The sequence below is a fragment of the Peribacillus sp. R9-11 genome (assembly GCF_031345095.1).
Classification (GTDB): domain Bacteria; phylum Bacillota; class Bacilli; order Bacillales; family DSM-1321; genus Peribacillus; species Peribacillus butanolivorans.
The window spans coordinates 90,172-147,842 of record NZ_CP133763.1 but is presented as its reverse complement, the minus strand read 5'-3'; the positions used below and the strand labels follow the sequence as shown (position 1 = coordinate 147,842).

Below are 57,671 nucleotides of genomic sequence, written 5' to 3'. Positions count from 1 at the left end.
TTTTACGCAATGCCTGCTGAATAAAAATAACAGCAACCACGATTGCTAATACTGCTAAAACAATAAGGACAATAGTTATTATTCGTAAAAATAATTGATCTCCAGCATTTTCGAACTGTTGTGCGTAGATCTGGTTTGCCGTATTTGGCAAACTAGCCACGATACCAGCAAAGATTATGATAGAAATCCCATTACCTACACCTTTAGCAGTGATCAGCTCTCCTAACCACAAAAGAAAAGCTGTTCCTGCCGTTAAGACAGTCGCAATAAGCAAGTATGTTGCAATTCCAGGATTTTCAATCAACTGGCCACCTGACATATTATTGAACCCATAAGACATACCAAAAGCTTGGATAAATCCGAGTATAATAGTGAAGTACCGCGTGAATTGAGCTAATTTTCGGCGCCCTGCTTCTCCTTGTTTAGACCATTCAGTGAACTTTGGTACAACATCCATCTGTAATAGTTGAACGATAATAGATGCCGTGATATACGGCATAATACCCATCGCTAAAATAGAGAAGTTTTGAAGTGCCCCGCCGCCAAAGGTATTTAAAAGACCTATGACGCTTAGCTGGTCCTGTGCAGCGAGAAAATCGGCATTCACATGCGGCACAGGAATAAATGTACCGATGCGATAGACGATTAACATTAGAAGGGTAAAAATAATCTTATTCCTTATTTCACCCACGCGCATAAAATTGGAGATCGTGCGAAACATTAGATCACCTCTGTATTACCGCCAGCAGCTTCGATAGCTTCTTTAGCAGTAGAAGAGAATTTGTGAGCTTTAACAGTAAGCTTTTTCTCAATGCTTCCTTTTGCAAGAATTTTGATTCCTGCTTTTTCTTTACTTACAATACCAGTCTCAAGTAATAGAGCTGGTGTTACTTCAGTACCGTCTTCGAAAAGATTTAACGTATCAAGATTCACGATAGCATAGTCTTTACGGTTAATGTTGGTAAATCCACGTTTAGGTAAACGTCTGAATAGAGGAGTTTGTCCCCCTTCAAATCCAAGGCGTACACCGCCGCCGGAACGAGCGTTTTGTCCTTTGTGACCTTTACCTGCTGTTTTACCGTTACCAGATCCAATACCGCGACCTTTACGTTTACGTTCTTTACGAGAACCTTCTGCAGCTTTTAACTCATGAAGTTTCATGTTGGCACCTCCTTGTTAAGTTAAAAATTATTTTATTGTTCTTTTACAGTAACAAGATGAGCAACTTTGGTAATCATACCGCGAATCGCAGGGTTATCATCATGAACAACCGTTTGATGCATTTTACGTAAACCCAAAGTGTTAACTGTAACACGTTGATCTTCAGGACGACCAATCAAGCTGCGAGTGAGGGTAATTTCTAATTTATTAGCCATAATTTGATTTCCCTCCTTATCCTAACAGTTCTTGTACTGATTTTCCACGTAACTTAGCTACGTCTTCAGCACGTTTCAATTGCTTCAATCCTTCGATTGTTGCGCGAACCATATTAATAGGTGTGTTAGTACCTAGTGATTTAGACAAGATATCGCTAACTCCGCCTAATTCAAGTACCGCACGAACAGGACCACCAGCAATTACTCCTGTACCTTCAGAAGCTGGTTTCAATAGAATGTGACCTGCGCCATAGCGTCCGTTCACAAGGTGAGGAATTGTAGTTCCAACCATTGGTACAGTAATTAGATTTTTCTTAGCGTCCTCAATAGCTTTACGGATAGCATCCGGAACTTCTTGAGCTTTACCAGTACCAAATCCAACATGACCGTTTTTATCACCTACAACTACTAGTGCAGTGAAACGGAAACGACGTCCGCCTTTAACAACTTTAGCTACACGATTAACTGTAACTACGCGTTCTTCAAGTTCTAATTTATTAGGATCAATGCTACGCATCTGTTTATGTCCCTCCTTATCCATTAAAATTCTAAGCCGTTTTCACGAGCAGCGTCAGCCAATGCTTTAACACGACCATGGAAGAGGTAACCACCGCGGTCAAATACCACAGCTTTGAAACCTTTTTCAACAGCACGTTTCGCAATAAGTTCGCCAACTTTTTGAGCTGCTTCAGCATTGCTACTAGCTTCGATACCGATCTCTTTATCAAGAGTTGAAGCACTTGCTAATGTTACGCCTTTTGCATCGTCAATTAATTGTGCGTAAATGTGTTTGTTTGAACGAAACACATTTAAACGAGGACGAGCTTCTGTTCCAGAAAGCTTTGCACGCACACGTGCATGTCTTTTCTGACGAGTAGCATTTTTATCAAGCTTCGTAATCATTTACGTCACTCCTTTCGTTTACTTATGCGGCATTACTTACCAGTTTTACCTTCTTTACGACGAACGAATTCGCCTTCGTAACGAATACCTTTACCTTTATACGGTTCAGGTGGGCGAACATCACGGATATTAGCTGCAAGAGCTCCTACACGTTCTTTGCTAGCACCTTTAATAATTACTTTTGTATTAGAAGGAACTTCGACTTCAACACCAGCTTCTGGTTCTATTTCTACAGGGTGAGAATATCCTACGTTAAGGATAAGCTTAGTACCTTGCTTTTGCGCACGGTACCCAACCCCAATAAGTTCAAGTGATTTTACAAATCCTTTTGATACACCTTCAACCATGTTAGAGATAAGTGCGCGAGTAGTACCGTGTAAAGAACGGTGAGTCTTCTCGTCAGACGGGCGTGTAACAGTTACCACGTTCTCTTCAACAACGATTGTAAGATCAGGACTAAATGATCTAGATAATTCACCTTTAGGTCCTTTTACAGTTACTTCACTTCCGTTAACAGTAACTGTTACACCTGCAGGGATTTCAATAGGTTTTTTACCTATACGAGACATATTGTGCACCTCCATTCTTGTGAAAATGTATTACCAAACGTATGCTAAAACTTCTCCGCCAACTTGTTTAGAGCGAGCTTCCTTGTCAGTTAAAACTCCGTGAGAAGTAGAAACAACTGCGATACCTAAACCGTTTAAAACGCGTGGTACTTCTCCAGTTTTTGCATATACACGCAAACCAGGTTTGCTGATACGTTTTAGACCAGTGATAACACGTTCGTTGTTTGCACCGTATTTTAAGAAGATACGGATGATACCTTGTTTGTTGTCTTCGATTAATTCAAAGTCACGTACGAAGCCTTCACGCTTTAAGATCTCAGCAATTTCTTTCTTGATCTTTGAAGCAGGAACTTCTAGTTTTTCGTGACGAACCATATTCGCATTACGGATGCGAGTAAGCATATCTGCAATAGGATCTGTCATGACCATTATATTTTACCTCCTTCCCAAACTCGGGTTTTACCAGCTAGCTTTTTTAACGCCAGGAATTTGTCCTTTATATGCAAGTTCGCGGAAACAAATACGACAAAGCTTAAATTTACGTAATACAGAATGTGGACGTCCGCAACGTTCGCAACGTGTATATTCTTGTACTTTAAACTTTTGTTCGCGTTTTTGCTTTACGATCATAGACTTTTTAGCCACGATTTCGCCTCCCTTTATTTAGAGATTACTTTTGGAACGGCATTCCAACTTGAGTAAGTAGTTCACGAGCTTCTTCGTCAGTGTTGGCAGTCGTTACGATAACGATATCCATACCACGAACTTTGCTCACTTTATCGTAATCAATCTCAGGGAAGATAAGTTGTTCTTTAACACCTAATGTATAGTTCCCACGTCCGTCAAAAGATTTCTTTGAAACGCCGCGGAAATCACGTACACGTGGTAAAGATACTGATACTAGCTTATCAAGGAATTGATACATACGTTCTCCACGTAATGTAACTTTCGCTCCGATAGGCATACCTTCACGCAAACGGAAGCCTGCGATTGATTTTTTAGCTTTTGTTACAACTGGTTTTTGACCAGTGATAAGTGTAAGTTCTTCAACAGCTGTATCTAAAGCTTTTGAGTTAGATACTGCGTCACCAACACCCATATTAATAACGATTTTCTCAATGTTTGGTACTTGCATTACTGATTGATAGTTGAATTTACCCATCAATGATGGTGTAATTTCACTTTTGAATTTTTCTTTAAGGCGGCTCATTGCTTAGTGTACCTCCCTTCATTTATGACTTATTTATCTAAAGTTTCACCTGATATTTTAGCTACGCGTACTTTTTTACCATTTTCAATCTTATATCCAACACGAGTCGGTTTACCTGATTTTGGATCAAGTGGCATTACATTGGATACGTGAATTGCAGCTTCTCTGCTAATAATTCCACCTTGTGGATTAATTTGAGATGGCTTGGAATGCTTTTTCACGATGTTAATTCCTTCAACAAGCACACGATTTTGTTTCGGATATGCTTCAAGAATTGTTCCTTGTTTGCCTTTGTCCTTACCAGAGATGACTACGACTTTGTCACCTTTTTTAACATGCATTAGCTTGGCACCTCCTTGAAAGGCTTTATACAAATTTTACATATTATAGAACTTCTGGAGCTAGAGAAACGATCTTCATGAAACTATTGTTACGTAATTCACGAGCAACAGGTCCAAAAATACGAGTTCCACGTGGGCTCTTATCGTCACGGATAATTACACATGCGTTTTCATCAAAACGAATGTAAGAACCGTCAGGACGACGCATACCACGTTTTGTACGGACAACAACAGCCTTAACGACTTCACCTTTTTTAACAACGCCTCCTGGTGTTGCCTGTTTAACTGTACAAACGATAACATCACCGATGTTAGCATATTTACGGCCAGAACCACCTAGGACTTTAATTGTTAGTACTTCACGAGCACCTGAATTGTCAGCGACTTTTAAACGAGATTCTTGTTGAATCATGTACGGTACCTCCCTTCGGAATTAGCTTAATCCGAACTATATTAAATAATTACTGCTTTTTCTACTACTTCTACAAGACGGAAGCGTTTTGTAGCTGAAAGTGGACGAGTTTCCATAATACGTACTACGTCGCCAGCTTTCGCTTCATTTAGCTCGTCATGAGCTTTTAACTTTTTAGAGTATTTCACGCGTTTACCGTATAAAGAATGCTTTTTATAGGTTTCTACAACAACTGTTACTGTTTTATCCATTTTATCGGATACTACGCGGCCAGTGTAGATTTTGCGTTGGTTGCGTTCGCTCATTCTGCAAACCTCCATTCATTATCGATTAGTGACACCGATCTCTCTTTGACGAACAACTGTTTTCATACGAGCAATCGATTTGCGAACTTCACGGATGCGAGCTGTATTTTCAAGTTGTCCAGTAGCTAACTGGAAACGAAGATTAAATAGTTCTTCTTTAAGAGATTTTAGTTTTTGTTCAATTTCAGCAGTGGTTAGATCTTTGATTTCATTAGCTTTCATTTGTTTCACCACCAATTTCCTCTCTTTTTACAAACTTACATTTGATTGGAAGTTTGTGTGCTGCAAGGCGCAATGCTTCTCTTGCCACCTCTTCAGATACACCAGAGATTTCAAACAATACTTTGCCCGGTTTAACTACTGCTACCCAACCTTCAGGAGCACCTTTACCGGAACCCATCCGTACTTCAAGCGGTTTTGCAGTGTAAGGTTTGCTTGGGAAAATCTTAATCCAAACTTTTCCTCCACGTTTCATGTAACGAGTCATCGCAATACGAGCTGCCTCGATTTGACGGTTAGTGATCCAAGAAGCTTCTTGAGCTTGAAGTCCAAATTCTCCAAAATGAACTTCAGTGCCGCCCTTAGCCATCCCTCTCATCTTACCGCGATGTTCACGACGGTATTTTACGCGTTTTGGCAATAACATATTATTTTCCTCCTTCCTCAGATTTCTTCTTAGTAGGAAGAACTTCTCCACGGTAGATCCAAACTTTCACGCCTAGCTTCCCGTAAGTAGTATCTGCTTCAGCATGAGCATAATCTATGTCAGCACGAAGTGTGTGAAGTGGAACTGTTCCTTCGCTGTAGTGTTCAGCACGAGCAATATCAGCACCGCCAAGACGACCAGAAACTTGTGTTTTGATTCCTTTTGCGCCAGAACGCATAGTGCGTTGAATAGCTTGTTTTTGAGCACGACGGAATGAAACACGGTTTTCTAATTGACGAGCGATGTTTTCAGCAACCAATTTTGCGTCAAGATCTGCTCTTTTAATTTCAATGATATTAATATGAACTCTTTTGCCAGTTAGCTGGTTCAAAGCTTTACGAAGTGCTTCAACTTCAGTACCGCCCTTACCGATAACCATTCCTGGTTTAGCAGTGTGAACTGATACATTGATGCGGTTTGCAGCACGTTCGATTTCAACCTTGGATACAGAAGCATCACTTAAGCGTTTCGCGATATATTCACGAACTTTAATGTCTTCATGCAAAAGAGTAGCGTAGTCTTTATCAGCGTACCATTTGGATTCCCAATCACGAATGATTCCGATACGCAAACCGATAGGATTTACCTTTTGACCCACAGATTACCCCTCCTTCTTTTCTGATACAACGATTGTAATATGACTAGTACGTTTGTTTATTGCACTCGCACGACCTTGAGCGCGAGGACGGAAACGTTTTAATGTTGGTCCTTCGTTAACGTATGCCTCTGAAACGACTAGGTTATTAATATCCATTTCGTAGTTATGTTCTGCATTTGCGATAGCAGATTTCAGAATTTTTTCTACGACTGGAGAAGCAGATTTTGGTGTTAAGCGAAGAATCGCCACTGCTTCACCTACTTGTTTTCCTCGAATTAAATCTGCGACTAAACGCACTTTACGAGGAGCAATACGAACTGTTTTAGCGACAGCTTTTGCTTGCATGAGATGCCCTCCTCTCATTAACGTCTTGTTTTCTTGTCATCACTTGCGTGACCTTTATAAGTGCGTGTAGGCGCGAATTCGCCTAGTTTGTGACCTACCATATCTTCTGTTACATAAACCGGCACATGCTTACGACCGTCATAAACAGCGATTGTATGTCCGATGAATTGCGGGAAGATTGTTGAGCGACGAGACCAAGTTTTTACTACCTGTTTCTTGTCAGCTTCATTTAATTTTTCAACTTTTACCAATAAATGATCATCAACAAAAGGCCCTTTTTTTAAGCTACGACCCATGCGAGTACCTCCCTTCGTGACTGTTCTACGGTTCTATATATGAACCGTAGGTCAATCCCGTTATTTTTTACGACGACGTACGATAAATTTATCGGATTTATTTTTCTTCTTACGAGTTTTGAATCCAAGAGTTGGTTTACCCCATGGAGACATTGGTGATTTACGTCCGATTGGAGATTTACCTTCACCACCACCGTGTGGGTGATCATTCGGGTTCATTACTGATCCACGAACAGTTGGGCGTTTGCCTAACCAACGATTACGACCAGCTTTACCAATGTTGATAAGTTCATGTTGTTCGTTACCAACTTGACCGATTGTAGCACGGCAAGTAGCAAGAATCATACGAACCTCACCTGAGTTTAAACGTACTAGTACATAACGACCTTCTTTACCAAGTACTTGAGCAGATGTTCCTGCTGAACGGACTAATTGTCCACCTTTTCCTGGTTTAAGTTCGATGTTATGAATTACTGTACCAACTGGGATGTTAATAAGAGGAAGAGCGTTACCCACTTTAATGTCAGCTTCTGGACCTGACATGATTTCCAAACCTACTTCTAGGTTTTTCGGAGCTAGGATATAACGTTTTTCTCCATCAACATAATTAATTAATGCAATGTTTGCAGAACGATTTGGATCGTACTCAATAGTAGCAACGCGTCCAGGTATACCATCTTTATTCCGTTTGAAATCGATGATACGGTATTGACGCTTGTGGCCGCCACCTTGATGACGAACTGTTAACTTACCTTGGTTATTACGGCCGCCTTTGCTGTGTAAAGGAGCAAGTAATGATTTTTCCGGTTTGTCTGTAGTAATCTCAGCAAAATCGGAAGTTGTCATATTACGTCGACCGTTAGAGGTAGGTTTATACTTCTTAATCGCCATTTGTATTTCCCTCCTTCTCTAATGAATTAAGCCTCGAATAGCTCGATTTCTTTGCTGTCAGCAGTTAATTTAACAATAGCTTTACGGCGCTTGTTAGTATAGCCTGCATGTTTGCCCATACGTTTAAATTTACCTTTGTAGTTCATGATGTTTACTTTCTCAACTTTAACGCCGAAAATTTCTTGAACAGCATCTTTAACTTGAGTTTTGTTAGCTCTAACATCAACTTCAAAAGTATATTTTTTCTCAGCCATTATGTCTGAAGAGCGTTCAGTGATTACGGGGCGCTTAATGATATCGCGTGCATCCATTATGCAAGCACCTCCTCTACTTTTTCGACAGCTGATTTAGTCAAGATCAATTTGTTGTGTGAAACAACATCAAGAACATTAAGACCAACAGCTTCCACTACAGTAACACCAGGGATGTTACGTGCAGAAAGAGCAACTTTCTCATCTAAACCGTCAGTAACGACTAACGTTTTAGTATCAACAGAAAGGTTTTTAAGTACTGCTACAAATTCTTTTGTTTTTGGAGCTTCGAAAGACAAGCTTTCAAGTACCAAAATGTTCTCTTCCAATGCCTTTGCAGACAATGCAGATTTAATAGCTAAACGACGTACCTTTTTAGGTAGCTTGTAAGCGTAAGATCTTGGAGTTGGTCCAAAAACAACGCCACCGCCACGCCATTGTGGAGAACGGATAGAACCTTGACGCGCACGTCCAGTTCCTTTTTGTTTCCAAGGTTTACGTCCACCGCCTGCAACTTCAGAACGGTTTTTAACTTTATGAGTTCCTTGACGTAAGGAAGCTCGTTGCATAATGATTGCTTCAAATAATACATGATTATTAGGTTCGATACCAAAGATGGATTCATTTAATTCGATGTCGCCAACTTGTGAACCTGTTTGGTTGAACAATGTAACTTTTGGCATTCTATTGCTCCTCCTTTCTCAGAAATTACTTTGCTTTAACAGCAGTTTTTACTTTGATCAATGCTTTTCTAGCACCAGGTACATTACCTTTGATCAATAGTAGGTTACGTTCAACATCAACTTTAACGATAGCTAAGTTTTGAACAGTAATTTGTTCCCCACCCATACGTCCTGGTAATAGTTTACCTTTGAATACGCGGTTTGGAGCTACAGGACCCATTGAACCTGGGCGACGGTGGTAACGAGAACCATGAGACATTGGTCCGCGTGATTGTCCATGGCGTTTGATAGAGCCTTGGAAACCTTTACCTTTTGAAATTCCTGTTACATCTACTAAATCGCCTTCAGCGAAAATACTAACATTGACTTCTTGACCGATCTCATATTCATTAAGATCCGTTCCGCGGAATTCGCGAATGAAGCGCTTAGGAGTAGTATTTGCTTTTTCAACATGTCCCTTTTCAGGTTTGTTAGAAAGCTTTTCACGTTTGTTTTCAAAACCAACTTGAACTGCTTCATAGCCATCAGTTTCAACAGTTTTCTTTTGAAGAACCACGTTATTAGCAGCTTCGATAACTGTTACCGGGATAAGTTCACCGTTTTCAGCAAAAACTTGAGTCATACCGATTTTTCTTCCTAAGATTCCTTTGGTCATAAGTCACACCTCCTAGAGTAATTGTTCATATTTATATGAATTATAATTTGATTTCAATGTCAACGCCTGATGGTAAATCTAAACGCATCAATGAATCAACTGTTTGTGGAGTTGGATTAACGATGTCGATTAGACGTTTATGCGTACGCATTTCGAATTGTTCACGAGAATCTTTGTATTTATGAACCGCACGTAGGATCGTGTATACCGATCTTTCAGTAGGTAATGGAATTGGACCAGATACAGCCGCACCAGAACGTTTTGCAGTTTCAACAATTTTCTCAGCAGATTGATCAAGAATTCTGTGATCATATGCTTTTAAACGTATACGAATTTTTTGTTTTGCCATAATTTTCCCTCCTTTTCGCCTATTTTAAAATAGACCTTCTCAATGGAAATTTCCCACACACTCGCCATGGCAAAGCGGCCGGGTGTGTCAGCAACCTTCCATATCATCGCAGTCAAAGACCAACATTGTCTATTATACATAAAGCACAAGTAGAATGCAAGTTAAACTTAAACTTTTCTTGTGCAACACACTTTTATTATTATACATACTATCACAAGTATTTACAAGTACATTCTACACGGTCTTTCATATCCATTTTCTTCTTCTGAAAGATCATTAAAAATCTCTTTAAAATTTAATTACTTTTTAAGCAATACTATAGAAGAAATAAATTAAAAGTCTTTAATAAATAAAAAAAAGCAGATGGCGTCCCATCTGCTTTTCCCGGAAGGCGTCCCTTCCAATATTCATTAAAGAATCAATTACTCTGTGATTGTAGCAACGACGCCAGCGCCTACAGTACGTCCACCCTCACGGATAGAGAATTTAGTACCTTCTTCGATAGCGATTGGAGCGATTAGTTCTACAGTCATTTCGATGTTGTCTCCAGGCATAACCATTTCTACGCCTTCAGGAAGGTTACAAATACCAGTTACGTCAGTTGTACGGAAGTAGAACTGAGGACGGTAGTTTGTAAAGAATGGAGTGTGACGTCCACCTTCTTCTTTAGAAAGAACATAAACTTCAGCTTTGAAACTTGTGTGTGGAGTGATTGTACCTGGTTTAGCAAGAACTTGTCCACGTTGGATATCTTCACGAGCAACACCACGAAGTAGTGCACCGATGTTGTCACCAGCTTCAGCATAATCAAGAAGCTTACGGAACATTTCAACACCTGTTACAGTTGTTGGTTTAGACTCTTCGTTGAAACCGATGATGTCAACAACGTCACCGACTTTAACTTGTCCACGCTCAACACGGCCAGTAGCAACTGTTCCACGACCAGTGATAGAGAATACATCCTCAACTGGCATCATGAACGGTTTGTCAGTGTCACGAGTTGGTTCTGGGATATACTCGTCAACAGCTGTCATTAATTCATGAATTTTTTCTTCCCAAGCAGCATCTCCTTGAAGAGCTTTTAGTGCAGAACCTTTGATAACTGGAATGTCATCGCCAGGGAATTCGTATTCAGATAGAAGATCACGGATTTCCATTTCTACTAATTCAAGAAGTTCTTCGTCATCAACCATGTCGCATTTGTTCATGAATACTACTAGGTATGGTACACCTACTTGACGAGAAAGAAGGATGTGCTCACGAGTTTGTGGCATTGGGCCATCAGCAGCAGATACTACTAAGATTCCGCCGTCCATTTGTGCAGCACCAGTGATCATGTTTTTAACATAGTCAGCATGTCCTGGGCAGTCAACGTGTGCATAGTGACGAGTAGCTGTTTCGTACTCAACGTGTGCTGTAGAGATTGTGATACCACGTTCTCTTTCTTCTGGAGCACCATCAATTTGGTCATAAGCGCGAGCTTCTGCTCCACCTGATTTAGCAAGTACAGTTGTGATTGCAGCAGTTAGAGTTGTTTTACCATGGTCGACGTGACCAATTGTTCCAACGTTAACGTGCGGTTTTGAACGATCAAATTTAGCTTTTCCCATTAGGAATTCCTCCTTAAAATTATAAATAATAGATTAAGTATATAGGGCTGTGAAGGAAGACTAATTCTTCCATCACAGCTTACATAAGATAGTTATACTTTAATAAGAGATGAAAATCAATTATTCACCTTTATTTTTTTTGATGATTTCTTCAGAAATGCTCTTAGGTACTTCTTCATAATGATCGAAGTGCATAGAGAATGTTCCGCGTCCTTGTGTGTTAGAACGTAGAGATGTAGCATATCCGAACATTTCAGATAGTGGAACCATCGCTTTAACCATTTGTGTGTTACCGCGAGCTTCCATACCTTCTACACGACCACGACGAGATGTGATATCTCCCATGATGTCGCCTAGGTAATCTTCAGGAATTACAACTTCTACTTTCATAATTGGTTCAAGGATAACAGGTTTACATTTAGAAGCAGCATTTTTTAGTGCCATGGATGCTGCAATTTTAAATGCCATTTCATTGGAGTCAACGTCATGGTAAGAACCGTCAAATAATTTTGCTTTGATGTCGACTAGCGGGTAACCAGCAAGTACACCACGGTCAAGTGAATCAACTAATCCAGCTTGTACAGCAGGGATGTATTCACGTGGTACTACACCACCGACGATAGCATTTTCAAATTCGAATCCTTTACCTTCTTCGTTTGGACCAAATTCAATCCATACGTGTCCGAATTGTCCACGACCACCTGATTGGCGAACGAATTTACCTTCAACTTTAGCTGAACCACGGAAAGTTTCACGGTATGCTACTTGAGGAGCACCAACGTTAGCTTCCACTTTAAATTCACGACGCATACGGTCAACAAGGATGTCCAAGTGAAGTTCACCCATACCAGCGATAATCGTTTGACCAGTTTCTTGGTCAGTATGCGCACGGAATGTTGGATCTTCATCTTGTAGCTTTTGTAAAGCTTGACCCATTTTGTCTTGGTCTGCTTTCGATTTTGGTTCAACTGAAAGAGAAATAACTGGTTCTGGGAATACCATGGACTCAAGAATAACTTGGTTCTTGTCGTCACATAGAGTATCACCAGTTGTAGTATCTTTCAATCCTACAGCTGCAGCAATATCTCCTGCGTATACAGTTGATATTTCTTCACGGCTGTTTGCGTGCATTTGAAGGATACGTCCAATACGTTCACGTTTACCTTTAGTTGAGTTGATTACATAAGATCCTGATTCTAATGTACCTGAGTACACACGGAAGAATGTAAGTTTACCAACGTAAGGATCCGTCATTACTTTAAACGCTAAAGCGGAGAACGGTTCAGAATCATCTGAGTGGCGTTCTACTTCTTCTTCTGTATCTGGAAGAGTACCTTTAATTGCAGGTACATCTAAAGGAGATGGAAGGAAGTCGATAACGTTATCTAGCATTAATTGGACACCTTTGTTTTTGAAAGCTGATCCACAGATAACTGGGAAGAATTCAACGTTAACAGTTGCTGTACGAATAGCTGCTTTTAATTCAGCAATGCTGATTTCTTCGCCGCCAAGGTATTTTTCCATTAAGTCTTCATTAACTTCTGCTACTGCTTCAATTAACTTTTCACGGTATTCTTCAGCTAGTTCCCGATGTTCTTCAGGAATCTCACCAACAGTGATATCAGTTCCTAGATCATTGGCATAGAAATGAGTTTTCATTTCAATAAGGTCAATGATTGCAGAGAATTGATCTTCAGCACCGATTGGTAACTGAACTGGATGAGCATTAGCTTGTAGACGATCGTGGATTGTTCCAACTGAATATAGGAAATCCGCACCGATTTTGTCCATTTTATTTACGAATACGACACGCGGTACACCATAAGTTGTAGCTTGGCGCCAAACTGTTTCAGTTTGAGGCTCAACACCTGATTGGGCATCAAGTACAGCTACAGCTCCATCAAGTACACGCAATGAACGTTCAACTTCAACTGTGAAGTCTACGTGTCCTGGTGTATCGATGATGTTTACACGGTGACCTTTCCACTGTGCTGTTGTTGCAGCGGATGTGATCGTGATTCCGCGTTCTTGTTCCTGTTCCATCCAGTCCATTTGTGAAGCACCTTCGTGTGTTTCACCAATTTTATGGATTTTACCAGTATAGTATAGAACACGCTCTGTTGTTGTCGTTTTACCAGCATCGATGTGAGCCATGATACCGATATTACGAGTGTTTGCTAAGGAGAACTCTCTTGCCATTTGTCTTTCTCCTTCCTTCTATAAGGATTTTATAGTAATTGATCTTACCAGCGATAATGAGCGAATGCTTTATTAGCTTCAGCCATTTTGTGTGTATCTTCACGCTTCTTAACAGCTGCTCCAGTATTGTTAGCAGCATCCATGATTTCATAAGCTAAACGCTCTTCCATCGTTTTTTCTCCACGAAGGCGAGAGTAGTTTACTAACCAACGAAGTCCTAGAGTTGATTTACGATCTGGGCGCACCTCAACTGGTACTTGGTAGTTAGCTCCACCCACACGGCGTGCTTTTACTTCTAATACAGGCATGATGTTTTTAAGTGCTTGATCAAAAACTTCGATTGGTTCATTGCCAGTACGTTCTTTGATTAAATCAAATGCAGAGTAAAGAATTTTTTGTGATTTACCTCTTTGTCCATCAACCATTAATTTGTTGATTAAGCGAGTCACAAGTTTTGAATTATAAATTGGATCTGGTAATACGTCTCTTTTCGTTACAGGTCCTTTACGAGGCATTATATTTCCTCCTTTCAAGAAAGTTAATTTTTTGTTTCAAATTATTTTTTTGCTGCTTTCGGACGCTTAGTACCGTATTTAGAACGGCTTTGCATACGATTGTTTACTCCTGCAGTATCAAGAGCACCACGTACGATATGATAACGTACCCCTGGTAAATCCTTTACACGACCGCCACGGATAAGAACCACGCTGTGTTCTTGTAGGTTGTGACCAATACCTGGGATATAAGCTGTTACCTCGATACCGTTTGTTAAACGTACACGCGCATATTTACGTAACGCGGAGTTTGGTTTCTTCGGTGTCATAGTACCCACACGAGTGCAAACACCACGTTTTTGCGGAGATGATACGTTAGTTTGTGCTTTTTTAAAGCTGTTGTAGCCTTTGTTAAGTGCTGGAGATTTTGAATTAACCTCTTTAGACTCGCGTCCTTTACGCACTAATTGATTAATAGTAGGCATTACATTTTTCCTCCCTTCACGTTTTCATTTCTAGTACCACACATCCAGGTGGTTCATAAATGGGTAAAAACAAAGTCTTTGCAAATAGTATTGCAAAAACATTTTTACTTTTTAATGGCAACAGTTGCTGCTCCGACATCAATACCACATGCTTTGCCAAGCATTCTCATCGAATCAACATATGTGATAGGAACATCCAATTCTTTAGCGGTCTCAACGACACGCCCAGTCAAGTATATATCTGCATCATCAGCGATGATAACTTCTTGAATTAAATTGTTTTTCAGAGCTCTAACTGCTTGTTTCGTCCCTATAATCACTGACTTTGCCTGTATTACTTTTTCATAAGACATGGTCCATATCCTCCAAAGTTACAGGGTAACATAGGAGCACCTTTGCTATAGTATCATCTTTAGTCGGATACTGTCAACTTCTTTCAAAAAATTAATTTAAGCAAAAGGTTTTCCTTACATAATACTATTAAGATTTTCACTTTGCCTAAAATGGAAATAAAGCGAGTTCTCACTCGTCTATTTAGTTAGTTGTTCTTATTAAGAGAGACCAGCTCAATAAATTCTGATCCTCAACTCCTCCAAAGTGAAGGAGTGCGGTCTTCAGTTTTAATAGATGAGCTGGCCCTATTTCATTTAATCTACTGTTACTGTATCTGTGCTTTCGCCACCAACAACGACAGGGTTAGCTTTTCTGTAACGAAGCATACCTGTTCCTGCAGGGACAAGTTTACCGATGATAACATTTTCTTTAAGTCCAAGCAATTCATCACGTTTTCCTTTTATTGCTGCATCAGTCAAGACTCTAGTTGTTTCTTGGAATGACGCTGCGGACAAGAAGGAATCCGTTTCTAGAGATGCTTTTGTAATACCTAGTAATACAGGACGTCCAGTAGCAGGTAATTTGCTAGTCAGTAATGCATCTGTGTTCGCAGTTGTAAACTGGTTAACATCCAATAATGTTCCTGGAAGAACTTCAGTTTCACCAGCGTCAAGCACACGGACCTTACGCATCATTTGTCTAACCATAACCTCGATGTGTTTATCACCGATTTCTACCCCTTGCATCCGGTATACTTTTTGTACTTCATGAAGCAGATATTCCTGAACAGTAAGTACATCAGTAACTTTCAGTAATTCTTTTGGATCGATTGAACCCTCTGTTAACTCTTCGCCTCGACGTACGAATGTATCAACAGCTACCCTTAAACGCGCTGTGTACGGCGCAGTATAAGTGCGTGATTCAACTGCACCTTGAACAACGATTTCCTGTTGTTTATCGCGGATTTCATTAATCGAAACAACTGTTCCTTCGATTTCAGAAATGATAGCTTGACCTTTAGGATTTCTCGCTTCAAATATTTCTTGGATACGAGGTAAACCTTGAGTAATATCATCTCCGGCAACCCCACCAGTATGGAATGTACGCATCGTTAACTGTGTACCTGGTTCTCCGATTGATTGAGCAGCAATAATACCAACAGCTTCGCCCACTTCAACTTCTTGACCAGTAGCCAAGTTACGTCCATAACATTTTTTACATACACCATGACTAGTGTTACATGTAAAGGCAGAACGAATCCATGCTGTTTCAATACCAAGAGATTCAATATAATTAGCCAGATCCTCAGTGATAAGATCGTTTTCAGCTACAATCACTTCATTTGTTTCTGGATGTTTAATCGCTTTTCTTGCATATCGGCCTACTAGACGTTCTTCAAGATGCTCGATTATTTCCGTACCCTCTCTCAAGGCAGAAATTTTCAAGCCGCGGTCTGTACCACAATCATCATCACGAATGATAACGTCTTGGGCTACGTCAACTAGTCGGCGTGTAAGGTAACCGGAATCGGCTGTTTTAAGTGCTGTATCAGCAAGACCTTTACGAGCACCATGTGTAGAGATGAAGTACTCTAACACTGTTAAACCTTCACGGAAACTTGATTTAATCGGTAATTCAATGATACGTCCAGCCGGGTTGGCCATCAATCCACGCATACCTGCAAGCTGCGTAAAGTTGGATGCATTACCACGGGCACCGGAGTCACTCATCATGAAGATTGGGTTGCGACGGTCCAGAGAGTCCATAAGTTTCGATTGAATGGTATCCTTAGCGGCACTCCAAATTGAGATAACGCGATCATATCGCTCATCTTCCGTAATTAGACCCCGTCTAAATTGTTTCAGGACGTTATCTACTTTCGTTTGAGCTTCAGTAATGATTCCTTGTTTTTCTTTTAAAACAACAATATCAGCCACACCAACGGTAATACCTGCTTTTGTCGAATATTTGAAACCAAGATCTTTCATCCTGTCTAGCATTTTAGAAGTTTCGGTAATTTTGAAACGTTTAAAGACTTCCGCAATAATATTTCCAAGAATTTTTTTCTTGAATGGATCAATAGCGGGTTGAGCCTTAATCAATTCAGGTATATCAGCGCCTTTTTCCACGAAATACTTCTCTGGGGTTTTTGTTTCCAAATTATAACGTGTTGGTTCGTTAATATACGGGAATGATTTTGGTAAAATTTCATTGAAAATCAATTTACCAACAGTTGTTATTAAGAGTTGGCTATTTTGCTCTTCCGTGAATGTTTCATTATTTAGTGATGATGCATGCACAGCACAACGGGAATGTAAGTGTACATAACCATTTTGGTATGCAAGCAACGCTTCACTTGTATCTTTAAAGATCATACCCTCACCGATAGCGCCTTCTCTTTCCAATGTTAAGTAATAGTTACCTAATACCATATCTTGAGAAGGTGTAACAACAGGTTTACCATCTTTAGGATTCAAAATGTTTTGCGCAGCAAGCATTAGCATACGAGCCTCTGCCTGAGCTTCAGAAGATAAAGGAACATGGACCGCCATTTGGTCACCGTCAAAGTCAGCATTGTAAGCTGTACATACAAGCGGGTGCAAACGAATTGCGCGACCTTCAACTAGAGTTGGTTCAAATGCTTGAATACCAAGTCTATGAAGAGTCGGTGCACGGTTCAGTAGTACCGGGTGTTCTCTAATAACTTCTTCAAGCACATCCCAAATTTCAGGAGATAGTCGTTCAATCTTACGTTTAGCAGATTTAATGTTATGCGCTAAACCTCTTTGAACTAGTTCCTTCATAACGAATGGTTTGAATAATTCAATCGCCATTTCTTTCGGCAGACCACATTGGTACATCTTTAAGTTAGGTCCAACTACGATAACAGAACGACCAGAGTAATCAACACGTTTACCAAGAAGATTTTGACGGAAACGGCCTTGTTTACCTTTTAACATATGAGATAAAGATTTTAATGGACGGTTACCAGGTCCAGTTACTGGACGACCACGACGGCCATTATCGATTAAAGCATCGACAGCTTCTTGAAGCATACGTTTTTCGTTTTGAACGATAATGCTTGGTGCTCCAAGGTCCAATAATCTTTTCAACCGATTATTACGGTTGATAACACGACGATATAAATCATTTAAATCAGATGTAGCAAAACGACCACCATCAAGTTGTACCATTGGACGAAGCTCCGGTGGAATAACCGGTAGCACGTCTAGTATCATCCATGAAGGCTCATTACCAGAGTTACGGAATGCTTCTAGCACTTCCAAGCGTTTAATTGCACGGGTTCTGCGTTGTCCTTGAGCTGTTTTAAGCTCTTCTTTCAACGACTCTACTTCTTTTTCCGTATCAATGTCTTGTAAAAGTTTTTTAATAGCTTCCGCACCCATCGCTGCTTGGAACTTCTTACCGTATTTTTCACGGTATGTACGATATTCTTTTTCAGAAAGAAGCTGTTTCTTCTCTAAAGTTGTATCGCCTGTTTCAGTTACCACGTAAGATGCAAAGTAAATAACTTCTTCCAATGCACGCGGAGACATATCAAGAACAAGTCCCATACGGCTCGGAATTCCTTTAAAATACCATATGTGTGAAACTGGAGCTGCCAGCTCAATATGACCCATACGTTCACGACGAACTTTAGCACGAGTGACTTCAACGCCACAACGGTCACAAACTACGCCTTTATAACGAACACGTTTATATTTTCCACAATGACATTCCCAGTCCTTTTGAGGTCCAAAAATTCTCTCACAGAATAAACCGTCTTTTTCTGGCTTTAACGTACGATAGTTGATTGTTTCTGGTTTTTTAACTTCTCCATGCGACCAAGAACGAATCTTGTCTGGCGAAGCAAGACCAATTTTCATATACTCGAAATTATTAACGTCTAACAAGGGGCCTACCTCCCTTTTAATCTCCAGGTTTAACCCTTGATTGCCGTCTTAATATCAGGCAATCTACACCGGATGATGGTTGATTGAATCAATAAGACTCTAACAAGGCAGCAGGATCTTAAAAGAAACATCTTGCTGCCAGTCAGAGCGGATAATATATAAATTGATGTGTTTATATTTAATTTATTCTTTAGCTGGTGCCCCTACTTCGGAAGCAACCATATCTTTTGTTTCTGAATCAAGGCTTAATTTGTCTGCTTGGTTGGCTTCTTCTTCATCTTCCAAGTCACGCATTTCAATTTCACGGTCTTCGGCATTAAGAATTTTAACATCCAATCCTAAGCTTTGAAGTTCCTTAATCAATACTTTGAAGGATTCAGGGACACCAGGCTCAGGGACATTTTCACCCTTGACAATCGCTTCGTAAGTCTTCACACGACCGACGACATCATCTGATTTAACGGTAAGGATTTCTTGTAATGTATAAGCAGCACCATAAGCTTCAAGTGCCCATACCTCCATCTCACCGAAACGCTGTCCACCAAATTGCGCTTTACCACCAAGTGGCTGTTGCGTAACAAGGGAGTAAGGTCCAGTTGAACGAGCATGAAGTTTATCATCAACCATATGTGCAAGTTTAATCATATACATGACACCAACAGACACACGGTTATCGAATGCTTCACCTGAACGTCCGTCATAAAGGACAGTTTTTGCATCACGGGACATCCCAGCTTCTGCAATCGTACCCCAAACATCTTCCTCAGTAGCACCATCGAATACCGGCGATGCTACATGAATGCCAAGCGCGCGTGCTGCCATACCTAAGTGAAGCTCCAGCACCTGCCCGATGTTCATACGTGATGGTACACCCAATGGGTTTAACATGATGTCGACCGGTGTGCCATCTGGTAAGTAAGGCATATCTTCTTCAGGAAGAATCCTAGAGATTACCCCTTTGTTACCATGACGTCCAGCCATTTTATCGCCTTCGTGGATCTTACGTTTTTGAACGATATATACACGCGCAAGTTGGTTTACACCAGGAGGTAGTTCATCGCCATCTTCTCTGTTAAATACTTTAACATCAAGAACGATTCCACCGCCGCCGTGAGGTACACGAAGTGATGTATCCCGTACTTCACGTGCTTTTTCACCGAAAATTGCATGTAATAAACGTTCTTCAGCAGTCAATTCTGTTACACCTTTAGGCGTAACTTTACCAACTAGAAGGTCTCCGTCTTTTACTTCAGCGCCGACACGGATAATTCCGCGCTCATCAAGATTGCGAAGCGCATCTTCCCCAACATTCGGGATATCACGTGTGATCTCTTCCGGTCCCAATTTCGTATCACGGGACTCAGACTCATATTCTTCAATATGAATAGAAGTGTACACATCATCTTTAACTAAACGTTCACTCATGATGATGGCATCTTCATAGTTATATCCATCCCAAGTCATGAAGGCAACTAATACGTTACGTCCAAGCGCTAACTCACCTTTTTCCATTGAAGGACCATCAGCAAGAATCTCACCTTTTACAACGTTGTCACCAACACTTACGATTGGGCGTTGGTTATAGCACGTTCCTTGGTTGGAACGGATGAATTTTAATAAACGATATTTATCAATGTTTCCTTTTACTTGTTGTCCGTCAACCTCACTTACCCTACGTACCCATACTTCACGTGATTCAACGTGTTCTACGATACCAGGATGTTTACAGATGACAGCAGCACCAGAGTCTTTCGCTGAAACATATTCCATACCTGTTCCAACACGAGGGGCTTCTGGTTGAAGCAAAGGTACTGCTTGACGTTGCATGTTCGCTCCCATAAGGGCACGGTTGGAGTCATCATTTTCCAAGAAAGGAATACATGCTGTCGCGGCAGATACAACCTGTTTAGGAGATACATCCATGTAATCTACGCGGTCACGCGGTACAACGGTATTTTCACCGCGGAAACGAGCAACGACATCGTCATCAAGGAATGATCCGTCATCTGATAGACGAACATTCGCTTGAGCAACTACATAGTTATCTTCTTCATCAGCTGTTAAGTAATCAATTTGGCTTGTAATTCTACCTGTCTCAGGGTCCACACGACGATATGGTGTTTCGATGAAACCATACGGGTTTACCTTTGCGAAACTAGATAATGAGTTAATTAAACCAATATTCGGTCCCTCAGGCGTTTCAATCGGACACATACGGCCATAGTGGGAGTAATGAACGTCACGTACTTCAAAGCCCGCACGTTCACGTGTTAAACCACCAGGTCCCAATGCAGATAGACGACGTTTATGCGTCAACTCAGCCAGCGGGTTAGTTTGATCCATAAATTGAGAAAGCTGAGAGCTTCCAAAGAATTCTTTAATAGATGCAATAACTGGACGAATGTTAATTAGTTGCTGTGGAGTGATTGTATTCGTATCCTGAATAGACATTCTTTCACGAACGACACGTTCCATACGAGATAAACCAATTCTAAATTGGTTTTGCAGCAATTCACCAACAGAACGCAGGCGACGGTTTCCTAAATGGTCAATATCATCTGTGATTCCTACACCATGCAATAAGTTAAAGAAATAGCTAATAGAAGAAATGATATCAGCCGGTGTAATGTTTTTAACCTGGTCGGTCACGTAAGCATTACCGATGATATTAATCACTTTTTCGCCTTCAGCATCGTTTGGTGCAAATACTTTAATAGGTTGAAGAAGAGTTTCTTCTTCTACCACGCCACCAGATGGGTGGAATGTTTTAAAACCGATTCCCGCTTCAATATGAGGCAGAATTCTATCAAGAGTCCGACGGTCAAGCATTGTACCTTTTTCAACTATAATTTCCCCTGTTTCTGGATCAATCAAAGTCTCCGCAATACGTTGCCCAAACAAACGGTTCTTAATATGCAGTTTTTTGTTTATTTTATAACGACCTACGTTAGCTAAATCATAACGTTTTGGATCAAAAAAGCGGGATACTAAAAGACTTTTCGCGTTATCGACTGTAGGTGGTTCACCCGGGCGTAGACGCTCATAAATTTCTAGTAATGCTTTTTCCACACTCTCAGTGTTGTCCTTTTCAAGAGTGTTACGAAGGTATTCATTGTCACCGATTAAATCAATAATTTCTTGATCGGTTCCGAATCCAAGCGCACGCATCAATACCGTAATAGGCAATTTCCTAGTGCGATCGATTCGAACATACACTACATCCTTGGCGTCTGTTTCGTATTCGAGCCATGCGCCACGGTTAGGAATAACGGTCGCAGAGAATCCAAGCTTACCGTTTTTATCCATTTTACCATTGTAGTAAACACTCGGTGAGCGCACTAATTGGGATACAATTACCCGTTCTGCACCATTGATGACAAATGTACCTGTTTCAGTCATCAGAGGGAAGTCGCCCATAAATACATCCTGGTCTTTTACTTCCCCTGTTTCTTTGTTAACAAGGCGCACTTTCACACGAAGTGGAGCAGAGTAAGTAACATCGCGTTCTTTCGTTTCTTCTACAGAGTACTTCGGTTCAGCTAGGCTGTAATCGATGAACTCTAATGATAAATTACCTGTAAAATCCTCAATAGGAGAAATATCCTGGAACATTTCTTTTAAACCTACATCTAGAAACCATTGATAAGAAGCTGTTTGAATTTCAATCAGATTCGGAAGATCCAAAACCTCACTGATTCTTGCATAACTTCTACGTTGGCGGTGTCGTCCATACTGAACAAGTTGACCTGTCAACTGATTCACCCCTTAAATCAAGCGTTATAAGGATCAATTTGCCTCGGAAAAGGAATCATTTCCATAGACAAAAAGAAAATGGTTTTTATTTTAAAAACCACTATTTCTCATAAAACGAACTATTATTTATATATTTTTCCCATATTATCCATTGGTTATACACCAATGGTATAAAAATTGCATAGTTACGGAATTATATATATGCATTTTATAATACTAACATAGCGAAAATTTAGAGTCAAACCTTTTTGGATAATAGTATATAGTAACCCTTTTTCTTAACTGGCACCTCAATATTTCCAAATAACTGCTCCATTTTATCCATGGCGGATGGTGCACCTTGTTTTTTTTGAATGACAACCCATAATTCTCCACCAGCTACCAAACTTTGATAGCTTTCTTCTAAAATTTCGTGGACAACACTTTTACCTGCGCGAATGGGAGGGTTCGTAAGAATTGCAGCGAATTGATTGGAGCCAACTTTGTCAAAACGATCACTTTCGAATATTTTTACATTGGCGATCCCGTTAGAAGCGGCATTCTCTTTTGACAATTCAACTGCCCGGCTATTTATATCAATCATTTCTATCGCTCTATCGGGATAAGCTGCTGCAATTGATATTCCAATTGGTCCATAACCGCAACCTACATCAAGAATATCTCCTTCCACAGCTTCATTAAGGTTAAAGGTTTCAACCAAAAGACGGGAACCAAAATCAACTTCTTTTTTTGAAAAAACGCCATTATCGCTTTTGAAGCGGAAAGTACGTCCCTTTAATGTAAAATCCCAAAATTTCGGATTGCTTACGACATCCGGTTTATGTGAGTAGTAATGCTCTGTCAGAGTCATCTCCCCCTATCAGAAAGGAATATTGAAGATTTAATGAGAGAAGAGATTTGAAGAATGGATACTTGCATGCCGTTAAGTTTGTAGAATCTCTTAACCAAACTATTAACAACAATTTTCCGTCATTTTCTTTAAAATGAAGAGAAAAAAGCCCGCCAGTGATAGCGAGCTTTTTGTTTATGCAAGATTACTTAACTTCAACGCCAGCTCCAACTTCTTCAAGTTTAGCTTTAACTTCTTCAGCTTCTTCTTTAGAAGCGCCTTCTTTGATTGCTTTTGGAGTGTTGTCAACAAGTTCTTTTGCTTCTTTAAGTCCAAGACCTGTAACTTCACGTACAGCTTTGATAACTTTGATTTTTTGATCTCCAGCAGATGTAAGGATTACATCAAACTCAGTTTGCTCTTCAGCAGCAGCGCCACCAGCAGCAGCTACAGCTACAGGTGCAGCAGCAGTTACGCCAAATTCTTCTTCGATTGCTTTTACAAGGTCGTTTAATTCTAAAACAGTCATGTTTTTAACTGCTTCTAAGATTTGATCTTTAGTCATTGTTATTTCCTCCTCGAAATGGTTGGTTTTTTTTTTGAATCAATAGGCTAGATAAGCGGTTAGCTTACGCGCCTTGTTCTTCTTTTTGATCTGCAACTGCTTTTGTAGCAATAGCAAGTCCGCGCATAGGTGCTTGTAGCACGCTGAGTAGCATTGAAAGTAGGCCTTCGCGTGAAGGTAGTTCTGCAAGAGCTTTAATTTCTTCTGCAGTTGCAACATTTCCTTCGATAACTCCAGCTTTGATTTCTAACGCTTCATGTTTTTTCGCAAAATCGTTAAGGATTTTTGCTGGCGCAATAACATCTTCAGTTGAGAATGCAATTGCGTTTGGTCCTGTTAATGATTCGTTCAAAGCGCTAAGTTCAGCACTTTCAGCAGCACGACGAGTTAAAGAGTTTTTGTAAACTTTAAACTCAACGCCAGCATCACGAAGTTGCTTACGAAGTTCTGTTAATTCAGCAACAGTCAATCCACGGTAGTCAACAACTACTGTTGATTGGCTTGCAGTTAATTTTTCAGAAATCTCAGCAACGATTTTTTGCTTTTGTTCAATAATTGCGTTCATCCTTACACCTCCTGTAGATTTGCTTGAAAACATTTATACCGTTTCAAAGAAAAAGCCTTCATCTCTATTGCAGACATGAAGGCAGTAATTTCAAAGGTCATAGTCAACGACTATTATTATCGAATTACCTCGGCAGGGAATTAAGCTCTAGTTGAGCACCTACTGTCTACGGTACAAATGATATTCATTTATTCACAACAAAACATATTATAACAATAATAGTTTTGGAATGTCAATTATTTATTGAAAGAAGAAGAATCAACTTTCACACCAGGGCCCATTGTAGTTGTTACAGAAACGTTTTTCATGTAAGTTCCTTTAGCAGCCGCAGGTTTCACTTTCATTAACGTATCATAGATAGTAGTGAAGTTTTCCACTAGTTTAGCATCTTCGAAAGATACTTTACCGATTGGAGCATGGATGTTACCAGCTTTATCTACGCGGTATTCAACTTTACCAGCTTTGATTTCGTTAACTGCTTTTGTTACATCAAATGTAACTGTGCCTGTTTTAGGGTTAGGCATTAAACCTTTAGGTCCTAATACGCGACCAAGTTTACCAACTTCACCCATCATGTCTGGAGTCGCAACGATTACATCGAATTCGAACCAACCTTGTTGGATTTTGTTGATGTAGTCAGATTCGCCAACATAGTCAGCACCAGCAGCTTCAGCTTCTTTTGCTTTTTCGCCTTTAGCGAATACTAATACGCGTTGAGTTTTACCAGTACCATTCGGTAGAACAACTGCTCCACGAATTTGTTGGTCTGCTTTCTTAGGGTCTACACCTAAACGGAAAGCCACTTCAACAGTTGCATCGAATTTTGCGAAGTTAGCTTTTTTAGCAACTTCGATTGCTTCAGTTACAGCATAAGCCTTAGAAACTTCTACAAGCTTAGCTGCTTCAAGATACTTTTTACCTTTTTTCGCCATGATATAAATCCTCCTAAATTGTGGTTTTAACGGTATAACCTCCCACGAATAAAGGTTGCGAGTATCAATCGCAACCCCGTAGAAACAAATAGCAATTACATGGATTAGTCTTCGATGACAATACCCATGCTGCGAGCAGTACCTTCAACCATACGCATTGCAGCTTCAACGTTTGCAGCGTTTAGGTCAGGCATTTTAGTTTCAGCAATCTCGCGCACTTGATCACGCTTGACTGTAGCAACTTTTTTACGGTTAGGTTCACCAGAACCAGACTCAATACCTGCTACTTTCTTAAGCAATACAGCAGCGGGTGGAGTTTTTGTAATGAATGTAAATGAACGGTCTTCAAATACCGTGATTTCAACAGGAATAATTAGACCAGCTTGATCTGCTGTACGAGCGTTGAACTCCTTACAGAATCCCATGATGTTTACACCAGCTTGACCTAATGCAGGACCAACTGGGGGAGCCGGATTCGCTTTACCAGCAGGAATTTGCAATTTAACCATTTTAATTACTTTTTTAGCCACGAGACACACCTCCTTATAAGTCCGTGATGTGGTAATAGGGATATACCCTCCCACTCATCTTGAATTCTTTATATATTAATAAAGAATGCTTGTATCGTTGAGGCCTAAAAATTGAAACATACTGACCTTTGAAATTTTACCACTTTCAAATGGCAATTTCAAGTTTTTTTCCGTTTATAATTTTTCCACTTGATTAAAGTCAAGTTCAACTGGCGTATCACGGCCAAACATATTAACCAGAACTCTTACTTTACCTTTATCTTTATCAAGTTCTTCAATAGGACCTGCAAAGGTTGCAAATGGTCCTTCTTTAACCTGAACGGTATCACCGATTTCAAAATCAACTTCGATTTTGCTTTCATCAACGCCCATCCGCTTAAGAACGACTTCAATTTCTTCAGGAAGAAGCGCTGTCGGTTTAGATCCAGCTCCTGACGAACCCACAAAACCTGTTACGCCAGGTGTATTCCGAACTACATACCAGGAATCGTCCGTCATAATGATTTCCACTAGTACATACCCTGGGAATACTTTCTTTTTCGTTACTTTCTTTTTGCCATCTTTAATTTCTGTTTCTTCTTCTTCAGGAACTACAACTCGAAAGATTTTGTCTTCCATCCCCATTGTTTCAACACGTTTTTCCAAGTTAGCCTTAACCTTGTTCTCATAACCTGAATAGGTGTGAACTACATACCAATTCTTTTCCATGTGTTAGGACTTTAACGTCCTTCCCTCCCTGCAACAATCATTTTCTTTATTAAACTTTATCTTTGAACGTTTTAGCCAAAAATCAATCCCCGGCGTTATCCCGACTTAACTAGAATATATTGTGATAATTCATTTTACAGCAGTGCTGAATTTTGAACTTCTTCACTTCTTAAAAAAGACAAATTAAAAAACCCGTTTCCGGGCTTTTCTGCTGACACATATTATTCTATCACTATTATACCTTATTTTCGAATCTCTTATTCAATAACTAAGCGAATTAATTCGGAAATGCCCAAATCTACCACCGTAAAGAATAAAGCCATAAACAATACAGTTGTTACTACCACGATTGTATATTTGGTAAGCTCTTTGCGTTTCGGCCAGCTTACTTTTTGCATTTCGCGAGCCACTCCGCTGAAAAATTCGGTCAAGCGTTTCATGAATGTATCCTCCAAGCATTAGAAAGCTTCTTTGTTAATCTATTAATAAAACGGTTATTTCGTTTCTTTATGAATCGCGTGTGAATTGCATGTACTACAAAATTTCTTTATTTCAAGGCGTTCGCTGCTTGTTGATTGATTACTTTCATAACTATAATTTCTTGAACCACATTCAGTACAAGCTAGAACAATTTTTTTTCTCATTTGATACACCTATCCTATCTACTATATCCATAAAACCTTATCACGACTGTCTTTTATTGTCAATAACAAAGCGGGATGAGCCCATCCCAGTATGGATAATCGTGTATCGAAAACCTTTGTTTCTTTACATCCAATTTCAAATCTTAGTGAATAAAACTTCCAAGTGGAGATGGGACAGATGAGATTAAGCGGAAAAAGCGGAGGGATTATAAACTGATTTCCCTTACTTCCAAATAGCGCTCGAGCTTTCTTTTCACCCGCTGAAGGGCGTTGTCGATTGACTTCACATGTCGGTTCAACTCTTCCGAAATCTCTTGGTAGGTTTGTCCATCTAGGTAAAGAGCTAACACTTTTCTCTCCAGATCACTCAGAAGCTCGGCCATCTTTAATTCGATATCGTCAAACTCTTCTTGATTGATAATCAGCTCTTCCGGGTCTAAAACTTTTGTACCCGATATTATATCCATAAGAGTTCGATCGGATTCCTCATCATAAATAGGCTTGTCCAGGGAAACATAGGAATTGAGCGGAATATGCTTTTGACGCGTTGCTGTTTTAATAGCTGTAATGATCTGCCTCGTAATACATAGTTCGGCAAACGCTTTAAAGGAGGATAACTTATCACCTTTAAAATCACGGACGGCTTTATATAAACCAATCATACCTTCTTGAACGATGTCTTCCTTATCTGCACCAATTAAGAAATAAGTCCTTGCCTTTGCTCTAACAAAATTACGATACTTTTGGATCAAGTAATCCAGCGCTTCACTGTCTCCAGTGTGTACCAACTCTATCAATTCATCATCATCAAACTGCAGATACTTTTCGTTCAGTTTCATTCCGAATTTGAGACCCACATTATATCCCCCTGACCTGACTCAGATAGAAATATTATACAGCAGGTAAAAATTACCCGTCAATGGTTCAAATCTTCCCTCGACGCCATTTTTCGAAAATTTCTGCAACTTCTTCACTTAAAGGGATTTTAGCAGCGGGTTTTATTATGGTTGTTTTTTTTACATCCTTCTCAATTTCCCCTTGAATTTCTTCCATCTCAATAAGCAGTTCGCGGGCAGATTTCCTTAGAGCCCCTTGGCCAAATATCACCCACTGCTCCGTGAAGTCAGAAGTCGCCACTTGAATCTGCGTTTTGATATTATTCAGTTCAATTGCCATCTTTTCTATTCTCTCATCAGCAGTTTCATTTTCTTTTGTAAAAATTACATCTACCTTATGATTTTTGAATATCCGGGCAATTCCTTGAACATATTGGGCGTCAAATACGACAATTACGCGATACCCGGTAAAGGCTTGATATTCCGCCATCATTTCAATTAACCGGTCCCTTGCAGCAGCAAGATCCCGTTCTTTCAATTCTCTCAGTTCCGGCCAGGCCCCAATAATGTTGTAACCGTCCACTAACAGAATATTCATCCCATTATTGGCCTAAAGGATTTCTTTTTCTATAGACCTCATACATCAATAAACCAGCTGCTACCGATGCATTTAACGACGTTACTTGTCCTGCCATAGGGAGACGGATGAGGAAATCGCATTTTTCCTTCATTAAACGGGCCATTCCTTTACCTTCGCTACCAATTACAAGTCCAATGGGCATCTTGCCGTCCATGTTACGGTAATCATCGCTACCTTTCGCATCTGTACCGACAATCCAGACACCACGCTCTTTTAACTCTTCAACTGCTCGTGCCAAATTCGTAACACGAGCAACTGGAATATACTCAATTGCACCGGTCGATGCTTTCGCTACTGTTGCCGTTAATCCCACTGCTCTCCGTTTTGGAATAATAATTCCATGGGCTCCGACAGCATCTGCTGTTCTCATAATTGATCCTAAATTATGTGGATCTTCAACTTCATCAAGAATCATGAAAAATGGCGCTTCATCCCGTTCTGCCGCTTTGGCGAATAAGTCATCCAATTCTACATATTCATAAGCCGCCACTTGTGCGACAACACCTTGATGAATACCATCTGCCATTTGATCAATTTTTTTCTTTGGAACAATTTGCACAAATACCTTCTTTTCTTTAGCAAGACCAATAAGTGGTTGCATTGACCCTTTTTGCGAGCCTTCTGCTATCCAAATTTTATTTATATCCCGTTCGGAGCGAAGTGCTTCCAATACGGGGTTTCTTCCAATGATGTATTCTTCACTCATGGGTTACTCCCCTTTTCTTCTTCAATGAATTCAATAGACTTTCTAATAAGCTCTTCCATTCTTTCTATTCGACCGGATAAATACAGAAAGCCCATAAGAGCCTCAAAGGCCGTACTGTAACGATACGTTTGCACATCTGTATTCTTCGGAACCGAACCGGATTTCGCATTACGGCCGCGACGGACGACAGCGGATTCTTCTTCTGATAACCAACCTGACTCCAAGAAAAAATGAATAATCTTATTTTGAGCTTTAGCTGATACAAAAGATGTTGCTTTTTTGTGAAGAAGATTAGGCTTGACCGCTCCTTTTTGAATGAGATGATGCCGGATATACGTTTCATATACGGCATCACCTATATAGGCTAGAGCAAGACTGTTTAACATTTTTTCATCTACTTTATTATCGTAATGAAGCATCAATTACCCTCTTTTCCATCTTGTACCTTGAGGGGTATCCTCTAATATAATATTCATGTTTTTCAAGCGGTCACGAATTTCATCAGATAACCCAAAGTTGCGATCTTTCCGCGCTTGAATTCTCTGCTGAATCAAGCCTTCAATTTCTTCATCCAACAACCCTTCTTCTTCTAGAGACAAACCTAGAACTGAAAACAGTGTTTGGAATTCTTCAAGGAAAGCCTCAATGACTTCCTTGTCGGTATTTTTCTCCATCAAGTAATAATTTGCTTGCTTGGACAGTTCAAAGAGAATGGATATCGCGTTAGCTGTGTTAAAATCATCGTCCATTTCTTGAATGAACTGTTCATGTAACGCATTTACTTTCTCCAGCCAAACATCATTATTCTCAGTCAACCCATCACTTACTTGGAGACGATGCTTTAAGTTTTGGTATGATGTTCTTAAACGATCAAGTGCCGCCTTTACATTCTCTAGTACTTCTTCGCTGTAATTGATAGGATGGCGGTAATGTACGGATAACATGAAGAAGCGTAACACTTGTGGATCATGCTTCTGAATGATGTCATGCACAAGAACAAAATTGCCTAAGGACTTAGACATTTTTTCATTATCAATATTGATATACCCGTTATGCATCCAATAATTCGCAAAGGTCTTGCCCGTTAATGCCTCAGATTGTGCAATTTCATTTTCATGATGGGGAAAAGCTAGATCTTGGCCGCCTGCGTGTATATCAATTGTATCGCCCAAATACTTTCTGACCATGGCAGAGCATTCGATATGCCAACCGGGACGCCCCTTACCCCATGGACTCTCCCAAGATATTTCACCTTCCTTAGCCGCTTTCCAAAGGGCAAAATCAAGGGCATCTTGTTTTTTCTCACCAATTTCAATGCGTGCCCCAACTCGCAGCTCATCGATGGATTGGTGGGACAACTTTCCATACCCTTCAAATTTACGAGTTCGGTAGTACACATCACCTTCAGATTCATAAGCGAATCCTTTTTCAATCAATGCCGAAATAAATTCAATAATTGTATCCATGTTCTCCATCACGGTCGGATGTGCATCCGCCTTTTTGCAACCAAGCGCAGAAACGTCTTCAAAATACGCCTTAATAAAACGTTCTGAAATGGCCGGGACATCTTCCCCCAATTCTTTTGCTGCGCGAATGAGTTTATCATCAACATCTGTGAAATTCGAAACAAATTGAACTTCATACCCACGATAATCTAAATATCTTCGAACGGTATCAAATACTATTGCGGGTCTAGCATTTCCAATATGAATGTAATTGTAGACAGTAGGTCCGCACACATACATTTTCACCTTTCCTTCTTCAATCGGAACGAAGGCTTCTTTCTGTCTTGTAACTGTGTTATATATTTTAATTGCCATATTATAAACTCCTTTCTTCCTGCCTCTGCTCAGCCAACTTCGCTTTTAAGGCAAAGATTTCTTTATCCATTTCCTTGAAACGGTCAGCAATCGGATCAGGAAGATCTGAATGATTTAAGTCTTTATTGATTTTGATACCATCTCGAATGACTACTTTACCTGGAATGCCTACCACCGTTGAATTAGGAGGTACTTCCTTTAAAACGACAGAACCTGCACCGATTTTTGAGTTTTCACCAACTGTGATGGAACCCAGTACTTTTGCTCCTGTTGCAATCAATACATTATCTTTTATCGTAGGATGGCGTTTTCCCTTTTCCTTACCTGTTCCTCCAAGCGTGACCCCTTGAAAGACAGACACATTGTCGCCAATTTCACATGTTTCACCAATGACGATCCCCATTCCATGGTCAATGAAAAATCGACGGCCTATAGTAGCCCCTGGGTGAATTTCAATCCCAGTAAAAAACCGACTGATTTGAGAAATACTTCTCGCTAGGAAAAAAAACTTCTTCTTGAAAAGTACGTGAGCCATTCTATGACTCCAAATTGCATGTAAACCAGCATACGTTAAAATAACTTCCAAATAACTACGCGCAGCAGGATCTTGATCAAAAACCACTTCGATATCCTCTTTAAACATCTTTAACAAAATGATTCCCCCCTATGTTCCTTCCTTTTCCAACATCCCCTCATAAACCTTTTAAAGCATATAAAAAAGCGTCTCTGTCCTAATAGACAGAGACGCTCTAAGCGCGGTTCCACTCTGTTTGGAATGGTTTCCAGCAGGTAAAAAGCACCCCTGTTTTTCCATTCCCAACTTTTATCCCTATAACGGAGGATATTCCGCCTGTGCCTACTAGAGGTTAGTTCAGCAAAGGACTCAAGGGTGCATTTCAGAAAACGAGAGGCTTGAACCACTTTCAGCAGGTTATGGTTCTCTCTAATAAGCTTCGTTTACTTACTTCTCCCCATCTACGCGTTCTTTTGTAAGATTATTAAATACTATATTACATTTTTGACAAATTGTTAATATAAAATACTTTGAATACGTTGTTTAATTTTTTCTTTGCCAAGTAATGAAATAGCTTTAGGCAAGTCAGGTCCATGTGTTTGACCAGTCACAGCTGCACGAATTGGCATGAATAATTTTTTCCCTTTATGCCCTGTGCTTTTTTGTACAGCTTTAATTGACTTCTTAATTTCGTCGGCCTTAAATTCCTCCAGCCCTTCGATTTCTTGAAGGAAAGCATTCATGACTTCTGGTACTTGCTCTTCTGCTAGGACTTCTTTCGCTTCAGTCTCAAACTCGACCTCATCCTTGAAAAATAGTTCAGACAGCTCAACAATTTCCGCTCCATAGCTCATCTGCTCTTGATAAAGAGAAACAAGCCCGTGTACCCACTCTTCTTCTTCAGCAGTTAGGGACGCAGAAACCTTCCCAGCCTTGATTAAATGTGGCATAGACAATTCCACTGCACGATCCTCATCCAATTGCTTCACATATTGGTTATTCATCCAAGTAAGCTTTTGCTTATCGAAAAGTGCAGGCGATTTAGACAATCGATCAGGCTCAAAAAGATTAATAAACTCTTCTTTTGAGAAGATCTCTTCCTCGCCGCCCGGTGACCATCCTAGTAAAGTAATGAAGTTGAATAACGCTTCAGGCAAATAACCCAACTCTTCATATTGCTCAATGAATTGAATAATCGATTCATCACGTTTACTTAGTTTTTTTCGGCTTTCATTTACAATTAGAGTCATATGACCGAACACAGGCGGTTCCCAACCGAATGCTTCATAAATCATTAATTGCTTTGGAGTATTGGAGATATGATCATCACCGCGAAGAACATGGGAAATCTTCATCAAGTGATCATCCACCGCTACCGCAAAGTTATAAGTTGGAATACCATCTTTTTTAACGATAACAAAGTCTCCAAAGCCATCTGTCTCAAACGATACGTCATCCTTAACCATATCTTTGAACGTAAGGACCTTACCTGAAGGAACGGCAAAACGAACGCTAGGCTTTCTGCCTTCTGCCTCTAGTTTCACTTGCTCTTCATCAGTTAAATGCCTGCACTTCCCTGAATACTTTGGTGTTTCATTACGTTCAACCTGTCCTTCCCGCTCTGCTTCAAGTTCCTCTTCCGTACAATAGCATTTATAAGCCAAGCCCTTGTTCAGAAGCTCTTGATACAATTCTTGGTACAGGTCGTTTCTCTCTGATTGACGATACGGGCCATATTCCCCGCCAATATCAACACCTTCGTCCCAGTCCATACCAAGCCATTTTAAATATTTCAGCTGACTTTCTTCGCCGCCTTCAATATTTCTCTTTTTGTCGGTATCTTCAATCCGGATGATGAATTTCCCGCCTTTATTTCGTGCGTATAAATAATTAAATAAAGCCGTCCGTGCATTTCCTATATGTAAATGTCCAGTCGGACTCGGTGCATAGCGAACTCGAATATCGCTGCTCATGATATATCTAGACCTCCCAGTCTTTCTTTTCTATCGTTTATTTTATCATTTAAATTCATTGGGATAAAGGTATCCACTCTAAAAACGAATTTAGTTTGATTTAACCAATAAGACAACAGCCTGTGCCGCAATTCCTTCACTTCTGCCAGTAAATCCAAGCTTCTCGGTTGTGGTTGCTTTTACATTGATTTGATCAACTGAAGCATCTAAAAGTTCTGCAATCCTGACTCGCATTTCTTCAATATATGGAGCCATCTTCGGACTTTGTGCAATGATTGTACAATCAGCATTCCCTAGTACATAGCCTTCTTTTTTTACAATCGCCCAAATATACTGCAGCAGTTTTGCCGAATCAGCGTCTTTAAATTCCGGGTCAGTATCCGGAAAATGCTTACCAATATCTCCTGCACCAATTGCTCCTAAGCAAGCATCGGCAACAGTATGTAGAAGCACATCCGCATCCGAATGGCCAAGTAACCCTTTCTCATAAGGAATTGTAATCCCACCAATAATTAAAGGTCTTCCCTCTACAAGCTGATGAACGTCATATCCTTGTCCAATTCGAAACATCTTATTCTCCCCTATCATCAAAGTTGTTGTTTATGTAAAATCGCTTCTGCAAAATAAAGGTCTTCCTGTGTCGTAATTTTAATATTATCATAAGTGCCTTCAATAATAACTACCTGTTCGTTGATCCGTTCTAGCAAACTTGCATCGTCCGTACCTAAAAATGACTCCAACTCCGCCTGTTCATGCGCCCTTTTTAATATAGATACACGAAAAGCTTGTGGAGTTTGTACCGCCCACAAGCTTGATCGTTCCACCGTTTCTAGAACCTTTTTATCGGCGGCTTTTTTTATGGTATCCTTTACTGGAACCGCAATGACCGCCCCTCCATGAAGGGAAGCAGAAGACGTTAATTCACTGATTTGCACCTGGTCGATAAAAGGGCGAGCGCCGTCGTGGACCAGAATAATTTCTTCTCCTGCATGTTTTAGCCCATTATAAACACTCTGTTGACGTTCCTTGCCACCTGTCACGAGTTTCTTGACCTTCTTAAGGTCATATGTCGCTATCATTTGTATGAAATAATCCTCTTCTGTCGGATTTATCGAAAGGATAATCCCCCGACAGTTAGGATCTTCTTCAAAAACACGAAGTGTATAAACAATAATCGGGGTACCTGATAGTTCAATAAAAAGTTTATTCTTGCCCGCTTTCATTCGTTTTCCTTGTCCAGCTGCAGGTATCACTACTTCATAAAACATAACGGTTTCTCCTACTCTTCTTTATAATGCTTTTTCTAATAGTTTCGGTTTAGCAAAAATCATCCGACCTGCTGAGGTTTGCAGTACACTTGTCACAAGTACATCAATGCGTTTTCCAATATGATCACGACCACCTTCGACAACAATCATCGTACCGTCGTCTAAATAAGCAATGCCTTGATTCTGCTCTTTCCCATCCTTAATGACTTGCACATTCATTTCTTCTCCAGGAAGTACAACAGGTTTAACAGCATTCGCCAGGTCATTAATATTAAGGACTGCTACATTTTGAAACTCGCATACTTTATTTAAATTAAAGTCATTTGTAACAACCATCCCACCTGATATTTTGGCAAGCTTCACTAATTTACTGTCCACTTCTTGGATGTCTTCAAAATCCCCTTCGTACATCTCTACTTTAATCGGTAGTTCTTTTTGAATCCGGTTAAGGATATCCAATCCACGTCTACCGCGGTTCCTTTTCAAAGCATCTGAGGAATCAGCAATGTGCTGAAGCTCGTTTAATACGAATTGTGGTATTACTATGGTACCCTCTAGGAAGCCTGTCTGACAGATATCTGCAATTCTACCGTCAATAATAACGCTTGTATCGAGGATCTTCAATCGCTTGCTGTAACCTTCTTCGTCCTCTTCACTCTCTTCACCGTCTGAAGTTTTTTTCTTATTATTTTTCGTAAATAAATTCAATAGTTCATCACGTTTTTTAAAGCCAACCTGAAACCCAAGATAACCAAACAAAAGCGTAAGGATGATAGGAACTACTGTATTTAAAATAGGCACCCTAATTGCACTAAAAGCGGATCCAACTAAAAATGCCGCAAGTAGTCCCACTAAAAGACCGACGCTGCCAAAGATTATGTCCGTACTTGGTATCTTAACAAGCTGTTCCTCCAGCCACTTCATAAAATAGATCACATGATCTACTGCCCAAAAAGTAATAAGATAAAAGATAATGGCACCCAACAGTACACTTACATAAGGATTGTTTATTAAAGCAATATCATCTGCATGTAAAACAATTAATAATTCCGGAATAAGTAACATACCAAGTGTCCCACCGACTATTAAGAAGCATGCTTGTATAATGCGTTTTAACATCCCTTTCACCTCCCTCTACTCATTATTGACCAATAAAAAAAAATGAAACCTTCGAAAATTCGTTTTCATTATATACGTGAAATTCACCTAAGGAATTAGTGGATTTACAAATATGATTCCTTCTCTTTTTCGTATTATTAGCCTAGCACCCTAAGTTTTGAGTGTCAAAAATAAACACCAATCAATTTCAAGCTAATATAGGAAAATTTAGATGTAAGTTTGCACCTTACATCCTTCGATTTGTGACAAGCTGATTTTTCAAAATACGAAGTCCTTCTCTAATTTTATTGGCACGGACTTCCCCAATACCTTCTACATCGTCAAGATCTTCAACCGTCGCTTTATTGACCTCCTTAAAGCTTTCGAACTGTTTCACTAAATTTTCAATGATCAAACCCGGCAAGCGTGGGATTTTATGAAGAATCCGGTATCCACGGGCATGTATAGCCTCATCAAGATGAATGTAACCATGATAGCCCAGTATTTTTAAAAGTATGCTTTCGTCCAATTGTTCCTGCATGGCCAACTCTTGAAGCCGGAAGATAATTTCTTCAGGTTTTTCATCATTACTAGAGGTATAATCCTTGATAAGCCATTTTCCTTCCGTTTCAATATCCGCCAGAATTTCGTTCATTTGCAGACGGATCAGCCGTCCTTCTGTACCGAGTTCATTTAGGTAGGTAAGTAACTCAGCTTTGATTCGAAGAACCATAACATAACGATGAAATACTTGTAAAAGGTCAGCATAAGTCACAAGTTCTTCAAATTCCAGAGCTCCTAACACAGATATGCTCTGCTGCAGTACCACCTTATATTTTTCCAAGGTTTGAATGGCTAGATTAGCCTTAGCGAGTATGACACCAATATCTTTAAGGGCATATCGAAAATTACCTTGATATAAAGTAATTACATTTCGACGTTGTGAGATTGCAATTACTAAAGACTTGGTCTCTCTAGCTACACGCTCCGCTGTCCGGTGCCGCATACCTGTTTCAGTGGAGGGTGTACTATTATCAGGTACTAATTGAGCATTGGCGAAAATGATAGTATCGGCCTTTTCATTTAAAATGATGGCTCCGTCCATCTTCGCCAGCTCATATAATGTACTTGGGGTACAGTTACAGTTAATTTGGAAGCCACCATCTACAATTGTGCGTACCTTTTCGTTATATCCAACTACAATCAATCCACCCGTATTTGCCCTCAGGACATTTTCAATGCCTTCCCGAAGCGGGGTACCCGGGGCTACAATTTGCAAAATCTCCAATTTGGTTTTCTCATACCCTTTTTTATCTGTCATCTTTACCCCCCTAACGAATGATGAAGAGCCTCCGAAACCGATGAAACCCCAACAATCTTAATACCCTTTGGAGCTGTCCATCCACCTATATTATTAGCTGGTATAATGACCCGTTCAAACCCTAGTTTTGCTGCTTCCTGTACTCGTTGTTCAATCCGGGACACCCTTCTTACTTCCCCCGTTAACCCAACTTCTCCAATGATGCAATCGGCAGGATTTGTTGGTTTATCACGGAAGCTTGAGGCAACGCTAATTGCCACAGCCAGATCAATTGCCGGTTCATCCAGCTTGACACCTCCAGCAACCTTTAGGTACGCATCTTGGTTTTGTAATAACAAACCCACTCTCTTTTCCAAGACTGCCATTAAAAGCGAGACCCTATTGTGATCAATCCCAGTAGCCATTCGCCTTGGATTTCCAAAACTCGTCGGTGAAATTAATGCCTGAATTTCGACAAGCACCGGTCTTGTTCCTTCCATTGACGCAACAACGGTAGATCCCGAAGCTCCTTGTGACCGTTCCTCAAGGAAAATTTCCGAGGGATTCGCGACTTCTTCTAGACCATGTTCCTTCATTTCAAAAATACCCATCTCATTTGTCGAACCAAAGCGGTTTTTGACCGCGCGTATAATTCGATATGTATGGTGTCTTTCTCCTTCGAAATATAAAACAGTGTCTACCATATGCTCAAGCAACCTTGGCCCTGCAATCGCCCCTTCTTTCGTAACATGCCCGACGATAAAGATCGCAATTCCATTCGTCTTCGCAATACGCATGAGCGATGCCGTACATTCCCTTACTTGTGAAACACTTCCCGGCGCGGAAGTCACTTCAGAATGATACACTGTTTGAATTGAATCAATAATAACTAAATCCGGATTTACCTCTTGAATTGCCTGTTGGATATAATCCATATCAGTTTCCGCATAAACGAATAGATTTTCTGACATAACCCCAAGCCGGTCCGCTCTCAGTTTGGTCTGTTTAACTGATTCTTCACCTGAAATATATAGCACTTTTTTCTGTTTATGCGCCAACTGTGAAGATACTTGCAAAAGTAGGGTAGATTTACCAATACCCGGATCTCCTCCAATTAACACAAGTGACCCCTGCACAATCCCGCCACCAAGCGCACGATTCAATTCCATTAAATCTGTCTTAATTCGAGGTTCCTTGTCTGACTGAATAGTAGTTATAGGTGCCGCCTTCTCACGTTCCCCGGAACCTCTAACCTCTGAATGAGTAAAAGCCCCTTTTCTAGCCGGTTTAACAATTTCGGTTTCCTCGACCATCTTATTCCATTCTCCACAGCCCGGGCACTTTCCCATCCACTTCGCTGATTCATACCCACAAGACTGACACATAAACTTCGTTTTCTTTTTTGCAGCCATAATTACTCCTCTTCCTATTTGAAAAAATACCTATATAAAAGATATTATATCTCGGTTTTATTTAAACCTTCTTAATGATAAGTTTTTTAGAAAATAACTTCTGCACCCATATTTCCCTTTTTTTCGCCAGATATTGATTGCTTAAAAATTTTAAATATGAACATTTCTACCTATGAATAAAAAACAGAGGTACACTGCAAAAAATCTGCGTGTACCTCGAAGTTTAGAATCAGATTATTCACTTACGTTAACAGGCTCGCCTTGTCGGATAGCAAACTCATTATTCACAACGTCCATCACGACCGTTTGCCCTTTTTTCACATTACCTTTCAGCAACTCTTCGGACAAATAATCTTCTACATGTTTCTGAAGCGCTCTTCGGATTGGACGTGCCCCGTATTCAGGATCAAAGCCTTCCGTAGCAATTTTTTCTCTAGCCGCATCTGTCAGCTCCAAGTATATTTCCTGTTCTTTCAAACGAGTAGTCAGCTGATTAGACATTAATGTAACAATTTGTTTCAAGTGATCTTTCTCTAACGAGTGGAACACGATGGTTTCATCAATACGATTCAGGAATTCTGGACGGAAGGCACGTTTAAGTTCTTCCATCACTTTCCCTTTCATATTTTTGTAGTCCTGGCCAGTGTCCTGGATGTTAAAACCGACATACTTATCAATTTTTAATGCAGAAGCCCCAACATTTGAAGTCATAATCAGAATCGTATTCCTAAAATCGACAGTACGGCCTTTAGAGTCTGTCAGCCTTCCGTCTTCTAGTACTTGAAGAAGAATATTAAAAACATCTGGATGTGCCTTTTCAATTTCATCAAGCAGAACGACGGAATATGGTTTTCTCCGCACTTTTTCTGTTAACTGTCCGCCTTCTTCGTATCCTACATATCCTGGAGGAGATCCAACAAGACGTGAAGTTGAATGTTTCTCCATATATTCAGACATGTCGATCCTTATCATGGCATCTTCATCACCAAAGATGGATTCAGCTAGAGCACGGGCAAGCTCGGTTTTACCAACTCCTGTAGGCCCCAAGAAGATGAATGAACCGATTGGACGCTTAGGATCTTTCAATCCTGCTCTTGCACGTCGTACCGCTTTAGAGACCGCTATGACGGCTTCTTCCTGCCCAATTACACGATCATGGAGGATTGATTCCATATTAAGCAGTTTATCAGACTCAGTTTGCGCCAGTTTAGTAACCGGAACTCCCGTCCAGCTGGAAACGACATGGGCAATATCGTCCACTGTCACTTCACTGTTCTCTTGCCCTTGTTTTTCTTTCCATGTTTTCTTCGTTTCTTCCAATTGTTCTCTTAAACGTTGTTCTGTATCGCGAAGTGAAGCAGCTTTTTCAAACTCTTGACTTTGAACGGAAGCGTCCTTTTCCTTACGAACATCATCTAGTTTCACTTCAAGTTCTTTTAAGTTTGGTGGTGTTGTATATGAGCGTAACCGTACTTTTGAACCTGCTTCATCAATCAAGTCAATCGCTTTATCCGGTAAGAAGCGATCGGAAATATAACGATCAGATAATTTAACTGCAGCGTCAATCGCTTCATCCGTAATTGAAACGCGGTGATGGGCTTCATACCGGTCACGTAAACCCTTCAATATTTGAATGGACTCTTCCATCGTTGGCTCGTCGACTTGAATTGGTTGAAAGCGTCGTTCTAGCGCAGCGTCTTTTTCGATATATTTACGGTACTCATCCAAAGTCGTTGCACCGATACATTGTAATTCACCACGGGCCAATGAAGGTTTAAGGATATTAGAAGCATCAATGGCACCTTCAGCCCCGCCAGCACCAATCAATGTGTGCAACTCATCGATGAATAAGATTATATTGCCTGCCTGACGAATTTCGTCCATTACTTTCTTTAAACGGTCCTCAAACTCACCACGATATTTCGTACCAGCTACAACAGTACCCATATCAAGTGTCATAACGCGTTTATCGCGCAGGATTTCAGGTACCTCATTATTAATGATCTGTTGGGCAAGGCCTTCAGCGATGGCTGTTTTACCAACCCCAGGTTCACCGATTAATACTGGGTTATTTTTTGTACGACGACTTAATACCTCAATGACTCTCTGTATTTCCTTGCTTCTTCCGATAACAGGATCCAGGCTGCCTTCACGAGCAATCGCCGTTAAATCTCGGGCAAGACTATCCAGGGTTGGTGTGCTTGCATTTGACGCTGCTGACCCCTGATGTCCACCTGATTCATTACTGCCTAACAGTTGTAATACCTGTTGGCGTGCTTTATTTAAGCTTACTCCAAGGTTGTTCAGTACTCGGGCTGCAACACCTTCACCTTCTCGGATTAGACCAAGAAGTACATGCTCTGTCCCAACATATGAATGGCCTAATTTTCTTGCTTCATCCATTGAAAGTTCAATGACTTTTTTAGCTCTTGGGGTATAGTGTATTGTTTGGGCAGTATCCTGTCCACGGCCAATCAGGTTTTCTACTTCTTTCTGGATTTTTTCCGCTCCTAAACCAAGAGCATATAACGCTTTAGCTGCAATACCATCGCCTTCTCGAACCAGACCTAACAAAATATGTTCTGTACCAATATTATTATGTCCTAAGCGGATTGCTTCTTCTTGGGCTAATGCTAATACTTTCTGGGCTCTTTCAGTAAAACGACCAAACATCATAGGGAATTCCTCCTTAAGAATTTTCGTTTTGAGTAAAGCTACTCTAAGTAACGGCAGAGGCTTCATTGCACTACATTTATTACATGAATATAGGTACTGACTCAGAGGTAATTAACCTCTATGAGGAGGAAGTTTCCGTGAAGTTTAAGCGTTCTCGAATGAGTGCTGCTCTACGGATATCCCTTTCATGGGATCTTAATGGGCCACCTGCGTATTTTTGTAAAAATCCTGACTGAGTTAATATCATCAACTCATTTAAGATACTTTTAGAAATATTTTTTATATACCCAAGATCTATACCTAACCTAACATCGGAGATACAGGTAGTTGCTTCCTTAGTCTCAATGACTCGAGCATTAGACAAAATCCCATAAGAACGGTAAACTCTATCTTCTAATTGTATGTGAGAGGTCTTCACTAATGCATCCCTTGCTGACCTTTCCTGGGCAATGATTTGTTGAACTACACTCGTTAGATCTTCAACTATGTCTCTTTCAGACTTTCCGAGCGTAATTTGATTAGAGATTTGAAAGATATTCCCTAACGCTTGACTGCCCTCTCCATAAATCCCTCGAACTACCAACCCTAATTGATTGATAGCCGGTATAATTTGATTCATCTGCTGTGTAAGGACTAGGCCCGGCAGATGCATCATGACCGAAGCCCTTAATCCTGTTCCCACATTAGTTGGACAACTAGTTAAGTATCCTCTTTCTTCATCATATGCATAGTCTATGGATTCTTCAATCCAATCGTCAAGAACATTTGCGAGCTTTAACGTTTCTTTTAGCTGCAGCCCAGACATTAAACACTGAATACGGAGATGATCCTCTTCATTGATCATGATACTTATTTCTTCATTTTCTGAGAGAAGACAAGCACCTTTTGCTGATTCATCAACTAAATGAGGACTGATTAAATGCTTTTCAACGAGAACACGCTTTTCTAGTGGTTGGATTTGGTCAATCTCTAGAAGTTCAAGTTTGCCAATCTCTGGGGTAACTTCCTCTTCAATTCTTTTTTTTACTAATTCAATGATTTCTTTAGCTTCTTCGTTAGAAAAGGAGGTAGGAAAGGTGAAATCTTTGAAATTCCTGGCCAACCGAATTCTAGAACTTAATACAATATCAATTTCAGGCCCTTCGGCACTCATCCAGGAACTCAAGGCGTTTTCTACAAACTTTTCTAAACTCATAATTCGTCGCCTCCCTCTTGTGCTTCATACCTTTTTTCAAGGGAACGAACCTTATCTCTTACTTCTGCTGCTTTCTCAAATTCCTCTTGATTGATGTGAACCTTTAAAACCTCTTTCAAATCTGAAATTTGTTTTCGAAGATAAATGGTGCCACCAATCCTTTTTGGAATTTTACCTATATGTGCAATGTTGCCGCTATGAACCCTCTTTAAAATCGGATTTAATTGATCATTGAAAGTTTTATAACATTCAGCACATCCAAATTTACCAAGGTGAACAAACTCTTTATAGGATCGGTGACAATGAGGGCAGCGCTTCTCTTCTGTCTTAGGAAATGCATTTGCCTTCGTCTGTTGAATATTCGACTCCATATTCAACAATCCTGCTAATAAATTATTTATTGAAAAACCATGTCCTCCTGCAACCATAGCCATTTCACCTTTTTCCTGAGCACATTTCTCACAAATCATAACCTCGGTTTTTTTTCCATTAATGATCTTGGTGAAGTGCAGGGTAGCAGGCCTTTGATGACATTCTTGGCAAATCATGTTCATCACCTCTGCCAGTTTTATTTATATTTTAAAGTTGTAAGCATCGCAGTTAAAATCCTTGCCCTAAGCTCATCTCGGTCGGGTAAATCTATATAAATCACCGATCTATCAATGACGCTCATCATAATCTTGGCTTCTCTTTCATTTATAACTTCTTCACTCATAAGCCGAGAAATAACACCTTCAGCCATCGATTGAGTTACCCTAGAACCAATAAGGGATAATAATTGGTTAATAAGATGCACGTAATCCTGCGATTTCACTTTCATGATCCGTATATAACCGCCGCCTCCACGCTTACTCTCTACAACATAACCTCTTTCGATTGTAAACCTGGTATTAATTACGTAATTGATTTGAGAAGGAACACACTGAAATTTATCTGCTATTTCACTTCTTTTAATTTCTAAGATATCTTTCTGACTTATTTCTAGTACTTGTTTCAAATAAGTTTCGATAATATCAGATATGTTTCTCACTCAGCCTCCTCCAATCTGACTTTGACTATATTTGACTATTATTATACAAGGAAAAATGCATTTTGCAACTTAAATGCACTCATTTAAATGTATTATCCATTTTCTCCAAATTATATGTACTTACATACCCTAATGCACACTAAAATTTAAATATCTTACTTAAATACCCTAAACAGTTAAACACAAAACCTATTTTATAATAGAATATTCTATTACGTGTATTAATTCTCCTGCCGAATCCAAACACCTGGTCAAATACAAAGAAGACCAACATCTTTGCTGATCTTTAAATCGCTATCTATTTGTAAAAGAAAAAAGACCAGCCAAGGATGGCTGATCTTTTTGAATGGCTTGGCGGCGTCCTACTCTCACAGGGGGAAACCCCCAACTACCATCGGCGCTGAAGAGCTTAACTGCCGTGTTCGGAATGGGAACGGGTGTGACCTCTTCGCTATCGCCACCAAACAATAAAGGAACGTTGTTCCTTCAAAACTAGATAATAAGAAGGTATTTCATTTTTTAAAGCGTGGTTAAGTCCTCGATCTATTAGTATCAGTCAGCTCCACATGTCGCCACGCTTCCACCTCTGACCTATCAACCTGATCATCTTTCAGGGATCTTACTAGCTTGCGCTATGGGAAATCTCATCTCGAGGGGGGCTTCATGCTTAGATGCTTTCAGCACTTATCCCGTCCGCACGTAGCTACCCAGCTATGCCTTTGGCAAGACAACTGGTACACCAGCGGTGCGTCCATCCCGGTCCTCTCGTACTAAGGACAGCTCCTCTCAAATTTCCTGCGCCCGCGACGGATAGGGACCGAACTGTCTCACGACGTTCTGAACCCAGCTCGCGTACCGCTTTAATGGGCGAACAGCCCAACCCTTGGGACCGACTACAGCCCCAGGATGCGATGAGCCGACATCGAGGTGCCAAACCTCCCCGTCGATGTGGACTCTTGGGGGAGATAAGCCTGTTATCCCCGGGGTAGCTTTTATCCGTTGAGCGATGGCCCTTCCATGCGGAACCACCGGATCACTAAGCCCGACTTTCGTCCCTGCTCGACTTGTAGGTCTCGCAGTCAAGCTCCCTTGTGCCTTTACACTCTACGAATGATTTCCAACCATTCTGAGGGAACCTTTGGGCGCCTCCGTTACTCTTTAGGAGGCGACCGCCCCAGTCAAACTGCCCACCTGACACTGTCTCCCACCCCGATAAGGGGCGCGGGTTAGAATTTCAATACAGCCAGGGTAGTATCCCACCAACGCCTCCACCGAAGCTAGCGCTCCGGCTTCTCAGGCTCCTACCTATCCTGTACAAGCTGTACCAAAATTCAATATCAGGCTGCAGTAAAGCTCCACGGGGTCTTTCCGTCCTGTCGCGGGTAACCTGCATCTTCACAGGTACTATAATTTCACCGAGTCTCTCGTTGAGACAGTGCCCAGATCGTTACACCTTTCGTGCGGGTCGGAACTTACCCGACAAGGAATTTCGCTACCTTAGGACCGTTATAGTTACGGCCGCCGTTTACTGGGGCTTCGGTTCAAAGCTTCGCTTGCGCTAACCTCTCCCCTTAACCTTCCAGCACCGGGCAGGTGTCAGCCCCTATACTTCGCCTTGCGGCTTCGCAGAGACCTGTGTTTTTGCTAAACAGTCGCCTGGGCCTATTCACTGCGGCTTTTCCGGGCTATTCACCCTAAAAAGCACCCCTTCTCCCGAAGTTACGGGGTCATTTTGCCGAGTTCCTTAACGAGAGTTCTCTCGCACACCTTAGGATTCTCTCCTCGCCTACCTGTGTCGGTTTGCGGTACGGGCACCTTACATCTCACTAGAGGCTTTTCTTGGCAGCGTGGAATCAGGAACTTCGGTACTATATTTCCCTCGCCATCACAGCTCCGCCTTAATGGAAACGGGATTTGCCTCGTTTCCGGCCTAACTGCTTGGACGCGCATATCCAACAGCGCGCTTACCCTATCCTTCTGCGTCCCCCCATCGTTCAAACGATGTATAGGTGGTACAGGAATATCAACCTGTTGTCCATCGCCTACGCCTTTCGGCCTCGGCTTAGGTCCCGACTAACCCTGAGCGGACGAGCCTTCCTCAGGAAACCTTAGGCATTCGGTGGAAGGGATTCTCACCCTTCTTTCGCTACTCATACCGGCATTCTCACTTCTAAGCGCTCCACCAGTCCTTCCGGTCTGACTTCAACGCCCTTAGAACGCTCTCCTACCATCGACACCATACGGTGTCAATCCACAGCTTCGGTGATACGTTTAGCCCCGGTACATTTTCGGCGCGGAGTCACTCGACCAGTGAGCTATTACGCACTCTTTAAATGATGGCTGCTTCTGAGCCAACATCCTGGTTGTCTAAGCAACTCCACATCCTTTTCCACTTAACGTATACTTTGGGACCTTAGCTGGTGGTCTGGGCTGTTTCCCTTTCGACTACGGATCTTATCACTCGCAGTCTGACTCCCAAGAATAAGTATTTGGCATTCGGAGTTTGACTGAATTCGGTAACCCGTTGGGGGCCCCTAGTCCAATCAGTGCTCTACCTCCAATACTCTCATCTTGAGGCTAGCCCTAAAGCTATTTCGGAGAGAACCAGCTATCTCCAGGTTCGATTGGAATTTCTCCGCTACCCACACCTCATCCCCGCACTTTTCAACGTGCGTGGGTTCGGGCCTCCATTCAGTGTTACCTGAACTTCACCCTGGACATGGGTAGATCACCTGGTTTCGGGTCTACGACCTCATACTCATTCGCCCTATTCAGACTCGCTTTCGCTGCGGCTCCGTCTTATCAACTTAACCTCGCATGAAATCGTAACTCGCCGGTTCATTCTACAAAAGGCACGCCATTACCCATTAACGGGCTTTGACTACTTGTAGGCACACGGTTTCAGGATCTATTTCACTCCCCTTCCGGGGTGCTTTTCACCTTTCCCTCACGGTACTGGTTCACTATCGGTCACTAGGTAGTATTTAGCCTTGGGAGATGGTCCTCCCTGCTTCCGACGGGATTTCTCGTGTCCCGCCGTACTCAGGATCCACTCAGGAGGGAACGAAGTTTCAACTACAGGGTTTTTACCTTCTTTGACGGACCTTTCCAGATCACTTCATTTACCCCGTTCCTTTGTAACTCCATGTTGAGTGTCCTACAACCCCAAGAGGCAAGCCTCTTGGTTTGGGCTAATTCCGTTTCGCTCGCCGCTACTCAGGAAATCGCATTTGCTTTCTCTTCCTCCGGGTACTTAGATGTTTCAGTTCCCCGGGTCTGCCTTCAGTACCCTATGTATTCAGGTAAAGATACTGTTCCATTACGAACAGTGGGTTTCCCCATTCGGAAATCTCCGGATCAAAGCTTACTTACAGCTCCCCGAAGCATATCGGTGTTAGTCCCGTCCTTCATCGGCTCCTAGTGCCAAGGCATCCACCGTGCGCCCTTTCTAACTTAACCGTTAAAAAAGATCTTACTGATGCTTTGAAAAAATTAATTGCCTTCTATCTATTATCTAGTTTTCAAGGAACAAAGAAGAAAGAATTCCATCACTACGTGATGAGATCTTTCGAATCTGAATGAATTACTCATTCAAAACTGAACAAAACAAAAGCGCTCTCGTATTTATCCTTAGAAAGGAGGTGATCCAGCCGCACCTTCCGATACGGCTACCTTGTTACGACTTCACCCCAATCATCTGTCCCACCTTAGGCGGCTGGCTCCATAAAGGTTACCTCACCGACTTCGGGTGTTACAAACTCTCGTGGTGTGACGGGCGGTGTGTACAAGGCCCGGGAACGTATTCACCGCGGCATGCTGATCCGCGATTACTAGCGATTCCGGCTTCATGTAGGCGAGTTGCAGCCTACAATCCGAACTGAGAATGGCTTTATGGGATTCGCTTACCTTCGCAGGTTTGCAGCCCTTTGTACCATCCATTGTAGCACGTGTGTAGCCCAGGTCATAAGGGGCATGATGATTTGACGTCATCCCCACCTTCCTCCGGTTTGTCACCGGCAGTCACCTTAGAGTGCCCAACTGAATGCTGGCAACTAAGATCAAGGGTTGCGCTCGTTGCGGGACTTAACCCAACATCTCACGACACGAGCTGACGACAACCATGCACCACCTGTCACTCTGTCCCCCGAAGGGGAACGCCCTATCTCTAGGGTTGTCAGAGGATGTCAAGACCTGGTAAGGTTCTTCGCGTTGCTTCGAATTAAACCACATGCTCCACCGCTTGTGCGGGCCCCCGTCAATTCCTTTGAGTTTCAGCCTTGCGGCCGTACTCCCCAGGCGGAGTGCTTAATGCGTTAGCTGCAGCACTAAAGGGCGGAAACCCTCTAACACTTAGCACTCATCGTTTACGGCGTGGACTACCAGGGTATCTAATCCTGTTTGCTCCCCACGCTTTCGCGCCTCAGTGTCAGTTACAGACCAGAAAGTCGCCTTCGCCACTGGTGTTCCTCCAAATCTCTACGCATTTCACCGCTACACTTGGAATTCCACTTTCCTCTTCTGCACTCAAGTTCCCCAGTTTCCAATGACCCTCCACGGTTGAGCCGTGGGCTTTCACATCAGACTTAAGGAACCACCTGCGCGCGCTTTACGCCCAATAATTCCGGACAACGCTTGCCACCTACGTATTACCGCGGCTGCTGGCACGTAGTTAGCCGTGGCTTTCTGGTTAGGTACCGTCAAGGTACCAGCAGTTACTCTGGTACTTGTTCTTCCCTAACAACAGAACTTTACGACCCGAAGGCCTTCTTCGTTCACGCGGCGTTGCTCCGTCAGACTTTCGTCCATTGCGGAAGATTCCCTACTGCTGCCTCCCGTAGGAGTCTGGGCCGTGTCTCAGTCCCAGTGTGGCCGATCACCCTCTCAGGTCGGCTACGCATCGTCGCCTTGGTGAGCCATTACCTCACCAACTAGCTAATGCGCCGCGGGCCCATCTATAAGTGACAGCTAGAGGCCGTCTTTCCATCTTCTCTCATGCGAGAAAAGAACGTATCCGGTATTAGCTCCGGTTTCCCGAAGTTATCCCAGTCTTATAGGCAGGTTGCCCACGTGTTACTCACCCGTCCGCCGCTAATCTCAGGGAGCAAGCTCCCATCGATTCGCTCGACTTGCATGTATTAGGCACGCCGCCAGCGTTCGTCCTGAGCCAGGATCAAACTCTCCGAAGAAATGTTTGACTTGCTCATTTTGCTTTTTTGATAGTGTGTGCTCACTTAAAATTTAACGTTGGCGCTTTGTTTTGTTCAGTTTTCAAAGAGCAATATTTGATTCCTTTAAAGAATCAACTTTTACATCATATCAAAGCTTGTTTAGCTTGTCAAGTTTTTTTTGGTGGAGCCTAGCGGGATCGAACCGCTGACCTCCTGCGTGCAAGGCAGGCGCTCTCCCAGCTGAGCTAAGGCCCCAAAAATCAATGGTCGGGAAGACAGGATTCGAACCTGCGACCCCTTGGTCCCAAACCAAGTGCTCTACCAAGCTGAGCTACTTCCCGAAAAAACATGGTGCGCCCGGCGGGAGTCGAACCTACAACCTTCTGATTCGTAGTCAGATGCTCTATCCAATTGAGCTACGGGCGCATATTAAGATGGTGCCGAGGACCGGAATCGAACCGGTACGGTAGTCACCTACCGCAGGATTTTAAGTCCTGTGCGTCTGCCAGTTCCGCCACCCCGGCATAAATAAATAGTGGAGCGGAAGACGGGATTCGAACCCGCGACCCCAACCTTGGCAAGGTTGTATTCTACCACTGAACTACTTCCGCAAACATGCGGGTGAAGGGACTTGAACCCCCACGCCTTGCGGCGCCAGATCCTAAGTCTGGTGCGTCTGCCAATTCCGCCACACCCGCATAATAAAATGGTGAGCCATGAAGGATTCGAACCTTCGACCCTCTGATTAAAAGTCAGATGCTCTACCAACTGAGCTAATGGCTCATAGAAACTATTTATAAATGCTATATTAAGCTTGTATGAAAATGGTGCCGGCAAGAGGACTTGAACCCCCAACCTACTGATTACAAGTCAGTTGCTCTACCAGTTGAGCTACACCGGCAGGTGTAAAAATGGTGGAGGATGACGGGATCGAACCGCCGACCCTCTGCTTGTAAGGCAGATGCTCTCCCAGCTGAGCTAATCCTCCATATGAAACTGCTTGGCGGCGTCCTACTCTCACAGGGGGAAACCCCCAACTACCATCGGCGCTGAAGAGCTTAACTGCCGTGTTCGGAATGGGAACGGGTGTGACCTCTTCGCTATCGCCACCAAACAATAAAGGAACGTTGTTCCTTCAAAACTAGATAATAAGAAGGTATTTCATTTTTTAAAGCGTGGTTAAGTCCTCGATCTATTAGTATCAGTCAGCTCCACATGTCGCCACGCTTCCACCTCTGACCTATCAACCTGATCATCTTTCAGGGATCTTACTAGCTTGCGCTATGGGAAATCTCATCTCGAGGGGGGCTTCATGCTTAGATGCTTTCAGCACTTATCCCGTCCGCACGTAGCTACCCAGCTATGCCTTTGGCAAGACAACTGGTACACCAGCGGTGCGTCCATCCCGGTCCTCTCGTACTAAGGACAGCTCCTCTCAAATTTCCTGCGCCCGCGACGGATAGGGACCGAACTGTCTCACGACGTTCTGAACCCAGCTCGCGTACCGCTTTAATGGGCGAACAGCCCAACCCTTGGGACCGACTACAGCCCCAGGATGCGATGAGCCGACATCGAGGTGCCAAACCTCCCCGTCGATGTGGACTCTTGGGGGAGATAAGCCTGTTATCCCCGGGGTAGCTTTTATCCGTTGAGCGATGGCCCTTCCATGCGGAACCACCGGATCACTAAGCCCGACTTTCGTCCCTGCTCGACTTGTAGGTCTCGCAGTCAAGCTCCCTTGTGCCTTTACACTCTACGAATGATTTCCAACCATTCTGAGGGAACCTTTGGGCGCCTCCGTTACTCTTTAGGAGGCGACCGCCCCAGTCAAACTGCCCACCTGACACTGTCTCCCACCCCGATAAGGGGCGCGGGTTAGAATTTCAATACAGCCAGGGTAGTATCCCACCAACGCCTCCACCGAAGCTAGCGCTCCGGCTTCTCAGGCTCCTACCTATCCTGTACAAGCTGTACCAAAATTCAATATCAGGCTGCAGTAAAGCTCCACGGGGTCTTTCCGTCCTGTCGCGGGTAACCTGCATCTTCACAGGTACTATAATTTCACCGAGTCTCTCGTTGAGACAGTGCCCAGATCGTTACACCTTTCGTGCGGGTCGGAACTTACCCGACAAGGAATTTCGCTACCTTAGGACCGTTATAGTTACGGCCGCCGTTTACTGGGGCTTCGGTTCAAAGCTTCGCTTGCGCTAACCTCTCCCCTTAACCTTCCAGCACCGGGCAGGTGTCAGCCCCTATACTTCGCCTTGCGGCTTCGCAGAGACCTGTGTTTTTGCTAAACAGTCGCCTGGGCCTATTCACTGCGGCTTTTCCGGGCTATTCACCCTAAAAAGCACCCCTTCTCCCGAAGTTACGGGGTCATTTTGCCGAGTTCCTTAACGAGAGTTCTCTCGCACACCTTAGGATTCTCTCCTCGCCTACCTGTGTCGGTTTGCGGTACGGGCACCTTACATCTCACTAGAGGCTTTTCTTGGCAGCGTGGAATCAGGAACTTCGGTACTATATTTCCCTCGCCATCACAGCTCCGCCTTAATGGAAACGGGATTTGCCTCGTTTCCGGCCTAACTGCTTGGACGCGCATATCCAACAGCGCGCTTACCCTATCCTTCTGCGTCCCCCCATCGTTCAAACGATGTATAGGTGGTACAGGAATATCAACCTGTTGTCCATCGCCTACGCCTTTCGGCCTCGGCTTAGGTCCCGACTAACCCTGAGCGGACGAGCCTTCCTCAGGAAACCTTAGGCATTCGGTGGAAGGGATTCTCACCCTTCTTTCGCTACTCATACCGGCATTCTCACTTCTAAGCGCTCCACCAGTCCTTCCGGTCTGACTTCAACGCCCTTAGAACGCTCTCCTACCATCGACACCATACGGTGTCAATCCACAGCTTCGGTGATACGTTTAGCCCCGGTACATTTTCGGCGCGGAGTCACTCGACCAGTGAGCTATTACGCACTCTTTAAATGATGGCTGCTTCTGAGCCAACATCCTGGTTGTCTAAGCAACTCCACATCCTTTTCCACTTAACGTATACTTTGGGACCTTAGCTGGTGGTCTGGGCTGTTTCCCTTTCGACTACGGATCTTATCACTCGCAGTCTGACTCCCAAGAATAAGTATTTGGCATTCGGAGTTTGACTGAATTCGGTAACCCGTTGGGGGCCCCTAGTCCAATCAGTGCTCTACCTCCAATACTCTCATCTTGAGGCTAGCCCTAAAGCTATTTCGGAGAGAACCAGCTATCTCCAGGTTCGATTGGAATTTCTCCGCTACCCACACCTCATCCCCGCACTTTTCAACGTGCGTGGGTTCGGGCCTCCATTCAGTGTTACCTGAACTTCACCCTGGACATGGGTAGATCACCTGGTTTCGGGTCTACGACCTCATACTCATTCGCCCTATTCAGACTCGCTTTCGCTGCGGCTCCGTCTTATCAACTTAACCTCGCATGAAATCGTAACTCGCCGGTTCATTCTACAAAAGGCACGCCATTACCCATTAACGGGCTTTGACTACTTGTAGGCACACGGTTTCAGGATCTATTTCACTCCCCTTCCGGGGTGCTTTTCACCTTTCCCTCACGGTACTGGTTCACTATCGGTCACTAGGTAGTATTTAGCCTTGGGAGATGGTCCTCCCTGCTTCCGACGGGATTTCTCGTGTCCCGCCGTACTCAGGATCCACTCAGGAGGGAACGAAGTTTCAACTACAGGGTTTTTACCTTCTTTGACGGACCTTTCCAGATCACTTCATTTACCCCGTTCCTTTGTAACTCCATGTTGAGTGTCCTACAACCCCAAGAGGCAAGCCTCTTGGTTTGGGCTAATTCCGTTTCGCTCGCCGCTACTCAGGAAATCGCATTTGCTTTCTCTTCCTCCGGGTACTTAGATGTTTCAGTTCCCCGGGTCTGCCTTCAGTACCCTATGTATTCAGGTAAAGATACTGTTCCATTACGAACAGTGGGTTTCCCCATTCGGAAATCTCCGGATCAAAGCTTACTTACAGCTCCCCGAAGCATATCGGTGTTAGTCCCGTCCTTCATCGGCTCCTAGTGCCAAGGCATCCACCGTGCGCCCTTTCTAACTTAACCGTTAAAAAAGATCTTACTGATGCTTTGAAAAAATTAATTGCCTTCTATCTATTATCTAGTTTTCAAGGAACAAAGAAGAAAGAATTCCATCACTACGTGATGAGATCTTTCGAATCTGAATGAATTACTCATTCAAAACTGAACAAAACAAAAGCGCTCTCGTATTTATCCTTAGAAAGGAGGTGATCCAGCCGCACCTTCCGATACGGCTACCTTGTTACGACTTCACCCCAATCATCTGTCCCACCTTAGGCGGCTGGCTCCATAAAGGTTACCTCACCGACTTCGGGTGTTACAAACTCTCGTGGTGTGACGGGCGGTGTGTACAAGGCCCGGGAACGTATTCACCGCGGCATGCTGATCCGCGATTACTAGCGATTCCGGCTTCATGTAGGCGAGTTGCAGCCTACAATCCGAACTGAGAATGGCTTTATGGGATTCGCTTACCTTCGCAGGTTTGCAGCCCTTTGTACCATCCATTGTAGCACGTGTGTAGCCCAGGTCATAAGGGGCATGATGATTTGACGTCATCCCCACCTTCCTCCGGTTTGTCACCGGCAGTCACCTTAGAGTGCCCAACTGAATGCTGGCAACTAAGATCAAGGGTTGCGCTCGTTGCGGGACTTAACCCAACATCTCACGACACGAGCTGACGACAACCATGCACCACCTGTCACTCTGTCCCCCGAAGGGGAACGCCCTATCTCTAGGGTTGTCAGAGGATGTCAAGACCTGGTAAGGTTCTTCGCGTTGCTTCGAATTAAACCACATGCTCCACCGCTTGTGCGGGCCCCCGTCAATTCCTTTGAGTTTCAGCCTTGCGGCCGTACTCCCCAGGCGGAGTGCTTAATGCGTTAGCTGCAGCACTAAAGGGCGGAAACCCTCTAACACTTAGCACTCATCGTTTACGGCGTGGACTACCAGGGTATCTAATCCTGTTTGCTCCCCACGCTTTCGCGCCTCAGTGTCAGTTACAGACCAGAAAGTCGCCTTCGCCACTGGTGTTCCTCCAAATCTCTACGCATTTCACCGCTACACTTGGAATTCCACTTTCCTCTTCTGCACTCAAGTTCCCCAGTTTCCAATGACCCTCCACGGTTGAGCCGTGGGCTTTCACATCAGACTTAAGGAACCACCTGCGCGCGCTTTACGCCCAATAATTCCGGACAACGCTTGCCACCTACGTATTACCGCGGCTGCTGGCACGTAGTTAGCCGTGGCTTTCTGGTTAGGTACCGTCAAGGTACCAGCAGTTACTCTGGTACTTGTTCTTCCCTAACAACAGAACTTTACGACCCGAAGGCCTTCTTCGTTCACGCGGCGTTGCTCCGTCAGACTTTCGTCCATTGCGGAAGATTCCCTACTGCTGCCTCCCGTAGGAGTCTGGGCCGTGTCTCAGTCCCAGTGTGGCCGATCACCCTCTCAGGTCGGCTACGCATCGTCGCCTTGGTGAGCCATTACCTCACCAACTAGCTAATGCGCCGCGGGCCCATCTATAAGTGACAGCTAGAGGCCGTCTTTCCATCTTCTCTCATGCGAGAAAAGAACGTATCCGGTATTAGCTCCGGTTTCCCGAAGTTATCCCAGTCTTATAGGCAGGTTGCCCACGTGTTACTCACCCGTCCGCCGCTAATCTCAGGGAGCAAGCTCCCATCGATTCGCTCGACTTGCATGTATTAGGCACGCCGCCAGCGTTCGTCCTGAGCCAGGATCAAACTCTCCGAAGAAATGTTTGACTTGCTCATTTTGCTTTTTTGATAGTGTGTGCTCACTTAAAATTTAACGTTGGCGCTTTGTTTTGTTCAGTTTTCAAAGAGCAATGTCTTTCGGAACAGCTTATTTATAATAACACATTTCATTACTTCGAGTCAACAACTTTTTAAAACTTTTTTTAAAAGTTTGTAATCCATTTGAAACTCGTTCGTAACAACAGATATAAATATAACATCATTAGGTTAACTGCGCAATACCTTTTATAAAGTTTTTTTGAGATAATATTGTTTTTCTTTCATGCCTTAGAATTCAATCAATAAATAGCCTGTTAAATTATTATTAAAAAACAAAAACCGAACTGGACTGCCCGAGGACCAAGAGCTATGCTCTATGGATCCTCAGGCCCAACTCGGTTTCCTTTTTTACTCTTCATATATTATTAGCGATGTCTCATTAACGGGAATAACAGGACATCACGGATTGAAGGTGAATTGGTTAATAGCATAACTAGTCGGTCAACACCAATTCCCAATCCACCAGTTGGTGGCATGCCGTATTCTAAGGCTTCCAAGAAATCCTCATCCATTTCATGAGCTTCATCATTACCTTGCTCACGCTCTTTTAATTGAGCTTCAAAGCGTTGACGTTGATCAATAGGATCATTAAGTTCCGTGAAAGCATTTGCATGCTCTCTACCCACAATGAATAGTTCAAAACGATCAGTAAAACGGGAATCTTCCGGATTTTTCTTAGCTAATGGAGAAATTTCTACCGGATGTCCATAAATGAACGTAGGTTGAATTAATTTGTCTTCTACCTTCTGTTCAAAGAATTCATTTACAATATGGCCAAACTCCATGGATTCCTTCACTTCAATGCCATTGTCTTTAGCAAGCTGCTGTGCCTCTTCCTTACTCATGTGAGTCCAGAAGTCTACACCTGTGTATTCTTTTACAGCGTCAACCATGTGAAGTCGTTTCCATTCTGGTTTTAATTCTATCTCATATTCTCCATATTGAATGGTTGTTGTACCCAGAACTTCTTGAGCAATATGAGCAACCAGGTTTTCTGTCAGACTCATAATATCCTTATAATCCGCATAGGCCTCATATAATTCAATTAGAGTGAATTCTGGATTATGTCTTGTAGATACACCTTCATTTCTGAATACACGGCCGATTTCATAAACTTTCTCTAACCCACCGACAATCAGGCGTTTTAGATGAAGTTCAATAGCAATCCTCAAGTTCAATGGCATATCAAGCGCATTATGATGAGTAAGGAAAGGGCGCGCAGCAGCTCCACCTGCAACAGAGTGTAATAGCGGCGTTTCCACTTCCAGATATCCATGATCGTCTAAATAACGTCTCATAGCCTGAACAATTCGACTGCGCATGATTAAGGTGTTTTTGCTTTCCTCATTTGTAATTAAATCCACATAACGTTTCCGATAACGTTCTTCGACATCCTTCAGACCATGAAACTTATCAGGTAGCGGGCGAAGCGCTTTGGCAAGGAACACAAAGTCATTAGCTTTAATAGAAAGTTCTCCAACTTTTGTTTTAAAGATAACACCAGTGATCCCTACGATATCACCAAGATCCGTTTGGTTGAATAACTTGTATGAATCTTCACCAATTTTATCTAAACGAACGTAGATTTGGATTTGACCGCTGATATCCTGAATATGAGCAAATCCTGCTTTCCCTTTCCCACGTTTAGTCATTACACGACCTGCAATCGTAACCTCGATCTCTTTTTCCTCTAGTTCTTCTTTCTCTAATTCACCATATGCGCTTACAATCTCCTGGGCGTTATGGGTACGTTCGAATCTGCTCCCAAAAGGGTCTTGTCCATTATCAATCATGGCCTGCATTTTATCGCGTCTTACCTGCAGTTGGTCATTTAATTCTTCATGACTCACGAAAATCATCTCCATCTCTATTAATAAAAAACTTATATAATTATTGAGGATTTCTTTTGCATACGTATTTATTCTTACATAAAGTAAAGGAATTCAACAGCTTTTTATCTTAAAATCTTGTTTATGTACATATAAAAACTGCCAGGATTACTGGCAGTTTTAGATAAGCGTATTATAGGAAAACAGGAAGGTAATGTCAAACATCAGACCATTTGAATATTCTGTTGCTTCGCTTCAATATCATCAACAAGTCCATAAAGAAGGCTTACAACATCTTCTCTTGTCTCACAATCATTAATGCCTTTACGAGCATTAGCATTCCCTTTAACACCCTTTAGGTACCAAGAAGCATGCTTGCGCATTTCACGGACAGCAACATTTTCATTTTTCAATGCAATTAGTCGATCCATGTGAAGAACGCAAACATCCATTTTTTCACGAACTGTAGGCTCATCCATCAGTTGTCCTGTTTCTAAATATTTAACAGTACGGTAGATCATCCAAGGATTACCTAGAGCTGCACGGCCAATCATGACTCCATCGACACCAGTCTCTTTTAACATTCTCTCCGCTTCCTGAGGTGTTTCCACATCACCGTTCCCGATAAGGGGAATATTAATGGATTTTTTCACTTCACGAATGATATCCCAGTTAGCTTTTCCTTCATACATTTGAACTCGAGTTCTACCATGGAGAGAAACTGCTTTACCACCTGCACGTTCCACAGCTTGAGCATTTTGAATAGCAAAGATATGTTCCTCGTCCCAGCCCATACGCATTTTAACAGTAACTGGCTTTTCAACAGCATCAACAACCGCTGAAACCATCTCATAAATTTT

General features: G+C 42.2%; 55 protein-coding genes, 9 tRNA genes, 6 rRNA genes and 2 other annotated features (2 of these 72 only partly in view). All 70 genes read right to left on the bottom strand.

What is annotated here, in order from left to right; genetic code table 11:
- A protein-coding gene (gene secY, locus RE409_RS00810; protein ID WP_053349052.1) for a preprotein translocase subunit SecY crosses the window boundary here: on the bottom strand, nucleotides 1-721 show its 5' portion. The gene continues 575 nt to the left of window position 1, outside the view; 721 of the gene's 1,296 nt are visible here — the first part of the coding sequence; its start codon is at nucleotides 719-721; its stop codon lies beyond the left edge, outside the window.
- The gene (gene rplO, locus RE409_RS00805) at nucleotides 721-1,161 is read right to left on the bottom strand and encodes a 50S ribosomal protein L15 (RefSeq protein ID WP_053349053.1); all 441 of its coding nucleotides are present in this window, start codon (nucleotides 1,159-1,161) and stop codon (nucleotides 721-723) included. The genes secY and rplO overlap by 1 nt, the downstream gene beginning before the upstream one ends.
- A 32-nt stretch (nucleotides 1,162-1,193) precedes the next feature.
- Entirely contained in the window at nucleotides 1,194-1,376 is a 183-nt protein-coding gene (rpmD, locus tag RE409_RS00800; protein WP_053349054.1) for a 50S ribosomal protein L30, read from the bottom strand.
- 16 nt (nucleotides 1,377-1,392) lie between these two features.
- Nucleotides 1,393-1,893 carry a 30S ribosomal protein S5 gene (gene rpsE, locus RE409_RS00795; protein WP_034304987.1) on the bottom strand — a complete coding sequence of 167 codons (501 nt, stop codon included), beginning with the start codon at nucleotides 1,891-1,893 and terminating at the stop codon, nucleotides 1,393-1,395.
- A 23-nt stretch (nucleotides 1,894-1,916) separates the two neighbouring features.
- Nucleotides 1,917-2,279 carry a 50S ribosomal protein L18 gene (gene rplR / locus RE409_RS00790; protein WP_053349055.1) on the bottom strand — a complete coding sequence of 121 codons (363 nt, stop codon included), beginning with the start codon at nucleotides 2,277-2,279 and terminating at the stop codon, nucleotides 1,917-1,919.
- Between the two features lie 32 nt (nucleotides 2,280-2,311).
- Nucleotides 2,312-2,848, bottom strand: a complete 537-nt coding sequence (rplF, locus tag RE409_RS00785) for a 50S ribosomal protein L6 (protein WP_053349056.1) — start codon at nucleotides 2,846-2,848, stop codon at nucleotides 2,312-2,314.
- A gap of 30 nt (nucleotides 2,849-2,878) precedes the next feature.
- Nucleotides 2,879-3,277, bottom strand: coding sequence for a 30S ribosomal protein S8 (rpsH, locus tag RE409_RS00780; protein WP_053349057.1), 399 nt, complete (start codon nucleotides 3,275-3,277; stop codon nucleotides 2,879-2,881).
- 30 nt (nucleotides 3,278-3,307) lie between these two features.
- Nucleotides 3,308-3,493: a type Z 30S ribosomal protein S14 gene (locus RE409_RS00775; RefSeq protein WP_034304998.1), complete on the bottom strand. Its 186-nt coding sequence runs from the start codon at nucleotides 3,491-3,493 to the stop codon at nucleotides 3,308-3,310.
- A gap of 25 nt (nucleotides 3,494-3,518) precedes the next feature.
- Nucleotides 3,519-4,058 carry a 50S ribosomal protein L5 gene (gene rplE / locus RE409_RS00770; protein WP_053349058.1) on the bottom strand — a complete coding sequence of 180 codons (540 nt, stop codon included), beginning with the start codon at nucleotides 4,056-4,058 and terminating at the stop codon, nucleotides 3,519-3,521.
- 29 nt (nucleotides 4,059-4,087) lie between these two features.
- Nucleotides 4,088-4,399: a 50S ribosomal protein L24 gene (gene rplX / locus RE409_RS00765; protein ID WP_053349059.1), complete on the bottom strand. Its 312-nt coding sequence runs from the start codon at nucleotides 4,397-4,399 to the stop codon at nucleotides 4,088-4,090.
- A 43-nt stretch (nucleotides 4,400-4,442) separates the two neighbouring features.
- Complete coding sequence (gene rplN, locus RE409_RS00760) at nucleotides 4,443-4,811, bottom strand: 50S ribosomal protein L14 (protein ID WP_053349060.1); 369 nt, start codon at nucleotides 4,809-4,811, stop codon at nucleotides 4,443-4,445.
- Nucleotides 4,812-4,852: 41 nt separating this feature from the next.
- Nucleotides 4,853-5,116: a 30S ribosomal protein S17 gene (gene rpsQ / locus RE409_RS00755; protein ID WP_034305007.1), complete on the bottom strand. Its 264-nt coding sequence runs from the start codon at nucleotides 5,114-5,116 to the stop codon at nucleotides 4,853-4,855.
- A gap of 18 nt (nucleotides 5,117-5,134) precedes the next feature.
- Nucleotides 5,135-5,338 carry a 50S ribosomal protein L29 gene (gene rpmC / locus RE409_RS00750; protein WP_034305010.1) on the bottom strand — a complete coding sequence of 68 codons (204 nt, stop codon included), beginning with the start codon at nucleotides 5,336-5,338 and terminating at the stop codon, nucleotides 5,135-5,137.
- A complete protein-coding gene (rplP, locus tag RE409_RS00745; RefSeq protein WP_053349061.1) occupies nucleotides 5,328-5,762 on the bottom strand; it encodes a 50S ribosomal protein L16 in 435 nt (144 codons plus the stop codon). The genes rpmC and rplP overlap by 11 nt, the downstream gene beginning before the upstream one ends.
- A gap of 1 nt (nucleotide 5,763) precedes the next feature.
- Nucleotides 5,764-6,420 (bottom strand): 30S ribosomal protein S3, encoded by a 657-nt coding sequence (gene rpsC / locus RE409_RS00740; protein WP_053349062.1) that lies wholly within the window; start codon nucleotides 6,418-6,420, stop codon nucleotides 5,764-5,766.
- 3 nt (nucleotides 6,421-6,423) lie between these two features.
- The gene (gene rplV, locus RE409_RS00735; protein ID WP_034305017.1) at nucleotides 6,424-6,765 is read right to left on the bottom strand and encodes a 50S ribosomal protein L22; all 342 of its coding nucleotides are present in this window, start codon (nucleotides 6,763-6,765) and stop codon (nucleotides 6,424-6,426) included.
- 17 nt (nucleotides 6,766-6,782) lie between these two features.
- Complete coding sequence (gene rpsS, locus RE409_RS00730) at nucleotides 6,783-7,061, bottom strand: 30S ribosomal protein S19 (RefSeq protein ID WP_034305018.1); 279 nt, start codon at nucleotides 7,059-7,061, stop codon at nucleotides 6,783-6,785.
- Nucleotides 7,062-7,121: 60 nt separating this feature from the next.
- Nucleotides 7,122-7,952 carry a 50S ribosomal protein L2 gene (rplB, locus tag RE409_RS00725; RefSeq protein WP_053349063.1) on the bottom strand — a complete coding sequence of 277 codons (831 nt, stop codon included), beginning with the start codon at nucleotides 7,950-7,952 and terminating at the stop codon, nucleotides 7,122-7,124.
- Nucleotides 7,953-7,978: 26 nt separating this feature from the next.
- Nucleotides 7,979-8,263 (bottom strand): 50S ribosomal protein L23, encoded by a 285-nt coding sequence (gene rplW, locus RE409_RS00720; RefSeq protein ID WP_034305023.1) that lies wholly within the window; start codon nucleotides 8,261-8,263, stop codon nucleotides 7,979-7,981.
- Complete coding sequence (gene rplD, locus RE409_RS00715; protein ID WP_053349064.1) at nucleotides 8,263-8,886, bottom strand: 50S ribosomal protein L4; 624 nt, start codon at nucleotides 8,884-8,886, stop codon at nucleotides 8,263-8,265. The genes rplW and rplD overlap by 1 nt, the downstream gene beginning before the upstream one ends.
- A 25-nt stretch (nucleotides 8,887-8,911) precedes the next feature.
- Nucleotides 8,912-9,541, bottom strand: a complete 630-nt coding sequence (rplC, locus tag RE409_RS00710; RefSeq protein WP_201188202.1) for a 50S ribosomal protein L3 — start codon at nucleotides 9,539-9,541, stop codon at nucleotides 8,912-8,914.
- Between the two features lie 40 nt (nucleotides 9,542-9,581).
- The gene (rpsJ, locus tag RE409_RS00705) at nucleotides 9,582-9,890 is read right to left on the bottom strand and encodes a 30S ribosomal protein S10 (RefSeq protein WP_019244375.1); all 309 of its coding nucleotides are present in this window, start codon (nucleotides 9,888-9,890) and stop codon (nucleotides 9,582-9,584) included.
- A 422-nt stretch (nucleotides 9,891-10,312) separates the two neighbouring features.
- Nucleotides 10,313-11,500, bottom strand: a complete 1,188-nt coding sequence (gene tuf, locus RE409_RS00700) for an elongation factor Tu (protein WP_201188200.1) — start codon at nucleotides 11,498-11,500, stop codon at nucleotides 10,313-10,315.
- A gap of 120 nt (nucleotides 11,501-11,620) precedes the next feature.
- Complete coding sequence (gene fusA / locus RE409_RS00695; protein WP_201250181.1) at nucleotides 11,621-13,699, bottom strand: elongation factor G; 2,079 nt, start codon at nucleotides 13,697-13,699, stop codon at nucleotides 11,621-11,623.
- 44 nt (nucleotides 13,700-13,743) lie between these two features.
- Complete coding sequence (rpsG, locus tag RE409_RS00690) at nucleotides 13,744-14,214, bottom strand: 30S ribosomal protein S7 (RefSeq protein ID WP_048677878.1); 471 nt, start codon at nucleotides 14,212-14,214, stop codon at nucleotides 13,744-13,746.
- 41 nt (nucleotides 14,215-14,255) lie between these two features.
- Nucleotides 14,256-14,678, bottom strand: coding sequence for a 30S ribosomal protein S12 (gene rpsL, locus RE409_RS00685; RefSeq protein WP_053349068.1), 423 nt, complete (start codon nucleotides 14,676-14,678; stop codon nucleotides 14,256-14,258).
- Nucleotides 14,679-14,782: 104 nt separating this feature from the next.
- Nucleotides 14,783-15,031, bottom strand: coding sequence for a 50S ribosomal protein L7ae-like protein (locus RE409_RS00680; RefSeq protein WP_034305040.1), 249 nt, complete (start codon nucleotides 15,029-15,031; stop codon nucleotides 14,783-14,785).
- A gap of 294 nt (nucleotides 15,032-15,325) precedes the next feature.
- A complete protein-coding gene (rpoC, locus tag RE409_RS00675) occupies nucleotides 15,326-18,925 on the bottom strand; it encodes a DNA-directed RNA polymerase subunit beta' (RefSeq protein WP_056521826.1) in 3,600 nt (1,199 codons plus the stop codon).
- Nucleotides 18,926-19,108: 183 nt separating this feature from the next.
- Nucleotides 19,109-22,678, bottom strand: coding sequence for a DNA-directed RNA polymerase subunit beta (gene rpoB / locus RE409_RS00670; RefSeq protein ID WP_201188198.1), 3,570 nt, complete (start codon nucleotides 22,676-22,678; stop codon nucleotides 19,109-19,111).
- A gap of 238 nt (nucleotides 22,679-22,916) precedes the next feature.
- Nucleotides 22,917-23,522, bottom strand: a complete 606-nt coding sequence (locus tag RE409_RS00665; RefSeq protein ID WP_309559216.1) for a class I SAM-dependent methyltransferase — start codon at nucleotides 23,520-23,522, stop codon at nucleotides 22,917-22,919.
- A gap of 190 nt (nucleotides 23,523-23,712) precedes the next feature.
- Nucleotides 23,713-24,072, bottom strand: a complete 360-nt coding sequence (rplL, locus tag RE409_RS00660) for a 50S ribosomal protein L7/L12 (RefSeq protein ID WP_053349071.1) — start codon at nucleotides 24,070-24,072, stop codon at nucleotides 23,713-23,715.
- A gap of 64 nt (nucleotides 24,073-24,136) precedes the next feature.
- On the bottom strand, nucleotides 24,137-24,637 hold the full coding sequence (gene rplJ, locus RE409_RS00655) for a 50S ribosomal protein L10 (RefSeq protein ID WP_201188196.1): 501 nt from the start codon (nucleotides 24,635-24,637) through the stop codon (nucleotides 24,137-24,139).
- Nucleotides 24,638-24,676: 39 nt separating this feature from the next.
- Nucleotides 24,677-24,827 (bottom strand) — a sequence feature (ribosomal protein L10 leader region).
- A 46-nt stretch (nucleotides 24,828-24,873) separates the two neighbouring features.
- Complete coding sequence (gene rplA / locus RE409_RS00650; protein WP_056521819.1) at nucleotides 24,874-25,569, bottom strand: 50S ribosomal protein L1; 696 nt, start codon at nucleotides 25,567-25,569, stop codon at nucleotides 24,874-24,876.
- A gap of 104 nt (nucleotides 25,570-25,673) precedes the next feature.
- Nucleotides 25,674-26,099 (bottom strand): 50S ribosomal protein L11, encoded by a 426-nt coding sequence (gene rplK / locus RE409_RS00645; RefSeq protein ID WP_053349074.1) that lies wholly within the window; start codon nucleotides 26,097-26,099, stop codon nucleotides 25,674-25,676.
- Between the two features lie 174 nt (nucleotides 26,100-26,273).
- Nucleotides 26,274-26,807, bottom strand: coding sequence for a transcription termination/antitermination protein NusG (gene nusG, locus RE409_RS00640; RefSeq protein WP_053349075.1), 534 nt, complete (start codon nucleotides 26,805-26,807; stop codon nucleotides 26,274-26,276).
- Nucleotides 26,808-27,064: 257 nt separating this feature from the next.
- Complete coding sequence (secE, locus tag RE409_RS00635) at nucleotides 27,065-27,247, bottom strand: preprotein translocase subunit SecE (protein WP_053349076.1); 183 nt, start codon at nucleotides 27,245-27,247, stop codon at nucleotides 27,065-27,067.
- A 54-nt stretch (nucleotides 27,248-27,301) separates the two neighbouring features.
- Nucleotides 27,302-27,451 carry a 50S ribosomal protein L33 gene (rpmG, locus tag RE409_RS00630; protein WP_082527447.1) on the bottom strand — a complete coding sequence of 50 codons (150 nt, stop codon included), beginning with the start codon at nucleotides 27,449-27,451 and terminating at the stop codon, nucleotides 27,302-27,304.
- Between the two features lie 206 nt (nucleotides 27,452-27,657).
- Nucleotides 27,658-28,290: an RNA polymerase sporulation sigma factor SigH gene (gene sigH / locus RE409_RS00625; protein WP_098175004.1), complete on the bottom strand. Its 633-nt coding sequence runs from the start codon at nucleotides 28,288-28,290 to the stop codon at nucleotides 27,658-27,660.
- Nucleotides 28,291-28,375: 85 nt separating this feature from the next.
- A complete protein-coding gene (locus tag RE409_RS00620; protein ID WP_053349078.1) occupies nucleotides 28,376-28,885 on the bottom strand; it encodes an NYN domain-containing protein in 510 nt (169 codons plus the stop codon).
- Nucleotides 28,886-28,889: 4 nt separating this feature from the next.
- A complete protein-coding gene (gene rlmB, locus RE409_RS00615) occupies nucleotides 28,890-29,633 on the bottom strand; it encodes a 23S rRNA (guanosine(2251)-2'-O)-methyltransferase RlmB (protein WP_056521815.1) in 744 nt (247 codons plus the stop codon).
- Entirely contained in the window at nucleotides 29,630-30,052 is a 423-nt protein-coding gene (locus RE409_RS00610; RefSeq protein ID WP_201188195.1) for a Mini-ribonuclease 3, read from the bottom strand. The genes rlmB and RE409_RS00610 overlap by 4 nt, the downstream gene beginning before the upstream one ends.
- A gap of 3 nt (nucleotides 30,053-30,055) precedes the next feature.
- Nucleotides 30,056-31,453, bottom strand: a complete 1,398-nt coding sequence (gene cysS / locus RE409_RS00605; protein ID WP_201188194.1) for a cysteine--tRNA ligase — start codon at nucleotides 31,451-31,453, stop codon at nucleotides 30,056-30,058.
- Nucleotide 31,454: 1 nt separating this feature from the next.
- Nucleotides 31,455-32,105 carry a serine O-acetyltransferase gene (cysE, locus tag RE409_RS00600; RefSeq protein ID WP_201188193.1) on the bottom strand — a complete coding sequence of 217 codons (651 nt, stop codon included), beginning with the start codon at nucleotides 32,103-32,105 and terminating at the stop codon, nucleotides 31,455-31,457.
- Nucleotides 32,106-32,190: 85 nt separating this feature from the next.
- Nucleotides 32,191-32,440 (bottom strand) — a binding site (T-box leader).
- Between the two features lie 42 nt (nucleotides 32,441-32,482).
- Nucleotides 32,483-33,940, bottom strand: coding sequence for a glutamate--tRNA ligase (gene gltX, locus RE409_RS00595; RefSeq protein WP_201188192.1), 1,458 nt, complete (start codon nucleotides 33,938-33,940; stop codon nucleotides 32,483-32,485).
- A 90-nt stretch (nucleotides 33,941-34,030) separates the two neighbouring features.
- Nucleotides 34,031-34,510, bottom strand: coding sequence for a 2-C-methyl-D-erythritol 2,4-cyclodiphosphate synthase (ispF, locus tag RE409_RS00590; protein ID WP_056521805.1), 480 nt, complete (start codon nucleotides 34,508-34,510; stop codon nucleotides 34,031-34,033).
- A gap of 17 nt (nucleotides 34,511-34,527) precedes the next feature.
- A complete protein-coding gene (ispD, locus tag RE409_RS00585) occupies nucleotides 34,528-35,208 on the bottom strand; it encodes a 2-C-methyl-D-erythritol 4-phosphate cytidylyltransferase (protein ID WP_201188191.1) in 681 nt (226 codons plus the stop codon).
- Between the two features lie 21 nt (nucleotides 35,209-35,229).
- Complete coding sequence (locus RE409_RS00580) at nucleotides 35,230-36,327, bottom strand: PIN/TRAM domain-containing protein (protein WP_056521799.1); 1,098 nt, start codon at nucleotides 36,325-36,327, stop codon at nucleotides 35,230-35,232.
- Nucleotides 36,328-36,553: 226 nt separating this feature from the next.
- Nucleotides 36,554-37,627, bottom strand: coding sequence for a DNA integrity scanning diadenylate cyclase DisA (disA, locus tag RE409_RS00575; RefSeq protein ID WP_201188190.1), 1,074 nt, complete (start codon nucleotides 37,625-37,627; stop codon nucleotides 36,554-36,556).
- Between the two features lie 2 nt (nucleotides 37,628-37,629).
- Nucleotides 37,630-39,018, bottom strand: coding sequence for a DNA repair protein RadA (gene radA / locus RE409_RS00570; RefSeq protein ID WP_309558365.1), 1,389 nt, complete (start codon nucleotides 39,016-39,018; stop codon nucleotides 37,630-37,632).
- A 234-nt stretch (nucleotides 39,019-39,252) separates the two neighbouring features.
- Nucleotides 39,253-41,694, bottom strand: coding sequence for an ATP-dependent protease ATP-binding subunit ClpC (gene clpC, locus RE409_RS00565; RefSeq protein ID WP_056521792.1), 2,442 nt, complete (start codon nucleotides 41,692-41,694; stop codon nucleotides 39,253-39,255).
- 118 nt (nucleotides 41,695-41,812) lie between these two features.
- The gene (locus tag RE409_RS00560) at nucleotides 41,813-42,889 is read right to left on the bottom strand and encodes a protein-arginine kinase McsB (protein ID WP_053349090.1); all 1,077 of its coding nucleotides are present in this window, start codon (nucleotides 42,887-42,889) and stop codon (nucleotides 41,813-41,815) included.
- The gene (locus RE409_RS00555) at nucleotides 42,886-43,437 is read right to left on the bottom strand and encodes a protein-arginine kinase activator protein McsA (protein WP_098175000.1); all 552 of its coding nucleotides are present in this window, start codon (nucleotides 43,435-43,437) and stop codon (nucleotides 42,886-42,888) included. Before RE409_RS00555 ends, RE409_RS00560 begins: the two co-directional genes overlap by 4 nt.
- 20 nt (nucleotides 43,438-43,457) lie before the next feature.
- Nucleotides 43,458-43,919, bottom strand: coding sequence for a CtsR family transcriptional regulator (locus RE409_RS00550; RefSeq protein WP_053349092.1), 462 nt, complete (start codon nucleotides 43,917-43,919; stop codon nucleotides 43,458-43,460).
- Nucleotides 43,920-44,268: 349 nt separating this feature from the next.
- Nucleotides 44,269-44,384, bottom strand: a 5S ribosomal RNA gene (gene rrf, locus RE409_RS00545).
- 61 nt (nucleotides 44,385-44,445) lie between these two features.
- Nucleotides 44,446-47,378, bottom strand: a 23S ribosomal RNA gene (locus tag RE409_RS00540).
- Nucleotides 47,379-47,553: 175 nt separating this feature from the next.
- A 16S ribosomal RNA gene (locus RE409_RS00535) occupies nucleotides 47,554-49,105 on the bottom strand.
- A 161-nt stretch (nucleotides 49,106-49,266) separates the two neighbouring features.
- A tRNA-Ala gene (locus RE409_RS00530) sits at nucleotides 49,267-49,342 on the bottom strand.
- A 9-nt stretch (nucleotides 49,343-49,351) separates the two neighbouring features.
- Nucleotides 49,352-49,428 (bottom strand) — tRNA-Pro (locus tag RE409_RS00525).
- An 8-nt stretch (nucleotides 49,429-49,436) separates the two neighbouring features.
- A tRNA-Arg gene (locus tag RE409_RS00520) sits at nucleotides 49,437-49,513 on the bottom strand.
- 9 nt (nucleotides 49,514-49,522) lie between these two features.
- Nucleotides 49,523-49,611: transfer RNA gene (locus RE409_RS00515), tRNA-Leu, on the bottom strand.
- A 12-nt stretch (nucleotides 49,612-49,623) separates the two neighbouring features.
- A tRNA-Gly gene (locus tag RE409_RS00510) sits at nucleotides 49,624-49,698 on the bottom strand.
- Between the two features lie 5 nt (nucleotides 49,699-49,703).
- Nucleotides 49,704-49,785, bottom strand: a tRNA-Leu gene (locus RE409_RS00505).
- 9 nt (nucleotides 49,786-49,794) lie between these two features.
- Nucleotides 49,795-49,870 (bottom strand) — tRNA-Lys (locus tag RE409_RS00500).
- Nucleotides 49,871-49,912: 42 nt separating this feature from the next.
- A tRNA-Thr gene (locus RE409_RS00495) sits at nucleotides 49,913-49,988 on the bottom strand.
- An 11-nt stretch (nucleotides 49,989-49,999) separates the two neighbouring features.
- Nucleotides 50,000-50,075: transfer RNA gene (locus tag RE409_RS00490), tRNA-Val, on the bottom strand.
- Between the two features lie 10 nt (nucleotides 50,076-50,085).
- A 5S ribosomal RNA gene (gene rrf / locus RE409_RS00485) occupies nucleotides 50,086-50,201 on the bottom strand.
- A 61-nt stretch (nucleotides 50,202-50,262) separates the two neighbouring features.
- Nucleotides 50,263-53,195 (bottom strand): 23S ribosomal RNA (locus RE409_RS00480).
- 175 nt (nucleotides 53,196-53,370) lie between these two features.
- Nucleotides 53,371-54,922: ribosomal RNA gene (locus RE409_RS00475) — 16S ribosomal RNA — on the bottom strand.
- The 16S, 23S and 5S rRNA genes sit together here with 9 tRNA genes alongside, the layout of an rRNA operon.
- Nucleotides 54,923-55,347: 425 nt before the next feature.
- Nucleotides 55,348-56,847 carry a lysine--tRNA ligase gene (gene lysS, locus RE409_RS00470; RefSeq protein WP_277950976.1) on the bottom strand — a complete coding sequence of 500 codons (1,500 nt, stop codon included), beginning with the start codon at nucleotides 56,845-56,847 and terminating at the stop codon, nucleotides 55,348-55,350.
- A gap of 188 nt (nucleotides 56,848-57,035) precedes the next feature.
- Nucleotides 57,036-57,671: the 3' portion of a tRNA dihydrouridine synthase DusB gene (gene dusB / locus RE409_RS00465; RefSeq protein ID WP_053348971.1), read on the bottom strand. The gene runs 363 nt beyond the window's last position; 636 of the gene's 999 nt are visible here — the last part of the coding sequence; its start codon lies off the right edge, out of view; the stop codon is at nucleotides 57,036-57,038.

Excerpts from the sequence above, each read along its gene's own strand:
- rlmB (WP_056521815.1), bottom strand. The coding sequence starts at position 29,633 with ATGAGTGAAGAATACATCATTGGAAGAAACCCCGTATTGGAAGCACTT.
- RE409_RS00555 (WP_098175000.1), bottom strand. The coding sequence starts at position 43,437 with ATGATTTGCCAAGAATGTCATCAAAGGCCTGCTACCCTGCACTTCACC.
- rpsL (WP_053349068.1), bottom strand. The coding sequence starts at position 14,678 with ATGCCTACTATTAATCAATTAGTGCGTAAAGGACGCGAGTCTAAAGAG.
- radA (WP_309558365.1), bottom strand. The coding sequence starts at position 39,018 with ATGGCTGCAAAAAAGAAAACGAAGTTTATGTGTCAGTCTTGTGGGTAT.
- fusA (WP_201250181.1), bottom strand. The coding sequence starts at position 13,699 with ATGGCAAGAGAGTTCTCCTTAGCAAACACTCGTAATATCGGTATCATG.
- rpmG (WP_082527447.1), bottom strand. The coding sequence starts at position 27,451 with ATGAGAAAAAAAATTGTTCTAGCTTGTACTGAATGTGGTTCAAGAAAT.
- rplV (WP_034305017.1), bottom strand. The coding sequence starts at position 6,765 with ATGCAAGCAAAAGCTGTCGCTAAAACAGTTCGTATTGCTCCTCGTAAA.
- nusG (WP_053349075.1), bottom strand. The coding sequence starts at position 26,807 with ATGGAAAAGAATTGGTATGTAGTTCACACCTATTCAGGTTATGAGAAC.
- rplF (WP_053349056.1), bottom strand. The coding sequence starts at position 2,848 with ATGTCTCGTATAGGTAAAAAACCTATTGAAATCCCTGCAGGTGTAACA.
- rplO (WP_053349053.1), bottom strand. The coding sequence starts at position 1,161 with ATGAAACTTCATGAGTTAAAAGCTGCAGAAGGTTCTCGTAAAGAACGT.
- clpC (WP_056521792.1), bottom strand. The coding sequence starts at position 41,694 with ATGATGTTTGGTCGTTTTACTGAAAGAGCCCAGAAAGTATTAGCATTA.
- rplN (WP_053349060.1), bottom strand. The coding sequence starts at position 4,811 with ATGATTCAACAAGAATCTCGTTTAAAAGTCGCTGACAATTCAGGTGCT.
- rpsQ (WP_034305007.1), bottom strand. The coding sequence starts at position 5,116 with ATGAGCGAACGCAACCAACGCAAAATCTACACTGGCCGCGTAGTATCC.
- secE (WP_053349076.1), bottom strand. The coding sequence starts at position 27,247 with ATGAAACGCTTGACCGAATTTTTCAGCGGAGTGGCTCGCGAAATGCAA.
- rpsE (WP_034304987.1), bottom strand. The coding sequence starts at position 1,893 with ATGCGTAGCATTGATCCTAATAAATTAGAACTTGAAGAACGCGTAGTT.
- RE409_RS00680 (WP_034305040.1), bottom strand. The coding sequence starts at position 15,031 with ATGTCTTATGAAAAAGTAATACAGGCAAAGTCAGTGATTATAGGGACG.
- RE409_RS00610 (WP_201188195.1), bottom strand. The coding sequence starts at position 30,052 with ATGCTTCATTACGATAATAAAGTAGATGAAAAAATGTTAAACAGTCTT.
- sigH (WP_098175004.1), bottom strand. The coding sequence starts at position 28,290 with ATGAAACTGAACGAAAAGTATCTGCAGTTTGATGATGATGAATTGATA.
- RE409_RS00560 (WP_053349090.1), bottom strand. The coding sequence starts at position 42,889 with ATGAGTTTAGAAAAGTTTGTAGAAAACGCCTTGAGTTCCTGGATGAGT.
- rplX (WP_053349059.1), bottom strand. The coding sequence starts at position 4,399 with ATGCATGTTAAAAAAGGTGACAAAGTCGTAGTCATCTCTGGTAAGGAC.
- rplL (WP_053349071.1), bottom strand. The coding sequence starts at position 24,072 with ATGACTAAAGATCAAATCTTAGAAGCAGTTAAAAACATGACTGTTTTA.
- rplD (WP_053349064.1), bottom strand. The coding sequence starts at position 8,886 with ATGCCAAAAGTTACATTGTTCAACCAAACAGGTTCACAAGTTGGCGAC.
- rpmD (WP_053349054.1), bottom strand. The coding sequence starts at position 1,376 with ATGGCTAATAAATTAGAAATTACCCTCACTCGCAGCTTGATTGGTCGT.
- ispD (WP_201188191.1), bottom strand. The coding sequence starts at position 35,208 with ATGTTTTATGAAGTAGTGATACCTGCAGCTGGACAAGGAAAACGAATG.
- gltX (WP_201188192.1), bottom strand. The coding sequence starts at position 33,940 with ATGAGCAGCGATATTCGAGTTCGCTATGCACCGAGTCCGACTGGACAT.
- rplC (WP_201188202.1), bottom strand. The coding sequence starts at position 9,541 with ATGACCAAAGGAATCTTAGGAAGAAAAATCGGTATGACTCAAGTTTTT.
- RE409_RS00580 (WP_056521799.1), bottom strand. The coding sequence starts at position 36,327 with ATGTTAAAACGCATTATACAAGCATGCTTCTTAATAGTCGGTGGGACA.
- rpsS (WP_034305018.1), bottom strand. The coding sequence starts at position 7,061 with ATGGGTCGTAGCTTAAAAAAAGGGCCTTTTGTTGATGATCATTTATTG.
- rplJ (WP_201188196.1), bottom strand. The coding sequence starts at position 24,637 with ATGAACGCAATTATTGAACAAAAGCAAAAAATCGTTGCTGAGATTTCT.
- ispF (WP_056521805.1), bottom strand. The coding sequence starts at position 34,510 with ATGTTTCGAATTGGACAAGGATATGACGTTCATCAGCTTGTAGAGGGA.
- rpsG (WP_048677878.1), bottom strand. The coding sequence starts at position 14,214 with ATGCCTCGTAAAGGACCTGTAACGAAAAGAGACGTATTACCAGATCCA.
- rplA (WP_056521819.1), bottom strand. The coding sequence starts at position 25,569 with ATGGCGAAAAAAGGTAAAAAGTATCTTGAAGCAGCTAAGCTTGTAGAA.
- rplB (WP_053349063.1), bottom strand. The coding sequence starts at position 7,952 with ATGGCGATTAAGAAGTATAAACCTACCTCTAACGGTCGACGTAATATG.
- rplW (WP_034305023.1), bottom strand. The coding sequence starts at position 8,263 with ATGGATGCACGCGATATCATTAAGCGCCCCGTAATCACTGAACGCTCT.
- rpmC (WP_034305010.1), bottom strand. The coding sequence starts at position 5,338 with ATGAAAGCTAATGAAATCAAAGATCTAACCACTGCTGAAATTGAACAA.
- tuf (WP_201188200.1), bottom strand. The coding sequence starts at position 11,500 with ATGGGAAAAGCTAAATTTGATCGTTCAAAACCGCACGTTAACGTTGGA.
- lysS (WP_277950976.1), bottom strand. The coding sequence starts at position 56,847 with ATGGAGATGATTTTCGTGAGTCATGAAGAATTAAATGACCAACTGCAG.
- disA (WP_201188190.1), bottom strand. The coding sequence starts at position 37,627 with ATGACAGATAAAAAAGGGTATGAGAAAACCAAATTGGAGATTTTGCAA.
- RE409_RS00620 (WP_053349078.1), bottom strand. The coding sequence starts at position 28,885 with ATGAATATTCTGTTAGTGGACGGTTACAACATTATTGGGGCCTGGCCG.
- rpsJ (WP_019244375.1), bottom strand. The coding sequence starts at position 9,890 with ATGGCAAAACAAAAAATTCGTATACGTTTAAAAGCATATGATCACAGA.
- rpsH (WP_053349057.1), bottom strand. The coding sequence starts at position 3,277 with ATGGTCATGACAGATCCTATTGCAGATATGCTTACTCGCATCCGTAAT.
- rplE (WP_053349058.1), bottom strand. The coding sequence starts at position 4,058 with ATGAGCCGCCTTAAAGAAAAATTCAAAAGTGAAATTACACCATCATTG.
- rplP (WP_053349061.1), bottom strand. The coding sequence starts at position 5,762 with ATGTTATTGCCAAAACGCGTAAAATACCGTCGTGAACATCGCGGTAAG.
- rplR (WP_053349055.1), bottom strand. The coding sequence starts at position 2,279 with ATGATTACGAAGCTTGATAAAAATGCTACTCGTCAGAAAAGACATGCA.
- cysS (WP_201188194.1), bottom strand. The coding sequence starts at position 31,453 with ATGGCAATTAAAATATATAACACAGTTACAAGACAGAAAGAAGCCTTC.